The organism is Myxococcaceae bacterium (assembly GCA_016000045.1).
Classification (GTDB): domain Bacteria; phylum Myxococcota; class UBA727; order UBA727; family JABDBI01; genus AER2-1.
In genome coordinates, this window is the sequence record JAECQY010000008.1 from 1 (window position 1) to 56,504 (window position 56,504).

Here is a 56,504-nt window from a genome sequence, read left to right on the forward strand (position 1 = left end):
ATTCCCCACTGCTGCCTCCCGTAGGAGTCTGGGCCGTGTCTCAGTCCCAGTGTGACTGGTCGTCCTCTCAGACCAGTTACCCGTCGTAGCCTTGGTGGGCCATTACCCCGCCAACTAGCTGATGGGACGCGGACCGATCAAATAGCGCAAGTTGCCCTGCTTTCTTCTCAAAGAGCGAACTCTTCAAGAACGTATCCAGTATTAGCCCGCATTTCCGCAAGTTATCCTGAACTATAAGGTACGTTATCCACGCGTTTCTCACCCGTGCGCCACTTTCACTAAGAAGCAAGCTTCTCAGATATCGTTCGACTTGCATGTGTTAAGCATGCCGCCAGCGTTCGTTCTGAGCCAGGATCAAACTCTCCACTTAAAACTGGCTTATTACTTTTTGTTCTTTATTAAGAATTAACGTATGTGTTTTCTTGATTTCTTATTTGGTTTTCAGAGAGCTTTCTTTGCTTTCCCTCTCGTGGGCTCAGGTCCTTTCGACCGCCCCTGCCGTTCAAGGTGAGACGCATAATACGCGGTTTCCGAAGAAGCGCAAGAGGAAAGTGTGATGGATCGTTAAAAAGTTAAAAACGCATTAAAAATCAACAAGTTACATAATGTCTTCTAGAAGCATCTCCGATCGAAAGGCGATCAGGATACGTTAGGATTGAGAAAGCATCTTTCGAGCCTCGATTCGAGCATTTCGAATCAGCGGTGCATTTTCAAGTCGCAGCAGTTGCAAGGCAGCTGATGCAAACTTGGGATCTTTTGAAGCCGCTTCGGTACCGGGCCAGTACTTCGCAATAAACCGAGCAACATAAAGAACAGCAACCCGATCATAGGTAGCTCTTTCCATGCCTTCCTAACGAAGCGACAAGGACTCGCCCGAAGTATCAGCGCCCGGAATGATCCAAATCTGTAAAGCGGGTAATATTATTAAAAAACCGCAGCTCAAACTGACCGGTAGGTCCGTTACGATTTTTTGCGACGATAATCTCCGCGATGCCCAATTTATCTTCTGGTGTCTTATCTCGGAGATAATACTCCTCACGGTATAAGAACGCGATCACATCGGCATCTTGTTCGATCGCACCAGATTCTCGTAAATCGCTCATCATGGGGCGCTTATCTGTTCGCGATTCAACCCCACGATTCAGCTGCGACAAGGCAATCACAGGTACTTTTAGCTCGCGCGCAATGCTTTTAAGGCCTTTTGAGATCTCAGCAACTTCGGTTGCCTTGTTTTCGTAACCTTCTGGCCCCGTCATGAGCTGCAAATAGTCAACGATCACCATCTTCACATCGTGGCGCAAGACCATTCGACGACACTTATTGCGCATCTCTGCAATGGAAAGCGCCGGCGTTTCATCAATGTACAGCGGAGCCTCTCCTAATTGCCCGGCAGCCGCAACCAGTTGAGCAAATTCGTTACGCTGCACCATCCCTCTTCGTAAGTTTGAGAGATCCAAGCGTGCTTCGGCGCCGATCAAGCGATGAACAAGTTGTTCCGCTCCCATTTCAAGCGAAAAAAAAGCCACCGGGATTTTTAGTTGCATCGCGACATGCGAAGCAATATTGAGCGTAAAGGCTGTTTTTCCCATCGAAGGCCTGGCTGCAACGACAATCAGTTCCCCAGGCTGCAAACCACTCGTTAAGCGATCTAAATCGTGAAAACCAGACGATATCCCTACGAGGCTCGTCTTGTTGTTGTACATGAGTTCAAGACGTTTCAGTGCGATGTTGACCAGGTCTTGAATCGACAACATCCCTTTTTGAGATACTTCATCGCGTATTTGAAGAATCACGCGCTCGGCTTCATCGATGACATCGACTACTTTTCGATCTTGGCGGTACGAGGACTGAACCACTTTGGTTGCTGCAGCAATAAGCTTTCTCAGCGTTGACTTGTCTTTCACCAACTTGGCGTAGGCATTCATGTGAGCGGAGGTAGGAAAGAGCGTTTCGAGTTGGGCTACCAGAGCCGGCCCGCCCACTTGATCCAATTTTTGCATCTGGATCAGCTCATCAACCACCGTCACCGTGTTAATCGGCTCGTGCTCGTGAGAAAGAGCCATCATAGCCGTGAAAACGACTGCGTGAGCCGGATGATAGAAATCTTCCGGCCTTAAACCTTCTAAGTTAACCTGCTCCATCGCATCGGGGTCAATAAGGAGTGCACACAGAACCCCTCGTTCTGCATCCAAAGCATGCGGCGGCTGACGCCCATAGAGGCTCGACAATTGAGTTTGAGAGTCTTGTTCGGGCTGAGTGAGGCGTTGCCTCAACTCTTCGAACAAGGCTCCGAGTGGTGCACTTTCTTCAGGCATCATTATCCGAGCCTTTAGTATCTATCACTCGATTCTCTTTAGCAAGGCCCTCTCCAATCAATAAGAATTAATGCTTCTTAGCCTTCACGAAAAGACGCAACATGACCTGGCAACCCAAAAGATATTCTAAATCACGCCGGGCTTTTTCCCCAATTTCTTTCAATTTACTGCCACCACGCCCGATCGCAATCGATTTGTGGCTTTCGCGCGCGACAATCAGGCTGGCCGAAATATCAACCAGGCATTTTTTTGAATTCTCGCGACGCGTCTCATCAAATGCATCGATCACCACTTCCATGGCATGGGGAATCTCTTGCTGCAGCGCGAAAAGCGCTTTTTCACGAATTAATTCCGCTACCAGCTCTTTTTCACTCGCATCGGTCATCAGCTCGGAATCAAAGAGGAAGGATCGTTCTGGAAGCATCAAACCCAGTGAATCCAACATGGACTCTAAGCCATCTCCTGTCTTTGCGGATACAGGATAGATTTCACGAGGCTGCAAGGCAGTTTGCCATTCGGAAATAACCGGTAAAATCTCCCTTTTGTTTGCAAAACGATCAATCTGATTCAAAATAAGAACCCTATTGGCCGGCAATTGGACGGGAAGGTTTTGAACCGGTTTTTTTGCATCCACGACCCAGGCTATTAAGTCGGCATCCGGAATATGCCCGCGAGCGATCATACCTGGAGTATCGACGAAAATAAATTGAACCTGATGACGCGTCAAAATCCCATTCACCACGCGACGCGTCGTATTGGGTTTGTAAGTCACCGGCGCAATCTTCTGACCGATCAATCGATTCAGAAGCGAGCTTTTCCCTGCATTGGGTAGTCCCAACAACGCAATCGTTCCACATTTTTGTGCCATAGACTCCTACTCATAGAGCGTGCTCTTCATATCTTCAAGACGGTGTTCCACCCACTCACGTGCAAAGCGCTTATCCATCCCCCAAACTTGTCACACCAAATTATTTTTGCAAAAATAAGGTTGTGGTCGTACTTTGGGCTCAAGAAAAACACCCCTGCTGTGGAGTTCGTTGCCATGAAACGTTATTCATCGGATGGTCTTTACTCCTTATTGTTCCATGCTGGATACCTAACTCTGACAGAACCACTCTCTACTCTTAAGAACAATGTTTTTGTCAAATTCCCCAATGACGAAGTCCGAAGTGAGTTTAAAAGACTCCTACAAAAACATCTTTGGGAAAATAAAATCTCTGAACCTGACTATGTCAACAAAACAGGAGCTGTTCCTGGCGTCCTCAAGTTCTACAAAATAAACTTAGTGCGAAGCCTGCTGTGCCTCTATTAAAAATGAAAGAAAGCAACTGTCACTTCTTTTGTCCAGCCAGCAATTGCCATCAACGATGTTCCCTATATCAATTTCAATTTTACACTTTGTCAACAGCTTCCATGACACAGCATAGTTCGACATAAATACTGGCAAATATTGATTGAGATAATTTAATTCTATCCATGCAATCGTTTGATTTGGTGGCTTGCAAGAATTTTTCGGTTCCAATTCTTGCCGACGGCCTTCTCCTGCTTACTTCCGACATCTGAACGAAAATCACTAACCATGGGCTCGAAATAAAATTTCTTCACTTAGTCGATATTTTGTGGCATGACCGCTGGAGTTGGGGCTGTAGCTCAGTTGGGAGAGCGCTAGGTTCGCAATTTAGAGGCCGTCGGTTCGATCCCGATCAGCTCCACCAACCCAGAACGCATCCAGCAGCGAAGGTATTTACCCATCACGTCGCTCTCAAGGTTGACTGAATCCTCGGGTGACAGATCCTTTAAAAAAGTTTTTTTGAGCGAGTGAGGAACTAAGCCAACGCAAATGCGATTTTCCAAAACTTGGTTGATGGTTAAGCTCACACCGTCAATGGCAATTGAGCCTTTCGGAATGCAGAAGGGTCGAATCGATTCGGGCACTTCAAATTCCATCTCGACCGAATCTTGGAGAATTTGCTTTTGCTTGAGCAATCCAATGCCATCTACGTGCCCTTGAACCAAATGACCGCCCAGTCGATCGCTGAGTCTAAGTGCTTTCTCCAGATGAACGCCCGTACCGTTGGGCAGAGATCCCAAAGTGGTCAGAGCGCATGTCTCTGGGCCCAGATCAAAAATTAATGCGTGCTGGGCCAAAGTCGTTAGGCAAACTCCATTCACGGCGATGCTATCGCCTTGAGAAACATCTTCTAAATCCATTTCGGAAACGATGCGGACCTGAGAACCGCTGCGTTCGAAAACTCCCGTGTGTTGAATAATGCCTGTGAACATTTTCTTTCCATAAGCCTACTGATCCGAGTGGACAAGTGCCCGCAAGAATTTGCATCCATCTTGCGAGCAATCGGTTTCACAAGCTAAAATTCGTCATGTGCAGACAATAAGTCGATTTTAAAACGCCCGTTGTCCTTTCCCGAGCCCGATAGGATCAAGAGCGCCCAGTATGTGTAATCGTCCATTCGAGCCCTCATGCAACCTGCAATCTTCGCCTTGTTTGGCCCTAATGTGATATTTTCCAGCAACCTCTCGGTTTTTCTCGAGAAAGAAAGGTTCTCGTTGCCGTTTATTGGAAACGATCACCACCCGTTTAGCCCTTTGTTTAAAAATTATCTATTTTTTATAATGCCCTGCATTCCAAAGCTGGAAATAGGTCAAGAGCATTTTTGCCGGTTTGCTCGATGACACTTTGAACTGAGCAAGCACGAACTCGGGCAATCTCGTTGGCAACAAGCTGAACCCAAGCAGGCTCATTCGGTTTCCCACGATGGGGAACGGGCGCTAGCCAGGGTGAGTCTGTCTCAATCAAAAGCCGATCGATCGGCGTTGTAGCTGCCACGTAGCGCAGCTCTTCGGCGTTTTTAAAAGTCACAATTCCCGAAATAGAGAGAAAGCACCCAAGTTCTAAGAAGGCCCTTGCATGCTCTCGAGTCCCTGAGAAACAATGAATCACCGTCGGATAACCTCTCGGCAGCATTGCCAAACAATCCTCGTAAGCATCTCGTACGTGAATGATCAACGGCTTTGCGACTCGCTTGGCCAACTCGATTTGTTTTCTAAACACTTGTTTTTGCTGAATTGGATCCGAATGGTTATAATGATAGTCCAATCCACATTCACCAACCGCTACGCATTTGGAATTTTTAGAAAGTGCTTCGATTGGCTCCCAATCGCTGAGCTTGACTTTCGAAGATTCATGCGGATGCACTCCCGCAGAAAAATAAACATCGAGTTCACGCTCCGCCCACTCGCAAGCCTTTTGCGTTGTCTCCAGATCACACCCAACTGTAATCAAGCGTTTGACTCCAGCAATTCGGGCTCGTTCCAGCGCAGCTTGATCCTCAAGATGACAATGAGTATCGATTAACACAATTCCCCCGCACGATAGCCACTCGCCATCGCTCGCGCCATGCCTCCGTCCACTTTCGGATCGTAGCCTCCTATCGATGAACCAGCGGCAAAAAGATTCGTGGCAAATAATCTCCCAAATCGATCCAAAGGCTGCTGTCGTTCATTCACTCGAAGCCCCTGACGTTCAAACGAATCGCCTACAATCGGCAACTCAAAGATAGCTTCTTGGTCTTCAAAGCCTCCGGACAGATAACGACCGGTCGCTAAAATCAATGCCTTGGGCTCGACCACTCGACCATCGCTCAATCGAACTCTTTCAATTTTTCCATCTTTCAACTCAAAGCGTGCCACTTTGGCTCGTTCAAATCCGCGCTCCAGTATCTGCGAGAGTCTCACACCAGGAATCGAAAACGAAGCGCCCAGCAGTTCAGAGCAAGGGATATCCGTCCGCATCTGGATCGAGCGCAAAAAAACCAAGGGTGAGTCTCGACTCCCAAAAATCGCTGGTACAAACACATGGGCCGGTTTCTTGGGAAGCAAATTCAGAGCACCGACCATCTTATCCAGACACTCGTCAACAAAATCCGGATCTTCAAACGCTCGAGCAAACTCTCTAAAAGACTTCCAGCAACCTGACTGAGGAGATACAGCCGCTCGTATGGGCACGGCTCGAAAACCATGAGACTCCAGCATCCGGCAAACCGGTGCCGCATGAAATGAAGGCATTCCTGAAAAATCCATCACCCCCACCAAAGAATCCGGTCGGACCCGATCAAAATCAACAAAATGAGACGCTTGCACCAGCATCGCTGAAACCAAGTGGCCATCTTCTCGCACCGCCAGAGTGCTGGGCAGATAGCGCAGCTCTTGCGTGAGGCTTAAAAAGGCTTGCTGAACTTCGTCTGAGATCGCAAAAGCATCGACCTTCCCTGACGAATAAGCGGATGCACCGAGGCCTCGTGTAAGGCCCATGGTGCGTAAGCCACGATCTTGCGCTTTTCTAAGAGCCATCGCTCCTGCAACGCCTGAACCGATGACTAAGACATCCGTTTGAAGCAACATGCCCGAACTCCCACCAGAAGCATTAAGAAAATCGCAAAGCACAGAACAATCGCAGGACCCGAAGGCAAGTCAAAGTAGTAAGACACAGCCATGCCAATCATGCTCACACTGGCCCCAATCCCCCAACCAATCAAAAGTCGATTTTGAATCGTGCGGGCAAACATCATGGATGCCACGGCCGGCATGATGAGAAACGAGAAGACCAACAACACTCCAGCAATCGAAACAGAACTGGTCACAACCACCGCAAACGATGCGTAGAAGAAAAAATCCCATTTTCGGGATATTGTCTTTTGTTTAAAAGTAGCCGCTAAGATTTTTTTTCGAAACAACCAATGCAAAAAACCCACGCTCGCGTAGATTAAAGCCGTCTTTCCAAGGACGTTCGGTTCCACCCAAAGAATATTTCCAGAAAGAAGCTCTCTTAATTCATCCGCACCATGGGGCATGTGGGTACTTAAGAGAATGGTCGCTGACAAAGCCGTCGCGTAACAAATCCCAACCCAGCTTTCACTCTGCATAAAGGTTAGCAAAGCAGCTCCTAAGAGCGCGAATAGCAACGATGTTCCTTTTTCCGAAATCCCAACAACAATGCCTACAATCGAGCCCAAAGCAGCCATCTGAGCCAGTGCTAGATCAACGAATACAACCTGGCGCGCTAAAATGTGAATGCCAAGATAGACGTGAATACCAGCTAAGAGCAAACAGGCCATAAAGGGCCAGAACATCGTCTGTACAAAATCGGGCATCTTATCGTATATACTGCGAACCTCGAAAAGCTTCAATAGAGCTTGTATTTTTTCACAGAGGCACTTCTTTTCCAGCCTCGGCTTCAGCCTTCGACGCTTTGACTCTCTCCGCTTCCACGGCTCGTTGCTCAAGCTCCAGTTCTGGGAAGTGATAATAAGAAAATCCTGTTGCCTCTTCCACTTGAAGCTCTCCTCCCAGCTCAACCACTTCTCGCAAAAGCATGGCCTCACTCGGAATCGATCCTGCCGCCTGCTGCCAAGCATTCACCAAGGTGGCTTCCGGAATGCCTTTCGGCGTTATTCGATGAATGACCGTCCACAAGAGCCCTCGACGTCCATTATCGCGATCGATTCGAGCTTGCTCTCTCGGTCGATTGAGAAATCGAATGACTGGCAATGCAAATAAAACCAAGGAAAACCCAAACGGAATCCAACCCAGTAGAATCGGCACGCCCAAATTCTGAGGGACAAGGCTCGGATGCATACCTTGAAAAATCATTCCAAGCTTAGCAAAGGTCCACCCTTCCGAAAGAGCGACGGTCGAGATCAAAAAATTAAAACCGTTCAAACTCGCTATCAGCGCATTTTCGCCGGATGAGTTTCCTGTCAAAGGCAGTAACCGCTTTCGAGCCAACCAAGGGTAAGACTTTGCTTGGTTCATGGGCGACTGAGCTGTCCTGCGAAGCTCTGAAAAAGAATAGGTAATACCGCCATGCTCAGACACATGAATGTCACCGTTAAACTCGACCAAAAGCTTGGCAATAAACGGATCCGCTTCACGCCTCGTCATACCCGTCACGCGAAGAACGTCCAGCAAACCGATCCGGCCCTGGCGCTCTCGTATTTCTCGTAGGATCAAACGCTTCTTTTCCAATGGGTCTTCAGCTTGTTCTTCCACGCCAAAAAAGAATCCATTGACCCGTTCATAAAACGGCTTTTTTGAAATTGGATACCTTGAGCGGTAGGAGCGAAAGGGATGCCAGGTCCAATAAAGTGCATCCAAAATAAGACGAAACAGCAGATCAAATAAGAAGGGGCTTGCAAACGAAGAGCTTCGATTGTTTTCCCGACCCGAACGGTGAGCCAACGAAAGAGCCATGAGAAGCGCTGCGAAAATAGCCACATAGGCTACCATCACGATCGCTATCCAAGCTCGCACGATGGCTTTAGCGACACCCATGAACCAACGCTTAAAAACTTTCAGCGTTCTGCCCCAGTTTTCTTCGATCAACCAAGGTTTGGAAAAGCCCGTTGGAAATCGAAATAACAGCTCGCCTTTTTCCGTTGGGATCAATTCTCCTCGATACTCTCCGATCAAACGATAAAGCGAGCGCTCTGTCTCATGCATGGACAACCCGCTAGCAGTGGCAGCATCTGCCAGCGTAAAGGCTATTTTTGGATTTTTTAAAGTCTTTTCGAGCAACTCCATCTTGACTTCTTCGCATCGTCCTTTATGTTTCGACAAACAAGAGGGGTCTTGTAACTCAGTTGGTAGAGTGCCACCCTTACAAGGTGGAGGTCGCAAGTTCGAGTCTTGCCGGGACCACCAAATAAAAAAGCCTTTCGGAGACAAAACCGAAAGGCTTTTTGTTTTGGCTTTTAGAATTAAAGTTGTTCTTTGAAAGCGCGAGCAGGTTTAAAACCAACGGTTTTGGAAGCCTTGATCTTGATTTCCTTACCGGTTCGTGGGTCACGGCCCGTGCGTGCTTTTCGAGATCGAACCACAAAGGTTCCAAACCCTGGATAAGCAAATTTTTCATCTTTTTTGATGCTCTCTTGAACGGCTTCAAACACCGCATCAATGATTTCTGCACCGGCTTTTTTGGTCAGGCCAGAGTTGTTTTTACACACGTGATCAACAAGTTCAGTTTTAGTCATTGTTCTTCCTTTTCATTTTTAAAGCCCAATTTGGCTTTTGCTAAGACGTTTGTTGTCTGATATGCCAGTAAAGGTCAACTAAAATCATGAGTTTTTGCAAAATAAAAGCGCATTTTGGCGTGGAAGTTCTTATTGAGATGCCTTCTGGAGAAGAAAGGCGGATCAAGGTGGCGCGCAATTCGGGTTTTGTTGTCGGCGATCGGGTCGGTCTACAGGGAGACCGTATTCAACGACTGGAACGCCGAAACGAGCTGAGCAGGCAGACGCCTTTCGGCCCACAAACTCTTGCAGCCAATCTTGACAAGGTCATCATTACGGTATCCTCAAAACCTCCTACCCAAAAAGGATTTATCGACCAAATCATTGTCAATTGCCGTTCTCAAAACATGAAGCCGATGCTAGCGCTGACCAAAATTGATCTCGCGGAGACAAAGCCTCTTTATCAAGAACTCAACACGCTCTACAGCGATTCTATTCCTGTTTGTTATGGCTTAAAAGAGCTTCGTCCCTATCTTGCAGAAGCCGAACGCTTTATTCTCGTGGGCGTTTCTGGATCTGGTAAAAGCACTCTCATCAATCAACTGATCTTGAACCCCACCCAAAGGATAGGGGATTTAAGCGCCAATCAGAAAACCGGTAAGCATACAACCTCTCATTCGATGCTTTTCAACCTCAAGGAAGGAGGCGAGCTCATCGATAGTCCTGGGATCCGAGATTTTCGTCCCCTTTCTGTCTCTATACAAGAAGCAGCACATTATTTTCCTGGATTTGAAAAGTGGCAAACACAATCTTGCCGATTTCGAAATTGCACGCATCATCATGAACCGGAATGTTTGGTACGTGAAGCAGCAAAAACGAAAGATTATCAACGTTACCTTGATTTTTGCTTAACTTTAATTTGAATCAAGCAACCATTTTCGCAGGAAATAAAAAAATCGGGACCCAGAGAGATACCTTGGTCCCGATCAAATCTGAGCAAGCAGTTCTATCGAATGATGCTCTGCGAACGGACAGCACCCAAACGAAGCAGGCTTGGGAAAGCCAATTCGATCGAATCTTTTAACTCCGAGCGACGATTTGCTCCAGAACTTCTACCTTGAGGTGAATGAACCGTTGTACTTTCCGTTCTTCCACGCTTACGCGCGCTTCGCGACAAACTCCTCGTTCCCGTACCGGAAGCTCCTCCAGGAGGCGGATCACGATCATCCCAGCGAGGTTTGAAAAGAGTATCGGCAATGGTATAAGGCTGAACGGGTCTCAATCGAACATAATGATTTCTGCCTATAAACCCAATCCAAATCTCTTCATTCGCACTCAGATCTCCCAAGATATTATTTTGTGTCCTTAAAACAAAGTTATCATCCGTTTCTTCTGTAAAAACAACAATCCGCACATGGTTTAAGAGGCCAAACACATGAAGCTCAAGCTCTCCACCCCATTGACCGTTGTGAATGGCGCTAAGCCAGCCATCGATACCTTCGATTTCACCTGCCTGAATCGAATGCGCCAAAACATCATCAAACCAAGTCCGATGAGTCCGGTAATGACGTCTTAAGTTCTGCTCAAACGCATCGCGAGTCGTTCCAAGAGCCAAGAACATACAATCACCGCTACCCAAGTTATCTTCAACTTGAACTTCAGTGCTGGCATGGCCAATCCGAGCCACTGCAGAACGCAGTACCTCCTCTCTCTCAACGGCTGTATGACGATGCGAAGCCATGCTCGCGTACGAATTATGCCTCGAGCTCGGCAAGGTTGAAGCCGAAAACGAACCCAGCGCCGGAGCCACGGATTCACCCCTTCGAAGTATACTACCGGCTCGATTGAACTTAGCCGCCACGACTTGGCTGCTTGAAATCCTAACAATCAGATCGCTCAATCGAAGTCCAAGATCATGAAATCCAGAACGCTCAACCAGTCGTTGAATGGCTTGGAATCGAATCACAAACTGACTCACTTGGTCTGCATCTAATTCGGCCCGATCTGCTTCTCGGTTAAGACCTTTTTTGGCCAGTTCTTCCAACCAAGAAACCGCATTCTCGACGGATTTTCTAGGATATTCCAGTTCTGTCAACTCGGGGTCTTGAGCTTTGATCAATAAGTTCAGCGCTTCTCGTCGAGCTGAAACGTATTTTCCTTTGCTCTTTTGAAGGTCTTGCAAATCTCCACGCAATCGAGCAAGCCGCTCTTCTTGGGTGTAGACCACGTCAAAGGGGTTATAGCTTCGAGCCAACGATGGAGCAGCCATCGACACTTGCCTTGCCATTGAACGTCGATTATCAATCGCTTGGCGATGAGACAAATAACGAGCCACATAACCTTGACCCACCCTGTCGGATACTCCCAGCTTTTTAGAGATCGTGTTCCACTGATTCACCTGCTCTTCACCAGGTGATTCTAATAAGTCCAGATATCTCTCAAAAGTAGCATAAAGGGATTCCAGTTCAGCGTCACTTGGGATTTTAGACTGCTTTTTAAGCTCCTTGAAGAGGTTTATGAACGAATCTCTCGCATCCTCAAGTGGCCCTGCCAAAAGCCCGAAACAAAACATGGAAAGAAAAAGCAATTTAATCATAAAAATTTCCTAAAATTCTTGACTCGCGAATAACCTATTAACGCTTTGATGCTCGCTTAGACCGCATCTTCGAGTTCGTTTTCCCAGACGAAGCAGCCTGCTTGAGGCTTTTTTCTTCCGGTTCGGAATCGCTATCCAAATCAAGAAGACGACCATCATTGGCATGAGGCTCCGAAACACTGCCCAAATCAAGAAGGCGACCATCGTTGGGATGCGCCAAGGGCTGAGCACACACAAAATCATCTGCTCGGGCATTTCGAACCGATTTGAGCTCGGATCGCAATTCCTGAATCATAATCACGAGATTTGTATAATGCTCACCATGCGTACTTTCAAAGGAGTCAATGCGATCACCCACGGTATCGATCCGATGATTGAGCCCTGCAAATTCACTGGTGTCTCGAATCCCTCTTAGACTATCGTTAATTTCAGCCAATTCTGGGCCCAGTTCAGTCCTCAGAACGGCACGAATGGCACCGGGTCTGCTCTCTAAAGCACGGATCAAGCGATCCGCCTGAAGGGCCCCTGGCGTTGGAGCAGAAAACTGCGAAAGCGAATGCGTTCCTCGGCTATGAGGAGTAGACTCCAATGGAGAAAGGGTTGAAGCCCGAACTAGCTGATCGTGTATTCCTTGTGCCATTCCAAGCAGCCGATCTGCCTCATGAACTCCACGTTGAAGAAACGAAGGAGCCCAACGGTGTAGAAAGGAGCGCTGAAGCAGTTCTATGTATCTGGCATACACAATCCTGATAGCTGCTAATTCCACTTCCGCCTGCTGAGCCGTCAAACCTGCACGAGTCATCGTACGAACCAAAACCCTTAAGGTCTCCAGAACAAGAGCGGGTGATTCCTCGTCTACCCGAGCGCCATTTGTTTTACGTGGCTTGCTCGGATCTTGTCCATCTCCACCATGACCTCCCGCACCTGAAAATCTATTCTGATCCGAATTAGCTACAGGAAAAGACGAAGAACCTTCAGCACTTGATTCCCCTTCTTCACGGGATCTTTTTTGGCTTGGCTTATGAGCCGATCGATCCTGAGAGCCAAACTGGTAAATCCCAGAGAATGGCTGCTGATGGCTCAATATTTTCAGCGAATCTTGCGCCAACGCCTCCAGTACCCCCAAAGCCCTGCGTGACTCCATTTTCATTTTCGGCAATTCAAACACCCCGAACCCCGAAGCCAAAACCGTCCCCTCATAGAACGCAATGCTTAAACAAAAAAAAGAAAATTTCATCTGTTATTAATCCTTTATTTCTTCAGAAAAAAAATATTTGAGCGTGCCTGCAGCCGATCCAAAAATGGCGACGTAACCCAGGACTTGAATCCATCGATCCCGATTCAAGAGAGGCGAGTTTACGTAGAGCATCTGATTGAGGACAGACAAGGCGACTGTCCCAAACCCGACGAGTGGAACGATCGTCTGCAAGTTACTTTGGACCACTTGAGAGGGTTCTGAAGACCACATTTTTGCTTTGCAGTAAAATTCCAAATACCAAGTTGGCTGTTCCTCACAGCTTAACATTGATTCGTAGTGTTTATCTGCGAAAGCGCCGATAGACATCAAACCCATCAAAAAACAAATTACTTTCATTTCAGCACCATTCTTTCAGTCCAATTTAAATTCGATATCCACATAAAAATCATTTAATTCTTTGGGAAAAGGGCACAGCTCGGGGCTCATACTGATCACCCCACAAAACAGGCTGTGTTTAGAGAAATTCAAAAGCGCTTATTGGCTAAGACCAAGCCAACAAAGCCAATTCGAACAGGACAATGTTTCATTCTCGATCCAACCAAGAGCCCATAGACTGACGTGCATCTTATTGGGAAAAACCAACAAACTTCCCATGGCAGGCCCATCGGGATGCTTTCTCCAAACTTTCTCGTCAACACCCCTCGAAAGTCGGTATCCACTTCCTTTGCTTGTCCATTTTTCAACTTCGGCGTAGAGGGCTGGGTTCGCTTTTAGGGTTTCAACATCTGTAATACCCCGTAATCGATCAGATAACTCCTCCCATGCTTCTAAAATTTCATCTCCCTGGGAGTCTTTCATCGACTGATTCTGAACGATTGCTTCGGGAAATTCGGGATCTTGAGGCCCACACCCTGCGCAAATCAAAACTGAAATCAAAAACATTTTGTACAGTATTTGTTTACTCATAAACCGTCTTACTCTCAAAATCTGTTACTCTTGTCAATGCTTACTTTTTCATCGAAATGGCTTGAAGCTCAATGCTCGTGAGTTCCATGTTCATGAGAGCAGCTTTCGTCGTGTTCGTGATCGTGGTCATGATCATTTTTTTTGCTTTCTTCAACTTCACCCATGAAATTTTGAAGCGCAGGGCTCATTTGATCACCGCAAGAGCAAAGCACCAACAAAACTAAAACCAATACAAAACTTTTTTTCATCAACCTTTTTTAACGCACAGATCTTTTATTGACAAGCGCTCTCTCTTTAAAGAATTAAAAAAACCTCTAAAATAGAGGCTTTTAATAATTTTAAATGCAACCCGCAGGCGCTCCTAGCGATCACGTTACTACAGCTTCTTTTTCGGCCAAGGCAACCAAATCCTCCGCTTGAACCCGAACCTCTTCATCGCTCGTTCCAAGCGCTTGACCGGAAGCCAAGGCCAACTCTCGACAGACCCCGAAATAACGTTTTTGCATTTCCGAAAATCGCTCTTGAGACATCTGCAACTTGCCCCGTGTCGCTGCAAGCAATTTTTCAGCATGTTCTGCTTTACGCTGCATACGACCCATTTCTAAAGCCACCTCTTCCGGTAAGTCCTCCACAGGAACCACAATCGCATTCTCGAGATTTTTTTTACTTTTTTCAACGTTTTGCTTTCGCTGGCCGACTTGATTCTCCAACTTAGCAATTCGTTCCTGATAATGAGCTTTTAGTTTGCCTAACTCGACCTGATGGGCTTCTTCTGCTTGTTGTTGAACGGTTTTTAAGGCTAAATCAAAAGAGGGTGTTTGTTCTTGATTATCTAGCATGCCATCGGTCTCCTCGATATCTTGTTTTCGTCCTTCTTTGCGAAGACGGCGCTTTGCGTTGTCTCGTAGTTCTTCCAATTGCTTCGTTTTTTTAACATTTTCTTCTTTCAGCAAAGCAAGCTCAGCTCGAAAGTTCGCCACTTTATCTTCCATCAACTTCTTGGTCACTCGAATGCTGCCCAATTCTGTCTGTCCATTTTTCGACCGACGATTCGCAATCACGGCTATCATCACAAAAAAGGCTATATTTAGGCTGAGAATAATCGCTGATGTCATGAAGTCACCTCACTTTTTGGACGTCTGGATCGAGCAAAACGCCTTCGACGTCGTTTAGGCTTTGAAGCCAATTGGGTCTCATCAACGGAATCTGGCTCCTGAAATTCCATTCCCAAGGAGGCCTGCAACTCAGGCGCATGACCAAAAAATGCTTCCATTAAAGGATCTTCAAAATGCTCTTCTACGATTGGTCTCTCAAGCTCAATAGGCTCTTCTGATTCGTCCAGAGTTTCATCAAAATCAATCAGCGTAGGCGCAGGGCCGATACTCGGAGGAGGCATTCGAAGCGCATTTCGATGTGGCTTTTGAGAGACTTTAGGCTGAGTAGAGGCAGCGTCCAGCCCCGCCTGTCCCCGTCTTTCTTCTAGAAAATCGAGCTCATCACCCATCAAACGCGCATCGCCTAAAATATGGAGCTGCACCTGATAGCGCTCGCCAATATCAACCAATTCTCGACGTTTTGAGTTATTCAACTGATTGGCCACATCGACCGGCATCTTGACCGTCAATAGACTCAGATGATGATGACGTTTTGAGAGATGCCCATAGATATTTCGAAGAGCCAGAATGGCCAAGCCGCTCGAATCGCGAACACGACCGGTTCCTTCGCACTGCTTACAAGTGACATGGCTGATTAAACGGTGCGATTGTCTAAGCCGTTGCCGCGTCAGCTCGAGCGTGCCATTCTCCCCGATTCGGCCAATTTTGATGCGGGCCTTATCGTTCTTCATCGCTTCTTTCAGAGCACGCTCAACATCTCGATTGTGCTTACCTGAGATCATATCGATCAAGTCAATCACAATAATGCCGCCCAAATCGCGCAACCGAAGCTGGCGGGCCAATTCCTGCACCGCTTCTAAGTTAGTCTTATAGACCGTTGCCTCATGGTCGTCTTCTTTGGTCGATTTCCCTGAATTGACATCCACCGAAACCAAAGCTTCGGTTTGCTCAATCACAACATAGCCACCCGAAGGAAGCTTGACCTGACGCTCAAAGAGATCTTCAATCGCTTTTTCGATTCCGTAGTGAAAAAAGATCGGATCTTTCTTTTTATGCTGTTCGAGAATCTGAACTAAGCCCGGCATATGCTGAGTCAAGTAGTTGGATACTTCTTCAAACTCTTCGTCATCATCAATCACGACTTTACTGACGTCATTGGAAAAATAGTCTCGAAGCGTCCGAACCACAATATCGGGTTCCCGGTAAAGCAAAGTCGGAGCCCGGCCCAATTCGGCTCCTCGGTTGATCTGCTGCCAAGTCTCGCAAAGATTCTTAAAATCTCGATACAAGTCTTGACGATTCGCGGTCATTCCAGCGGTACGAATGATGACGGCCATGCCTTCTGGAACGCTCAGGCGTGTCAGCATATCTCGAGCCGCTTGACGAGCAGACTCGTTGTCAATTTTTCGTGAAATGCCGCCGCCACCCTCATCCGAATGCATCAGAACAACATAGCGCCCCGGCAAAGACAAGTAGGTGGATAAAGCAGCCCCTTTATTGCCAATTTCATCTTTTGTGACTTGGACGACAATTTCTTGACCACGGGACAAGATCTCGGAGGGGCGGACTTTTTTAGAATTTCTGCAAGACTCTGGAATTAAATCCGGGCGAATCTCAGAAAGAGGCAAGAAACCTTGTTTTTCATCTCCAAAATCAACAAAAACTGCTTCAAGGCTATCTTCAATGTTGGAAACGATGCCTTTGTAGATATTGCTCTTGTGTTTCGCTCTCTTTTGAGTCTCGATATCCAGGTCTACGAGTCGACCGTTTTCCACGATCGCGATCCGGACCTCTTCCGCCATATCGGCGTTAATAATAATCTCTTTGGACATTGGGCCGAAGGTATAACATGGTGCCTACGAGTAGGCAAGGAGACTCCGAAGGGCCCTGATGGATGATATCCTCCCACCAACACCCGTTTCAAAACTCTCCTAGAAAAATGGAGTATTTCTTGAAAGCCAAAGCCGAGGCGACCGACGAAAACAAGTCGCCACCTTTAGGGCCTCAAGCAAAAAACACACCGCTCAAAGAGCGACGCTGCGTTTTAGAGTCCTCTTTGACGTTTCAGTTGAGCGACCGCTCTTGGGTATTCAATTTCCCACTCAGGCGATCCTTCTCGTAAATTCTTCAAACGAGCTCGTGCTTCTTTATCGAGATCTTCTGGAATAGAAGCATATTTATCCATCGCCAAACGGATCACTTTTCGAAGTTCAGGATCATCGCCGAACACTTCTTCAATGTTCTTAGAAGCCAAAAGCGCTTCCACCAATTGAGTCAACACAAAGTCCTGAGCTTCGTCGCCTACTTTGAAATGCTTCGCGTCAGCAAGAGATTTTTTGGCCTGAGCAAAACGATCCACTCCCAAACCTCTTCGATGAATCAAATCTTTGGCTTGCTCGCTCAACCGTTCATCGGCGTCTAGGTACTCCACCATAACGGCCGCCAAGTCGAGCTCGGCTTCCTCTATTTTATCGGTCTCCACTTCAATGAAGTTCGCGGCTGATAGAGCCCGAACGCTGTCTTTAGCAATTTTTGGGATAATTTTTCGATAGAGCCGCATCCTCACCTACTATCGCATCAGCCAAATTTGTCAACCCAGTGTCCGGGGTTCGACGTAGGCATGGGTATTACTGCTGATTGAAATCTGGAGCCGACAGCCAGAATCGAACTGGCGACCTACTGTTTACGAAACAGTTGCTCTACCAACTGAGCTATGTCGGCTTGCAAAGCGCACAAACTAAGATTGTTCATCCAAAACGTCAAGCGGATTCAACCATGAATCGCAATTCCCATCTAAAGGATTGAAAAGGGTTTCACAGACGGCTTTAATGACGCGTGAAATGGATCCGTTCGGCAACTGCAACACCATCGATGGCTGCGCTCACAATCCCACCCGCGTACCCTGCCCCTTCTGAACACGGATAAAGACCAGGCAAAGAAATACTTTCCAGGGTCACAGGATCTCGAATCACTCGAACCGGGCTTGATGTACGGGACTCAACTCCGACCAAAACAGCCTCTTCCGTCAGGTAACCAGGCATTTTTTGGTCAAAAACCAGCAAGGCTTCTCGAAGACGATCGGCAATAGGCACTCCGCTTGCATTTAACACGGAATCCAAATCCGCCGGCCGAATCCCAGGTTGGTAGCTGGTCGACGGGAGATCGGAAGAAACACGCTTTTTGACAAAGTCGGTTGCTCGTGCAGCGGGAGCACACAACCCTCCTCCTCCTGCTTCCCAAGCGGCCTGTTCCATACGGCGCTGCAATTCCAAACCACCCCAGGGACTTTCCAGCCCATGGCGCGCCCAATCGCTCGGGTGAATGGCCACCACGAAACCCGAATTGGCGTAGGGGGAATCACGCCTGGAAAGACTCATTCCATTCATCACCAAAGCACCCGCTTCCGTGGAAGCTGGAACGATCCAGCCTCCTGGGCACATGCAAAACGAGAAAGCCCCTCGGCCATCGCTCGGAGTATAAGCAAGTCGATAAGGAGCAGCAGGTAAAATGGGATTTCCCGCATCGGATCCATATTGAATCCGATTGATCAGGGGTTGTGGGTGCTCAATCCGAACTCCCATCGCAAAGGGTTTGGCTTCGAGATGAGCCCCTGCTCGTTGCAGGGCTTCAAACATATCTCGTGATGAGTGGCCTGTAGCAACCACGACCGACTGACCCCGATGCTCGACCCCACTTTCCAAGCGAACCCCAATCGCTCGCCCACGCTCAACGATCAGATCGCTCACTTTCGACTCAAAATGAATGTCTACCCCAACGGACTCTAGATTCTCACGAATGGCCGTCACCACTTTAGGCAATCGATTGGAACCAATATGAGGACGAGCCTCCACAAGAATCGACTCCGGAGCACCGTGCGTCACTAAAATTTCAAGAACATCTCGAACCGAGCCGCGTTTATGAGAGCGTGTGTACAACTTACCATCGGAGTAAGTGCCGGCTCCCCCCTCGCCGAAACAATAATTGCTATCGGGATTAACAAGCCCATGCTGAGTGAGACCCTTCAGGTCTCGTCGCCTTGCTTGTACTTTTTTGCCACGTTCGAAGATCAGCGATTTGATCCCATAACGAGCCAGAGCGTGCGCGCAGAACAAACCCGCAGGGCCTGCTCCGATAATGATCACAGGATTTCCCTGCACCGTTCGCAGAGCAAAACGTTCGGGGTCAAACGGCATCGGCTCGCCGATGGTCAACAGCCACCGTACTCGCCGGCCTCGAGCATCCAGACTTCGTTTTTTTACAGAAAGTGCCGGAAGTTCTTCGGGCAAACAACCAAGCTTTTCAGCCACACGATCCCAGATAAGCGGCTCATCTTGTGATTCGTGAAGTTCAAAATAGAGTTCCAGTTCCGATTTCATCCAACCGCCTCTATTGCAAGTAACTCGCTAAAGCCTTGGCAGCCGCCGCTTCCGAAGCTTCTTTTTTGTTATGGCCCTCGCCGATCGCCACTTCTTGATGATGGATCAAGACGCGAACTCGAAATTGAGGCTGATGAGCAGGTCCGGTGACATCTACTAATTCGTAAATGGGAGCTAATGAATGTTTGGCTTGAATCAATTCTTGAAGTTCCGTTTTAGAACTTTTGATCGGAGCATTTAATTGGTCTGGGAGAGGACCCAGAAGGTGCATGGCCAATCGCTCAGCAGCTTCAAAATCTTGATCTAGATACGCAGCGCCAATCAGAGCTTCCACAACATCCGACAAGATAGATGCCTGCTGCACAGCTCCAGAGAGCCTCATCGCTTTCGCCACCCGCAAATAGCGACCTAAGCCAAGTCGCTCCGCGGCTTTGACCAAATTGGCCTGGCAAACATACAATGCCCGAAGCTGCGTGAGCGTACCCTCATTCGAATTGGGAAACTTTAGATAAAGATTTCGGGCTGCAATCAACCCGAGCACCGCATCGCCTAAAAATTCGAGACGCTCATTTTGAGAGCGATCCTCCAAGAAACTTCGATGTGTCAACGCTTGCTCTAATAACCGTGCATCGCGGAAGCAAAATCCCAATCTTTGCTCAAGATCGCTCACGCAACACCATCCGAATCGGAGAGCCTTTAAATCCAAAGGCCTCACGCAAGCGGTTCACCAGAAAACGCTCATAAGAAAAATGGACTCCCTCTTTGACATTCACCGAGAATAAGAAGGTCGGCGGAGCAACCGACACTTGAGTCCCATAGAAAAATTTAAGACGCCGACCCTGTACCATGGGGGGTTGATGACCTAAAACGGCTTGCTCCAACATTTTATTCACCTGCGAAGTAGGCACACGCTTCTTGTAGGTATCAGAAACTTCGATGGCCATTTCTAAAACATCAAAAATATGGCGACCCGTTTTAGCCGAAGCAAACAGAATGGGAGCAAAGCTCAAGAACGGCATTTTATCTCGAATGTGTTCCGCAAATCGATCCGCGCTGATCTCAAGATTTCGAGAAAGGTCCCACTTGTTGACAACGATGATGCAGGCTTTGCCCTTCTTATCAACGAAAGAAGCGATTTTAAGATCTTGCTCGGTAATACCGGCTGACGCATCAATCAAGAGCAAAGCTACATTGGCTCGATCTAAAGCCCCCAAACTCGAAGACACCGCCATCTTTTCCGAATCTTTGAAAATACTGCGCTTTCGGCGAATGCCAGCCGTATCGATCAAACGAAAACACCTTCCCGCGTACTCAATGCTTTCATCGACCGCATCTAAGGTAGTACCCGGAACCTCTGAAACCAGCAAACGCTCTTCACCCAGCAGTTTATTCACAAAGCTCGATTTTCCAGCGTTAGGCTTTCCAATCACCGCGACTCGGACCTCATGAGAATCCTTTTCTGGTTCGAGATACTCGCCGGACGGCCGAGGAAATAAGATTTCCAATTCTTCGAAGACAGCATCCAACCCTTGACCATGCGCGGCTGAAACAGCAAACAAGCGATCAAAACCAAGTTGATAAAACTCAACCGAAGCGGCTTTATTCACGGCACTCTCGGCCTTATTCACCATCAGGAATACAGGCTTTCGAGTCGCACGCAGTTGTGCAGCAATCTCGAGATCGCCAGGCAACAATCCAGCTTGGGCATCGAGCACAAAAAAAATAGCATCCGAATCCGCAATGGCACTTTCCGCCTGCTGACGAATCATCTTCATGATGCTTTCGTCGGAATCCAGTTCCAATCCACCCGTATCAATCAAGAGAAACGGACGTCCATCAAACTCAGCATCCGCGTATAAACGATCCCGCGTGAGCCCAGGCTCGTCGTGAACCAAACTGGCTCGACGACCCACTAGGCGATTAAAAAGTGTACTTTTGCCGACATTCGGTCGACCGATTAGGGAAACTGTCAGTGTCATACCGATACAACGAGAGGTTCTTCTGCAGACTCGGTTACCGACGCCGCATTCAAACGTTCCTTTTCTAGATTTTCTTTGGTTTTAATTTTAAAAGACGGCTTTTCACGAACCAAGGTATTTCCGGCCAGCAGACTCTTGATTTCTTCCCCTGCGAGTGTTTCATAGTCTAGCAAGGCGCGAGCAACCTTTTTCAAGACAACGACATGTGTTTCGAGTAAAGCTCTGGCTCGAGCATACTGTTCCAAGATCAAACGACGAACTTCAGCGTCAATTTCCTGAGCTGTTTGTTCGGAATATTCTGGGCCATTGGAGAAATCGCGTCCCAAAAAGACTTCACTTTCCTTGTGGCCATAAACGATAGGACCCATCTTGATGGACATGCCCCACTCACAAACCATTCGACGAGCCAATTCGCTGGCTTTTTCAAAATCGTTTCCAGCTCCGCTCGTCAGCTCACCGGAAGAAAGCTCTTCCGCGATTCGGCCTCCCAATAAGATCGCAATTTGGTTCTCTGCATAAGTCTTCGTCATGGAATAACGATCTTCTGTTGGAAGACTCATAGTCACTCCCAAAGCATGTCCACGGGGAATGATGGTGACTTTATGAACAGGGTCAACCTCTGTTCCAATCAGCAACGAAACCAACGCATGCCCTGCTTCATGGTGAGCTGTATTCTCCAGCTCTCGCTCCGCCATGACCATGGTGCGTCGCTCAGCGCCCATCATGATCTTTTCGCGAGCCATTTCAAAATCCAACATCGCTACTTTTTCTTTGTCGTGCCGAGCGGCAATCAAAGCAGCTTCGTTCACCAGGTTCTCGATATCGGCTCCACTCATTCCGGGTGTGGAACGAGCCAATACTTCAATATTGACATCCAACTCCAAGGGCACTTTCTTCGTATGCACTTTGAAGATAGCCTCTCGACCCAGCAAATCCGGCCTTGGAACCACTACTCGACGATCAAACCGGCCAGGCCTCAAAATCGCAGGATCGAGCACATCGGGCCGATTGGTCGCTGCAATAATAATCACCCCTTCGTTGGACTCAAAACCATCCATCTCCACCAGGAGCTGATTCAGGGTCTGCTCACGTTCGTCGTGACCACCCCCCATGCCTGCGCCACGCTGCCTTCCTACCGCATCGATTTCGTCAATAAAAACAATGCAAGGCGCATTCTTCTTACCCTGTTCGAACAGATCTCGGACTCGGCTTGCCCCCACTCCTACGAACATCTCAACGAAATCAGAACCGGCAATGCTGAAGAAAGGCACTCCTGCTTCACCCGCAATCGCTCGAGCCAACAAGGTTTTACCAGTTCCTGGCGGACCCATGAGCAAGACTCCTTTGGGAATCCGCCCTCCTAATTTTGTGAAACGCTTCGGGTCTTTCAAGAACTGGACAATTTCTTCCAGTTCTTGTTTGCACTCGTCTACTCCTGCCACGCTTGCGAAGGTGATTTTATCCTTCGTCTCGGGCACCATACGAGCTCGGCTTTTACCAAATGAAAACGCTTTACCGCCTCCAACTTGCATCTGCCTCATAAAAAAGAAGAGAATACCCATGATCAAAATCATCGGCAACCATTGCGCAATAAAGAACCAGAAACCACCCGCATCTTCGCTTTCAAAGCGGTATTGAGTCTGAAACTCTTGGTTGGCTTTCTTCAAGGCATTGAGAATCGCTTCGCCACGCTCACCGGTGGAGCGAAACCGTGTTCCATCTTTGAACTCGCCCGAAAATTGCTGACCCGCGACGGTGATTTCTTTGATTTCACCCTTTTCAAGGGAGGAAATCACATCTGAAAACGGCTTATCCATCGTATGCGCGACGTTTTGACTGAAATAGCTCCAGACACTAACGATAAACAGACAAAAGACCAACCAAATCAACAGTGTTTTCTGATACTGCTTCACGTTCCAAAAGCTCCTAAGTTTTTTAGTTCTACACTAACTAAGGTTAAGCCACAAGCCGGAGCTGTGATTCCGGCTGCTTGTCGATGTTTGGAGGCGATAATCTCGGCCATTTCGCCGGGTTTTCGAAGTCCGGTTCCTATCTCCACGAGAACACCTACGAGATTCCGAATCATTTTGCGCAAAAACGCATTTCCAAAAATATCGATTTGAATCCCCTGCTCGTTTGAAGTCAATCCAAGATGAAAAAGCGTCTTAACGGTCGTTCCGGCTGAACAGCCTCCTCCTTGAAAACTCTTAAAGTCGTGCGTCCCCAGACAAGCATCCAAAGCAAGGCGCATGGTTGTGAGATTGAGCTCGGGAACAATCTGCCAACTGGTTTGAGCATCGGGACCATTCAAGACATAGCGATAGTGCTTCCCCAACGCAGAACCTCGAGCGTGAACCGAAGGATCGACTTCGATAGCCTCTACGTTGACTAAACCGTTGCAGGGGCATTGCTGCAGACGGGCCAGAAATCCCGGAATATCTTCCAAGTTGGGAAACCAAAAAGTACCGATATTATGAAGCGCGTGGACACCTTTGTCGGTTCGCGCTGAAAAACAAAGCGCTTTGGGAGCCTGACCTGCACATTCTGTAATCCAGTCTTGCAAGGTACCTCCCGCTGTGGGAAGCCCTTTCTGAGGTTGAAGTCCATGAAAAAAATGACCGAAGTAACCGAATCGAACCATAAATTGAATGCGGGACATTGGGCGGAAGAAGAAGCTTGCACGCTCCTTCTGTCAAAGGGGTACCGGATCGTGGCTCGAAATGTCCGGTATAAAGTAGGCGAAATTGACATCATCGCCTGGGACAAAAATACGCTTTGCTTCGTTGAAGTGCGTTCTCGAAGCAACAAGAACTTCATGGATCCGAAGTTCAGCATTCAGAAAGCGAAGCAGATTCGGATCATTCGAAGCGCACAGCTCTATCTTCAAAAATACTTTCCGCGCCCTCCTCAATGCCGATTTGATGTGGTCAGCGTCATCGGCAATCCAGAAGAATCCGAATTTGAATTTATCCAAGGAGCCTTTGAACTGACGGAAACCGGATCGAAAGGCAGCCCTTGGAAAACCTACTGACAGGCTAAATCCGCCAAGTAGCCCCGGCCAATACTTCGATCGACGCTTCCAGCGTATTCCGAGTATTACCGCCGAACACAAAGCTTGGGGTTAGCGCGGCTTCAAGGCCCAGACTGAGGTCTCGAGAGACAAAATATTCGAAGCCCCCACTGGGTCGAAAGCCTAGATTGAAATGCCCTTTAAAACCATCCACGGTTGGAATGTAGAAAGACGGGGTTAGCGCGAAAGCCGCGAATGGGACCAGAGGTGTCTGTGCATGAATCCATCGATATTTGCCCCCAACTCCCAAGCCAAAGAGAACAGCCGATTCTCCAAAAGTAGGACGTATCGCGGCGGTCACACTCCATCTGGGAGAAAGCATGTATTCTCCTTCCAACCCAGCCAGAATATTCTGCCCAATCGTCGTGGCATCATCCCTCACAAAAGTGACCGAACGACCCAAAACGGCATGAAGCAACCAATCTCCGGGTTTATATTCATAAGACCAAGCGGAAAAAGCCAACAAACTGCAAAGCACCAAACGTTTCATTCTCTGAACTCCTCTTCAATCTCTAGCAAACGGTTGTATTTAGCAATTCGTTCGCTTCTGCACAAGGATCCGGTTTTGATATAGGCCGCAGCCGTTCCCACCGCCAGATCGGCGATGGTGGTATCTTCCGTTTCTCCTGAACGATGGGACACAATATGACGATAACCGGCTCGATTGGCCATCTGAATCGCCTGCAAAGTCTCGGTCAGCGTTCCTATTTGGTTTAACTTAATCAAGATCGCATTGGCAACTTTTTGTTCAATCCCTCTGGAGAGAATCTGAGGGTTGGTCACAAAGAGATCGTCTCCCACAAGCTGCAACGAGCTTGGCATCCGCTCAGTTAATTCCGACCATCCCTCCCAATCGTTTTCATCGAGCGGGTCCTCCAGGCTGATAATGGGAAACTGCTGGCAAAGATTCAGCCAATAGGAAATCATGAACGAACGATCCACATTCCCCAGCTCACGAAATTGATACAGGCCCGTTTGGCGGTTGTAAAATTCGCTTGCCGCGACATCCAGGGCTAAGGATATTTGCGATTGAGGTACATAGCCGGCTTCTTCGATGGCTTCTAACACCAGCGATAAAGCTTCCACACTCGAACCCACTTGGGGAGCGAACCCACCCTCGTCCCCAACCGAGATGCTCAGGCCTCTTGCTTTCAATATTTTCTTTAAAACCTGAAAAACCTCGGCTCCCGCGCGCAAAGCCTCTTTAAAAGAGGAAAAGCCATGCGGAACAATCATGAACTCTTGGACATCCAACGCGTTGTCCGCGTGCGCTCCTCCGTTCAGGATGTTCATCAAAGGCACCGGCATGCGAGGAGCCCAAGAGCCCAAGGTACGATACAACGGCAATCGTTGAGCCTCAGCGGCTGCACGAGCACTGGCTAAGGAAGCTCCCAAAATCGAGTTCGCGCCCAATCGAGATTTGTTGGGGGTGCCGTCCAGATTCAACAATCGCTGATCCACGGCTTCTTGATCGCGAGCATCCAACCCGATGCAAGCAGTGCGAATTTCGCCGTTTAGATGGCTTAAGGCTTTTTGAACCCCTTTCCCGAAATACCGTCCTGGGTCTTGATCGCGCAGCTCGAGTGCTTCGTGCTCGCCGGTAGAAGCACCGGATGGGACTGAAAATACACCGATCGAACCCTCTTCGAGAAAGACTTTGACCCGAACCGTTGGAAAGCCTCGGCTGTCCAAAATCTCAAGGGCTTGTAAATCAACAATTTTAAAACTCATAGCGAAGCTCCTAAACCAAAAGCAATCGAAGTATAGGTCACGGGGGACTTGGATTTCCAGATCGCGATTTGATCGGCTTTCAAGATAATCGACCATCCAGGGACAAAAGAGTAGCGTGTTTGAAAAGACCCCTCAAGGCCTCGTAAAATCGGCAATGCATTGGCCTGCAATTTAAATTCCCATTTTTCACCCATGATCCGAGCTCCCACTTCCAAACCAAGCTGCAGATCATGCCGATTAAACGAAGGAATCGAAGCGTGACGGCTTCGAGAACCCCAATAGAAGTAGCCGAGTTTAGGCCCCACAAACACTCCCGAATGCCATGAAAATGGGTAAACCGCGTTGAAAGTATAGCGGTATTGCTGGTTCCAAACTTGCTCTTGGCGAACCTGAAAAGCCGAAGAACCGAACGAGAATCCACTGTTCAAGCGAAGTCTAGGCTGCCATTGAAACTGCAAATCCAATTGAAAGCCTGGATACAGTTTGGTTGATAACTGATCGTTCCAACGTTCCAAACTCGCAGAACTTGTTCCTTCGATCTTCCAGGATTGATGAACGGATAAAATAGATCCAGAGCTTAAAGGCAGCAGCGCCTCACTCGGAATCGGAATCTCTGAGGCTTTTTCTTCTGGCTGCTCCTTAATCGAGGTGTGCTCCAATAAAACAGCAGGGGTGCCAAGTTCTCGAGGTGGCTTTTTATCCATGGAGAGTATTTTGATCAATTCACGAACAAATTGACTCGGTACCGCCTCTTTGTTCTTGAGCGTCACGCGCTGAGTCAGCAGAGTTCGACCTTCTTGAGTGCGCGCTTCCAAAAGGTCAAACTTCATTCGAATACGAGCATCCAGCTTGGGTTCGGAACAATTTTTGAGAAAAACTTGCTCGTTTGAATACAAAGCCAATTCAACTTGCTCCAGCGTACGAGAAATACCGCATATTCCAACTTCGTAGTGAGCTTTTGCCTGGACTAAACCTGAAATTAAGCAGGTTGCAAGCCACCCCTTCAGCATTCTAAAACCTCAAATTCTAAATCGAAGCTTTAAGCGTTCAATCATTTTAGGACCGACGCCCGAAATTTCCTCCAAATCATTGAAACAGCGAATTCCCCCTCTTTTATTCCGAAATTGTAAGATTGCTTTGGCGGTTTTTAAGGATATGCGAGGGACTCGCATCAGATCTTCCAACATCGCTGCATTAATCTCAATCAAAGGTACCGATGGGGTCGGAAGCGGAGCTAATTGCTCGCGTGAGAACTGGCCTATACCAGCCAACAGCAGACACCCGATTACCCATGCAGGGGCTTTATGAGGATATTTGAAACGAGAGGTCGGCCTGAAAAGATTCAACCTGGTTTTGGCTAGAAGCGCAGATGCAATCCGGTTCCCAGGCCCCAAGTCAGTTGCAGACCTTTTCCCGTATCGTAGTCGCCGTTGTAAAGACCTGCAAGGTTCGTATGGCTTTCTACAAAGAAAGCGATATGGCGGGATAAGTTAAACAAGAATCCAACCGACGAAGTGATATCCAGTCGGAAATAATCCAAGAGATTCACCGCAATCTGTGAACCCATATAAGCTCGTACCCGCTCCTCGGCTCCAAAATAATAGCGACCCCCCAATGCAAGAGCGAAAGAATCGAGCAACGAAGGATCTGCGTTCAGGCAAACTCCCGAAAAACCATAACGCCCTCCGAAAATGAGTTCAAAATTAAACACAGGAGCATACGTCAGCTCAAGCTGAATGGGCACGAACCAGCCCGCACTCAAATACTTCGAATAATCTGAAATTGTTTTTTGATTGGCCGGCATCACGTCGATCCGTGCCAAGTCAGCCGAGGAACGATTTGCCGCGTTGTCTACAGCGCTCAGATAGCCACCGCCCAATCCAGTTAAACGCAAACCCCAGCGGTTTTTAAGGATGAAAGGAGCTGGTAAACGAAGCGTACTTTCAGCGTGCTGTGGCTTCGGTTTTAGATGAAGTGTGCGAAACGAATCAACAGAACTTTCTGAGGCGATGCGGTCTGACCCTTGGATCGCAGCAAAGGATGAAAAAGAAGAAAGCAGAGATAGAATGGCCAACGCTCTTAAACGCATGACGCACATTCTAATCCCTGCTTGCGATGAAGTCATCCGCTATTTGCCGGATCACCAACTGGACTTGGTAACACCCGGTAAAAGTCCGGCTAGAGCCATCTCACGGAAAGCAATTCGATTGAGTTTAAATTTTCGGTAGACCGCTCTCGAAGCTCCTGTCGCCTGACAACGACGGGTAAGTCTCGATGGAGAGGAGTCACGTGGCAATTTATTGAGCTTCAATCGCGCAGCGAGCCTCTCCTCGTCCGACAAATTCGGATTGATTTGAGCAACCTTCAAAGCTTGACGCTTCTCGTTGTTCAAACGAATCAATTTTTCGCGCTTTTCCTCGCGTGCCAGCTGACAAGTACGTGCCATGTATATCCATTACTCCTAAATGAGATGGTGATCCTAGCTCAATGAAATCCAGATGGCAAGAGAGATAAGCAACCGGCAAATCCTGCTCCGCCAAAATAGCCCTGAGCTCACAATAACCAAAAGCCATGCAAACAGGTCAACAAAATCATGAAGAGACATTACTGGATCGTGCCGCAGAGGGAGATGAAGGAGCCTTTGCTGTTTTGTATCGAAGATACCAAGGGCAGATTCAAGCATTTTGTGCGCGCATGTTGAATGGGAACGGAGATTCAGAAGATGCCACTCAACAAGTCTTCATGGAAGCCTGGCGTTCTTTGCATCGATTTGAAAGACGTTCGCTTTTTTCAACTTGGCTGACTCGAATCGCGATCCATACCTGTTTAAGTCTTCTCAGAAAAACCAACAAAATTAAATTGCACCGGGAAGACAGTCGTGTTCATCCGGATCGATACACCGAATTTTTGTGGCGAGATTCTGAACCTGGCCTGGAGCAAAAATTCCATCAAAGGGCTCAACGCAAAGCCGTAGATGAAATTTTAAACCGCCTCAGCGAAAAGAAAAAAACAGTAATCATGATGTCCGATGTTCAAGGAATGACGGCCCCTGAAATTGCCGGTGCTCTTCAAATTCCAGACGCCACGGTTCGTACCCGTCTATTTCATGCTCGACGCGAATTTATTCATGCAATCCACTCCAATTCGCACTATAAAGAGTTACTCGGTGACTAATTCAAGACATATCAACCCGGCTTTCTCTTTAGCAAAAACCATCACACTCGCTTTTTTTCTCATTGCACTTATTCTCGCAGGGAGTTGCCACCGTTCCTCAAATGCTCACGATCTTCCAGAACTGATCCAGCAACTGCAAAGCGCAGACTCTCATAAAGCTCGAAAAGCGCTCGTTATTCTGACTCGCTTGGGAGATCCCAAAGCACTTGATGCGGTTATTGCTTACTCCGAAGGAAAATCTCCTGCACTGCGTATTCAAGCGATTTTAGCGGCCAGACAATTTAAGAGCCCAAGAGCCCTTCCCTGGTTATTTGTGCTGGCGAACGGGCATCCAGATGAAAACGTTCGCCATGCCGCCCAAGAAGCTTTGTCTTGCTTAGAACGCCAAGATGGTGCATAAGAGGGCATTGTCGGGGTGTAGCTCAGCTTGGTAGAGCGCCTGCTTTGGGAGCAGGATGTCGCAAGTTCAAATCCTGTCACCCCGACCAACTTTGTATTCTCGAGCGCCCTTAGCTCAGCTGGATAGAGCACCGGCCTTCTAAGCCGGGGGTCACACGTTCAAGTCGTGTAGGGCGCACCAAATGACCCTTTGCTAGAGCTTGTATCACTGAAACATCATCATTGCTCATGATGCAAGAGGCTTGGGCATCCAAGTGGTGGCCCTTTCAGTTTCAGATGCCTGAACCCGTACACAAAGAAAGCCGATTAGTGTTTTGTCCCTGAATGGTGTCTGTGGTGTGCCCAAAGCAACTTGGGAGACAATATGGGACAAGTATTTCATGGATGCGCCAGAACAGCAAAGGCGGTGCGTCGAGAGACACAAAATAGTTAAACGAGCCTAGCACCGCCTGCAAGCCGATACTGTCCGAACGTTAAGACGATTGCCAAATGAAAGAGGCAAGATTCTGTAGAAGATGTTTCGATGGGTCCTAAAAAGCGTCTATCCACTGTTTTGCGCCCAGAACAGGAAGCTGCCATTGTAGCGGTTCCATAGACAAACGCTATTACCTTTGGATGACTGCCTTTCAACCAAACCATCACAATCTCGGTTTACTGATGTTGCTGGCGTTTCTGATTGATCAGCTTTCAGAGCTATCGGATAAAAGCTTTCAACGAGCGAAAGCGTCTGCGAAGAGCTATCGCGTTTCATGGGAATAGGTGCGGGCTGTTTTTAAGTTTTTTATGCTGGAGAGCTTTGAAGGTTTTGTATTTGAAAATCCTACCGGAGCATCGGTACAACGGCAGCTGAGGGTGTGCCACAATCTATTCTGGCTGGTAATCTCCTTTTTTGGGATCTAGGGGCGGTTTATTCTCTCGTAGCTTGAATTGGTCAAAATGAGGTATTTTTCTCAAAAATAACCAGTCTAGAATCTTGTGCTGCCTGAAAAAAACCGTTTTCACCTGCAACATAGCCTCGTCTATCAAAGGGGGATTACTCTGATTAAAAAGAGAAAAAACTGCTTTGATGGTCGGTGTCCACACCTGAGAAAGATAAGCAGCGGAATTACAGAACGCATAAGAATTCGAACTCTGTGTCATCCAACCGATACCTGTTGCCTGATCCTTTACAAATTTCTCATCAGCATACCGAAATTTCGTATAGCGTTCGAGCGGAGCAGTTCTTTGGGGACCACGAACACAACGAACATTCATATCTCCGGGATAGTGCGAAGATATTGATCGCGTTTGCGGCTGAACGACTAGCACCTGATCAGTAGGCTGAAGACTGGAGGAAGAAATAACAAGCACGCTCTCGTTACTTGAAAGTGAAGTGAAATAATTCTCGTTAATAGCAGGTGCATTAACATAATCGAGCAAAGACTGAACCTCATGCACCGTTGGTACTCGCCAGTCTGAAATAGCCATTTTTAAACAAACTCACGCAGTTTTTATTAGCCAAATTTACAGTAGATATCTTTAAAAATCCAGCTTCTAAAATTAAATTTGCATAAGCATCAATAACCGTATTATCGTTTCCAATTTGATAACGGTCTGTTTGATTGGCCGCGTCACCATAAGCTGCAATTAGCCAAGGCCTAAAAGACTCCGACCATACAGCTACAGAACTCAAAAAAGAAAAAATTTAATATCTCATATTATTTTAATCATTTATCTGACTCAAGAGCGGACTAATCGAACACGTAAATTTAGCTCACGAGAGCCATTATCAACACGTTCTTCATGATCAGATTCAACTCCAAAATCAATGTACCAGATATGTTCATCATAACTTCTGTTGTTGACCAAAAGCTATTGGCTAATAAACTCTCTTCCAAACCGTCATCAAAATCTTCGTTCAACACATCTCTCTGGCGATAAAGCGCCTCTAACTCCCAAAGTGTTGGCAATCGCCAACCCTCAGCAGCTCGACTGGCTGCATAAGCCTGAGCCTCTTCAAAGCTCATCATTGCCGAACCGGCCTGATTTAACTCCCACTCAAGAGTTGGAACTTCGAGCTCTCGAGGACCTGTATACCAATCACCGAGATCTTCTAGCGGATTTACTCGCATTGCTAAGGTCCTGACTGAGCTCTGAAAATTTAATTCTCCTCTTGGCACACCAAATATCATACCAACTCCACTGCTCCCCATCATCTGACCAAAAACTAAAGGTGAAACAAGAAACAAGAAAATACCTCTTTGAATCACATTACTCGCGCTCCATTCTTTCAACTTTAGTACAACAGAACGACAGAAAAAATTAAAACATCTCATGTTTTTCAACTCCTTTATCTAAAAACAGGCTACTAACGGGACACGAAAACGAAACCAGTGTCAAGGGGCCCTGCACGGTCAAACCAAACTCCAAATCAACATACCAAACATCAACAGATTTACAACTTGCCCAGTCACTAAGGCGTGTCCTCATTTCATTTTCCTAGAGTGTGTCCTCAATTTGAGTTTGGCTAAAATTGGAGGCTAAGTTTCGTATCCGTTCGAAATATCGTGCAAGAACCGCAATCGACAAAGGTTTGAGACTCTGATTCTATGGAAATTCGAGGATTTCTACATGGCTCGTCGATTTTTAACCGATTCAACCTGGCATCAATGACAAACCGTTCTCAAAGAAAAAGGTTGTTATCAATCTAAGAATGGACGCAATGTCATGGAAGCTATTCTATGGAAGCTTCGAACTGGGGGACCGTGGCGCGATGTCCCTCAAGAATTTTTCGCCTGGAAAACCGCATTTAACCGCTTCAATCGATGGGCCTCCAAAGGGCTTTGGGAAGCATTTTTTTTGTCCTGCGAGGCGGAATTGATCCGGAGTGGGTATTCATCGATGGAAGTGACATCCGCGCTCACCAGCATGCGAGCGGAGTTCAGCACGGTGCCAAACGAGCGATTGGACTTTTGAGAGGAGGACTTACCACAAAGATTCATTTGGCCGCCGATGCACATGGAAATCCAATCGATTTTGAAATCACTGGGGGTGAAGCACAAGACGCAACCGTCGCCCATAAAATCATCAACCAGGCCTATGGAGCCGAGAACGTAATTGCTGATAAGGGCTATTCAGATGAAATTCGGCAACATATCCGAAATCGAAGTGCAATACCGATCATTCCGCGCCGTTCGAACAGTATAAAACCAAATCCAGAATTTGACTCGCATTTGTACAAGCACCGCCATCTTGTTGAAAATTTATTCGCGAGACGGAAGCACTTGAGAGGTATTGCGACTCGGTTGAGAAATTACCTCGAAACTACCGGGCAATTGTTTATTGGCCTGTTCGATGATTGGGTTGAAGTTAGGACAATGAAATGAGGACACGCGCTAGAGCGGTTCCGAATTGACGCGATCAGTGAAGTCTGATCTATGAAACTTGAGAGGGTTTCAGATGGGTTATTCACTTGATTTAAGATTGGCCGCAGTTGAAGCATATAGTTCTGGACGTGGAAACAGAGAAGGGCTTTGCAAGCTTTTTAAAGTTGGCACGGCAACACTTGGCAGATGGCTCAGAAGCACACGAGAGCGAGGTAACCCACAGGCACTCCCAAGAGGCAGAGGAGCAAAAAGACGCATGGGTGAAATCGGAGAAATAATTCTTCAAGCCTTCTTGAACAAAATCCAGATGCCATTCTAAACTGAATTGGCTGCTGAATATTCGGCCATTACATAATTACGCCGATGAGCAAGAGTATCATTGATGACACACTTACCTGGCTAAATATGACTCGAAAAAAAGCCATTTTCGCTATCGAACGCCACAGCGAGCGGGAGCAAAACTTTTGTTCTTGCCGCCCTATCATCCGGATCTCAATCTAATCGAGAAGTTATGGTATTGACCCCGAGTTCTGCTGAGTGCATGAGACCCTCTTAACCACGTTGAAAAAGGATAACGCTTGTCTGACATGTAGGCTCTTCTCCAACGATGGCTTCAATAAATTGGCTAACCAAATGAGCATTGGGAGGACATTTGTTGATTAGCTGCTTATTTCTCAGATTCTGATCCTCATGAACGAAAATATCAAGACCATTCAAGCATCGAATATTAATTTGAGGGAATCACCCAGGAGCATGCCAATAGATGCAAGCACCATTGTCAGCAGACATTCGCCAAAGAGTTGTAGAGGTTTATTAAGCCGGACAAGTGGATTCTCTCCGATATTCGGCAGTTAGAAGCTCGAACGATTTCAGATTTTACAGATGCCATTCAGTTTACCAGAGCAAATATTTCTTTCATAAACGATTATAGACGTTTTTATAATTGTTTATATTCTATGTAAATAATCAATTTTACGTCGAAATTTCTGTGTCCTATTCCATGCAAATATTCATTTTTCAACGAATTGGGTCATTTTCTTCTCTTTCCAATCTAATTCTAGAACCCGATCAAATAACATCCAGTTCTCCTCGTTAGATGAGAATTAATTTGCCATTGAAACTGCAAAGGAGTAAGTTGAAAGTAGAAGTTTCGTTTTTAGAGATTTGATTTGCTGAAATACGATAGTTTCCTTCGTATAGGTTGAGTCAATGTGTAAGTGGCTTGTTGGATTTTTGTGGTGGAGATATTTATGGTATTTGAGATCAGCTGTAGGAAATTTTTAAAGGATCTTGCGAACTTTCTTTTTTTAGGTTCTGTTTGTTTGTCTCCGGTTTTAGCAAAAAATTCAAGAATGCAGAATAATTTAAATAACATGGCGGATGGAAATTTGTCTGCTCATCGTGAAGATATAGAATTATATCTCAATTTTTTTACAGATCTTAATAAATTTTATTCCTTCTATGATGGAAAAAATGACAATCAGACCGGCTATTTCGTCCCTGCCAATATTGAACTTATTTACACTCAATGGTCTGGAAATAGAAGCGATATACAGATTTTATTAGGAACAGTATCACCTACTTTAGATAGCTTTTCAGAAGCTGCTTTTTGGAAAAATTCAGCTTCTTATAACACTGCTTCAGATCTTTTTTCGGCAGCAGAACGCAATGTTAATGAATTTACGACAATGTTTCGTAACATTTCTTCTCAAGTTCCAGGAGCTCAAGTCTCGTTTGGTCCTGGAGATCAATTTGCGATGAAGTCGTTAAATAGTCTTGAAGATAAAATACAACGCATGACAGATGCAGGTCGTACGAATCCCGTGCAGTGGGTTAGTGATGCATTAAGAGGCACAATTATTGTCAATACTCCGACGCAAATGGCTCAAGTGGTGAGTTTATTGAACAAAAACTTTCCAGGAAAAATAATTTTCAGCAATAAATTTAATGAGGCTCCTTACAAAACTGGGTACGTTGGTGTTCATGGTGGAATTTTATATCAAAATGCCGATGACTCAATTTTAGCTGAAATGCAAGTGCATTTTTCTAACGTGATGGACGGTGGAATGGATTGCCCGAAAGAATATGCGCATGGGATGTACGAAAAGACGCGAGCATTAGCAGGGCAGCCAGATGCAGCTTCTGTAGTTGCACGTGGTAATGCGGCACAGATGATCGTATATCTTTTTGCTATGAATCGGATAGCGAAGGGAATCATTCCACAGCCAGATCCAACAACAGCACCACTCTTTCTTAACAATGATGAATCATTAAGTGTGGCTCATGATAGCCAGTATGTATACCGCTATGACTCCAGTATGTTGACTCGGTCGGCTCCCATAAATGGAACTCAAGGGTTTTTTGCCCCTTTGACAACTCTAGAGGTCTTTAATTTAACAACAAACGCGTGGACCCCAATTACAGATCCTGAGATACAGTTGGTATATGAAAATATGCTAGAGGAATCTGGAGACACAATTTCCGAGAACACAGCTAATCAGATCATTCAAGCTCTGATACTCACTAGAGGAACTAATTCTTGTGAAGGAGCCAGTGGATTTTTCGAGTGCAACTGGTATTGGTTTTTAGGCGGAGGGCTTGTAGCTACTGCTGCAGGAGTTGCTATTTTTCAGTGGAAATCGAGAATTTCCTTATCAGATGGATTTCAGCGCATTTAAGTATAATTTAGACATCGGTATCAAGTCTATATTTTTGGTTACTTTTTTGATTCTTATTGGAGGATAATTTATGTTGATTTTTCGTTTTTCAAACGGTGCTTTTGTTTCTTTTTTATTAGGCGTTTATGGGGTATTGGCACAACCTCCTCGCTCTCCTCATCCTGATTTTGCTCCTCGTCCTTCAGTAACGTGTCTGAAGTTTCCTGAGGTTGACGATTCTATTAGTCAAACGACAGCTATTGATCCAGTGAATTTAAATGTTAAAGTTGATACACTGTCTCAAGATTTTATCTGCTTTAATAATTATTTTTCAAGTCCTCAAAGCGATTTCAATTCGAATCAGGGACAACCTCTTAGTTATACGCTGGTTTTATGTGACAACAACTGGCATCCAATCCCTGGATGGACTGTAAATCAGGCATCTGGCTGGGTTACTCAGCAAAACAAGCTCCAGCCTTATTATGTGAGCTTTGCTCCGAAAAATTCTTCTCACCTGGGAGTATATCCCTTTGCAGTAATTGCAAGTAATGGAACAGCCAGCGTAAATGCTACATTCGTTGTGAATGTCTTTCAGTTTCAAGATTCGCGAGACTACGTTATTGACTGGCTGAATACTTGGATAGGTGCTGCTGGTGTGCTCGGAAGTGTTGGCGTTTCAAGACAGGCTTTTGATTCGTTAAAAGAGGATAAGTTACTAAAAACAGAAAAATGGGGTGCAATATCTTGGGCACTAACAGGCTTCATAGGAGGTGGAGCTATTGGAGCCCCACTTGGTTGGCTCGGCGAGCTTGGTGCTCTTCTCTATTTCGATAATAAAAAATCTGTTTATAATTTTGGTTCAGTAGTTATGGGTGCTAGCACGGCATTGGCAGGATTTATAGGGGCTTTCTTTTTATATAAATCTTATCAAAAATCAGCTATTCCTGTTGCAGGCAGTGCTGTTCCCCTAAATTCGGTTCCGGTTGATGTTCAATAGTTTAGAGGCTATTGAGATACCCAATTGACAAAAATGTTGATCGTGATCAACAGTTCGTATGAAACGCGATTATCCGATCGATATGACCGAAAACAATGGGCCGTAGTTTTGAAGCTCTTTCAAGAGCTTCATCTTCATGGTGGGCGGCCTTGCAAGCACTCAAGACGGAGCATGCTCGATGCCATATTCTATATTACTCGAACAGGATGCCAGTGGCGTCTCTTGCCACATGATTCCCCTTGGGACTCGGTTTACGAGAATTTTCGCCGCTGGGAAAAAGTCGGTTTTTTAAAGAAATTGCACGATACCCTTCGTTTGATGCTGACCAGGTTCGAACACCTGTGAGACTAGCGGAATAAAAAAAGAAGCTCTATTTGGAAGTTATGAACACAAACCAAAAGGAGCCTCTTTTATGCAGATGAAACACCTACACGGTCACCAGACCTATCAGATAAACAAGCTTCGCATAAGCCCTAATAATCCAGTGGCTCTGAAAAGATGGAATGCTTTAGAACGTTTCGAGCGAGCTCTTTGCAAAAGGCTTTCCAGTGGAGATGCCGCTCAGATTGTTGGAGTCTCCAAAGCCACTCTCTATCGTTGGAAGGCTCGAAAGACGGCCAATCTTCAATCGTTGATCCCGAAGAGCCGACGTCCCTGCTCTTTGCGGAAAACGAAAGTACCTCATGAGCTCAGAACTCGTATCTTAGAGCTTCGTCGTGAACACCCTATTGAGCAGTTGGAAAAAGAAATGCGTTCTTAGAAAGCCGATGATTTGTATCCGTGAGATGCAGCCGCAGCGATCCCCGGCAAAATAAGTTATGGCCTTTAGATAGTGTCTGGGTTCAACCGCAATCCCCGCCGAAGCAAAGGGGGGCGATCTTCACCGACCCATACGGGTTGTGAGCCGACTTCGTTCGTGACAACAGCTACGTGAAATGGAAAAATGTGATGTTGTCGTGCTGGGAGCGGGAATCACAGGCCTGGCTCTCGCCTATTTTCTCAAGGATCAGTGCTCGGTTCGCGTCTTAGAAGCAAAATCCTTGCCCGGTGGAGTCATCCAAACCATTCAAGCAGGGTCTTTTCTTTTAGAGTTAGGACCCGATTGCTTTATGAATCAAAAACCATGGGGGCTCAATCTTGCTCTCGAACTCGGCCTTCAATCCGAACTCATCGAGAGCAACGAGGATCAGCGGCGTGTATATGTTCTTAAAAACGGCCAATGGATCGTTTCAAACCATGAAGACAAATCCGTCACCGAGTTTCTAGGCAATCGTCTGCGCTCTGGAGTGAACCCAAACGCATTTTTGAGTTTCAAAAAAGGCATGCAAACGTGGACAGACGCATTGGCTCGAGAACTGGGAGCGCGTTTGCACTTAAACGAAGCGGTCACAAGCTATGCTCTCGATCAATCAATCATTCATTGCCGTTCTGGAGCTTCCTTCTGCGCTCGTCGGATCGTTTCAACGCTACCTGCCGCTGAGACCGCGCGATTATTGGGGGTCGATTGGTCATTCCTGGAAACCACTCACACCCACTCACTGTATCTTGCCTACCCAAAATCCGCCTTTCGAAAACCCTTGGACGCTTTTGGACTCATTGTCCCAGCGGCTGAACATCAGGCTTTCAGCGCCGTTACATTCACATCCACCAAATTTAACGATCGCTGTCCTACCGACACCCTTTTATTCCGAGTCTTTACGAAATCTGACGCTCAACGAGCTCAACGAGATTTCGAGTCCGTTTTTGAGCCCTCCGCAGCTCCTTGCTTGGTTCGAAATTTTTCTTTGACTTATGCCAATCCCCAATATCCAGAAAATCATTTTGAGCAAGTCGCGCAAATCGAAAGCATGCTGCCGCACGGCTTTCAAATTGCGGGAAGTCCTTACCATGGAGTGGGAATCTCAGACTGTGTCTTGAGAGCCAAAGAGCTATCGGAAAAGATATTGAAATCCAATTGACTCAGTGAGATAAGACACAGATGGGATTACTTCAACGATTTTGGACAATGCTTAAGTCTCAGCTCAACTACTGGATTGGAAAAGCAGAAGATCCCGAAAAAATGCTGAATCAGACTCTATTGGATATGCAAGAGCAATTGATGACGGCCAAACGTCAGGTTGCGATTGCCATCGCGGATGAAAGACGGCTGATTCAGCAATACGAACAAGAAAAGCAGAATGCCGAAGACTGGGAGCAGCGAGCCATGCTCGCCGTGCAACAAGACAACGATGGCTTAGCCTCTCAAGCGCTCGAGCGACAAGCCGAGCACCTCAAGCTTGCCGCCGGTTTTGAAGAAAATTGGCGTGCTCAAAAACAATCGGTTGATCAATTGAGAGAAGCTCTTTCTGGGCTGAATCAACGCATTGTTGATGCTAAACGCCAAAAGAATCTTTTGATTGCCCGTGCCAGAAGAGCGGAAGCCCAGAGAACGATTACAGAAACCATGACCGGACTCGGTCGAAATAGCGCACTCGACACCATGGCTCGGATGGAAGAAAAGATTAATCAAATGGAGGCCGAAGCAGAAGCCACCTCGGAACTTGCCGGTGAAATCGGACACGATCCTCTTTTGAACGAATTTAAAAAGCTCGAACCCGTTAAAACCAGCAACGCTTTGTTGCAACTCAAAGCAAAAATGGGAATTCTCTCTGCCACTCCAGAAATTAAGCAGCTGGAAAGAGCAGAGGTTCGAGATAAATAAAGATCTTAGCCACGCAAAGACGTCATCGATATCGATGACGAAGCAAAGCTTCAATTTGAACGTTTTAGGCCTTGAGTGAGACCCTAATGAGTGTCGATTCAGTTACGCGATGTCGCCGCTGCTTTTTGCATCGGCATAGCTTCGGGACTCGCAGGAGGTGGGTTAGCTCTGCTTTTGCGTTTCGTTCAGCATAAATCCTATGCTTACGATTCAGGTTCATTTCTTTACGGAGTGGAGCAAGCAACTCCCGAACATCGCATCATCACGATGTTTATTTGCAGCCTTTTAGCCGGAGTGGGCTGGTGGCTCTTTAAGCGCTTTCGCTTAATCGATATTCTTCTGCAGATTGTCACCGTAGGCATGGGCTCTCCTTTAGGTCGAGAGAAAGCACCTCGAGAGCTCGGCTTATTATTCTCGGAAATTCTCACGAAACGTTTTGATATTGAAGCAGAAAAAGCGAGCTTTCTTCACTCTTGTGCTGCTGGAGCGGCTCTTGCCGCCGTCTACAATATTCCTCTTTCAGGAGCACTCTTCTCCATCGAAGCAATACATAAAAAATGGAAAATCTCTTATTTGCTCGTGGCTGTTTTACTATCCGTGATCGCTGTCCACGTTTCCTATCTTTTGCTCGGAGATGAACCGGCTTACCGTTTCCCATCGGTTTCGCTGTCTGCATCCTTAATGGGATTTGCGCTCGTATTTTCGCCGATCGTATTTCAACTGGGAAAACTATTTGCCAAGGCCAGCGATTGGTGCTCTCAAAACGCTCGGGATGATTGGAAAACCGTTCCTCTTTGTCTCCTGTTTTTCACTTTGCTCGGTGGGCTATCAACCTACTATCCATCGGTACTCGGCAACGGAAAAAGCCCTGCGGAGCTTGAATTTGACAGTCATATCGGTTTTTTCTACAGTTTAGGTCTGGTGTTGCTTCGCGTTTTAGCCCCATTATCCGCAAGCTACGCGGGCGCACAAGGAGGAAACTTAACCCCTGCGTTCGCCAACGGTGCCCTCTTCGGAGGAATCCTGGGAAGTGCCTGGCTTCATCTTTGGCCAGGCAGTTCCATTCATGCATTTGCACTGGTCTGCGCTTGCGGTTTTTTAGCAGCCTCTCAAAATTTACCCCTGACAGCGCTCGTCATGGCGCTGGAGTTTACCGATACACGGCTGGAAATGCTATTCCCTCTGGCCATTGTCACGCTTAGCGTACCACTAAGCCGTCAATACTTGAGATAACAGACACCTTAAGGCTTGTTCTCTGAACTGGCTATCTATGTTAAGCTGACCTTTCATGACGCGCATTGTTGGAATCGATCCAGGTTCCAGAAAGGTTGGAATTGGTATTTTAGAGCACCACGCTCAGACTCGCAATGTGGTTGTGCTCCACCATCAAGTGCTTCGGCTGGATTTATCAACAGAACTCCCCGCTCGTCTGTCGGAACTGAGTTTTCGCCTGCAAGAAGTACTCAACGAGTACAAGCCCGACCGAGCCGTTTTGGAAGACGTGTTTGTTGGTGATCACGCCCGTTCAGCGTTAATTCTCGGACAGGCCCGCGGCGCCGTCCTTGCGGTTTTGGGTCTTCATCGCACCCCGGTCACCAGCATTGCCGCACGACGCGTCAAGCAAATCATTACCGGCCAAGGAAACGCAACCAAATTGCAGATGGGAGAAATGGTCCGGGTCTTGCTGAAGCTCCCTAAAAGACCCGCGGAAGATGCCTCGGATGCGCTGGCACTTGCACTGACTTACATCCATTTTCCAGTAAACGCGAGCCTTGCACTGACGGATCAGCCCCCAAAGACCTCCATTCGAAAAGGCTTGTACGAACTTGCAAAATCTCAGGGTTTGGTTGCTTAGTTTGGTGGAGCCAGGCGGGATCGAACCGCCGACCTCATGAATGCCATTCATGCGCTCTCCCAGCTGAGCTATGACCCCACAAGCAGTGTCCCTCCTACTTTGTTTTTCACTTGCAATCAAGACCCAATCACGAAGAATTCAATCGCAAGGTTATGCTCCCTGTTTGGAAAAAAGCCGAAACGGTCAAGAATTAGGGTGGTTTTGGCAAAATTCTTCGCTAGCCCCACGCACTAAGCGAACTCGACCGAGGTTGTAGTCGTTATCGTCGCCAACATCACCATTCTCAAAATCACAGTACCAACGAACGCCATCTTCGCCAATAACAAACGTGTCGGACCAATACCACGCCTGATCGTCATTTTTCCCTAGCACAGTGCGTTGCTGATAGAGCGCTTCTAACTCCCAAATCGTCGGCAATCGCCACCCTGCTGCTGAGCGGCTCGTTGCATAAGCCTCCGCCTCTTCAGAATTCATTCCTTTCAAATTCCTCCCATCCAATTCCCACTCTAGGGCAGGTACTTCCATGGGCTCACGCGGCCCCGTATACCAGCCATCTGCTCGTCTGAGCGGATCCACGGATATTGGCTGAGTCTGAGCCACATGAGCGACTCCCCTCGCGTTCGAAGCTTCCATTAGAACGATAGCGCGCACTAAGCGAACTCGAAAAGCTTCTGAAACATTAGCACTGCTACTGCGAACAGCACCAGCCTCGAGATACCAACGAGCGCCCTCATAACCGACGACCCCTGTTTCGGACCAGTACCCTCCTTTATCCTCATCTTCTCCCAACACACGACGCTGCAAATCAAGCCCCTTCAATTCCCAAATCGTCGGCAATCGCCACCCTTCTGCCGAACGACTCGTTGCGTAAGCTTGCGCCTCTTCAAAAGTCATTCTTTTCAGACCCTTTCGATCAAGTTCCCATTCGAGGGCAGGCACCTCATTGGACTCCCGTGGTCCAAGGTACCAGCTTCTTGCCTGTTTAAGCGGATCCACCGATATCGCCTCCGTACGAGTGACATGAGCGGCGGCATGGTCTGAGGTCCCTTTGGTCGAAGTCTCTGGTTCGACTTGAGAGGCTTGATGCATCTCTACAACTAAAGACTTTGACGGAGCCGATGGCTCACTCATGCCAGGAACCAGATGCAGGTTCGGCACCGAGTGAGGACCCTTAGCAGCAGGCGAAAATAGCTCACCCACTGCTGGCTGCGTTAGATCCAATCTAGCCTTCCAAGCTCCTGTCTTCTGAAGCTTTTCGGGTAAGGCGCCCAGCTCGATCAATCGCAAAAGCTCCTCTTCAGCCGCCAAAGCCTCTGAAGATTTGCCTATCTGGCTCAGTCTCTGAATCTCTTGCCGCAATTCTTTCATGCGCTTGCGCCGTTGAGCCATCTGTTCGATGTAGTCATCGCCGATGCGAGTCAGCGGCACCCAAGCCGAACTCAGCAAAAGAGGCTTCACCTCCTGAACGCTGTCTCGGATCTGTTGACCGATTCGCATCGCTTCAGTTCGAGCATCTTGCAACCAGACAGGGCGACGCCCCAACAAATTCCAAGCTAGTAAATTTGGAGATAGGGCAAGAACAAAAAAGATAGAAGCAAAGATTAGATTCATAACACAAATACTCTCCTCTCATTGATGAAGCAATTGGAAACCTATTCCCTATGCTTCTATGTTAGGATTGTAAATACTTGGATAAGTCAAGGATTAGTGCGACCCTGAAAGATAGGTTAAAGGATTCTCAAGAAAGGCTTTGGACAAATGGTTAGACCAATGAGCTTCTAAAGCAATGAGTCGTTCATCCACTCGTCTATCTGTTTCTTCAGCTCGCTTATCGGCACGCTCAATGTAACTATTGAAAAATGATCTTGTTTCATTTCATTGCGCATCCGCACGCTGAATATCATTTTTGAGGAATAAGTTCGTATCCTTGATCAACCTTTGCGAAACCTTCTCTCATCTCCGCTCGGAGTTCAACACCAAGCGTGGTAATTTTTCCATTCGTGGCTTCAACATCTTTGGTCAAAACAAGCAATATTGGCACAAGAGAGTCCTGTGTTGAGTTTTGAGCATGAACTCGTTCAGCAAACAGCACAAAACAGAAAGGAACCAATATTTTTATACACAAAACTCACTTAAATTATTCCAAAAAATGGAAAACAAACTATTCTCTAGATCGCAAGATAAGTAAAATCAATCGGATTTTCAAAAATTCTACCGAAAACATGCTTCAGATCTAAGAATAATCTTTTGGATTGCTTATTATGCGAATTTCACTCTGCTTTGACGAAATACAGATTGTCTGGCACGGCAATAGAAGAGTCAAGGCGTTCAAAGGGCCATTGCAAAAAAGACATCACAAGCGACACTTTCGTTCGTAAAACGACTGTGCCTTGAGTTTCAGAAGGCTCTCTTTCGTCAGGGTCTTTAACAGGTCACGGACCGATGCACAGGCTTTTTCTTCGTCCCCGTCTTTAAAATCTTTCAGGGCTTCCAACCATTGCTCATCCAACGTTTTAGCAAAAGACTGCGTTGCCGGCTTAGCCTTTCGATGCTTCCATCGAAACGGAGCTTCCTGTCGTTGCATAAATTGCTCTCGGTTTAACAATTGCAAAAACAAACTGGCCCCTGCTACCATCAAAGCCAGCATTGAGACAATGCCGATATTCCCACTTGATTTTAAATCAGGCCCGGTTGTTGCTTCTGCGATGCCCGAATTTTCAAGGCGGCTCGCAGGAAACAAAGGAGCGGAAAAAAGTAAACTGTGATCCCCAATCCGAATCCGATCACCGTTTTTCAGCCAAATGCTTCGAACCTTTTTGCGATTCACAAAGGTACCATTCGAAGACCCAACGTCGATCAGCTGAGCCTGATGCGGGGATACATCCACCACAAAGTGAAGACGGCTCAAGCTCGTATCGGATAAAACGAGATGACTTTGAGGATCTCTCCCCACTCGATAAAGCCCAATCGGCAGTTCGTGACGCGAGCCGTCGACTAAAAACGCTGGCTTGGTATGGATTGCCTGAGTCCGTGTTGCTTCGTCCATGTTCTAACTTTATTGAAACCTACTAAGCGAGTCTTTTAATCACGGTTTTGGTAAAAAGCTGTGTAGGACATGTCTTGAAGCTCTCCAACGCTTATGCCACAAGTTCCACGCCATGCAATTTGTTTTAAGCATTGACCAAGGAACAACAGGCACTACTTCGGTCATCGCGGATTCGAACTTGCGTATTGTCGCTCGACAAAACGTTCCTTTTGATCAGATATTTCCCAAGGCTGGTTGGGTAGAGCATCGAGAAGAAGATGTCTGGAATTCGGTTCGATGCTCGGTTCAACGTAGCCTAGAGCAGTCGGGCTTAAAGCCTTCTCAGATTGGGGCCATTGGCATTACCAACCAACGCGAAACGACGGCTATCTTTGATCAAAACGGCACCCTTCAACATCCTCTCATTGTTTGGCAATGTCGTCGCAGTCTCGACATCTGCACCGAACTAAAAAATCGCGGCTTAGAACCCCGAATTCGAGAAAAAACAGGGCTTCTCTTGGATCCTTATTTTTCCGGCACCAAATTAACCTGGTTGTTTCGACAATACCCCTCGCTGCGTCGGTTTTTATTTGGCACGGTAGACACCTGGTTACTTTACAAGTTGTCCGCTGGTGCTGTGCATGCCACAGATGCCACCAATGCGTCTCGAACGCTGCTGATGAACCTTAAGACCTGCAACTGGGATCCCGAACTCTGCGAAATGCTGGAAGTCCCTGAAGCGATTCTTCCAGAAATCCGGTCCAGCCAAGAAGTCTACGCGCATACCCGAGGCCTCGATTTCTTACCCGATGGAATTCCGATTGCCAGTCTGATTGGCGATCAACAAAGCGCTCTCTACGGTTTAGGTTGTCTCAAAAAAGGCCAAGCCAAAGCAACCTATGGAACAGGGTGTTTCATCTTGCTTCATACAGGAACCAAGCCAGTCGCCTCCAAGCACAATCTTTTAACCTCCATCGCGTTGAAAACCCAATCTGAAACCACTTACTGCTTGGAAGCTTCGGCTTTTATCGCTGGAGCGGCCATCCAGTGGCTGCGAGATGGCTTGGGCCTCATTCAAGAAGCCGATGAACTCGAAACGCTGGCGAAACAAGTGAGCGACAGTTCCGATCTAGTCTTTATACCGGCCTTAACCGGCCTGGCGGCCCCTTATTGGAAACCTGAAGCCAGAGGTCTCTTTTACGGAATCGGACGCGACACCAAACGCGCTCACTTTGCGAGAGCGGCTCTTGAAGGAATCGCTCTTTTAAATCAAGACATGCTTCAGGCCATGGTAGAAGATTCAGGGACCCCCATTCAGTTTCTCCGTGTCGATGGAGGAGCTGCTTCCAATGACTTGCTGATTCAAATGCAAGCTGATCTATCAAACCTGACCTGCCTACGCTCATCTTTCTTAGACACAACAGCTCTCGGGGCTTTGCTGCTCGCCGGACAAGCGACTGGAATCTTGCAAGATTCCTGCTTCGCACAAAAATTTCTCGAAAATACCACTTCTTTCTCCCCTCTTCTCTCTGAAGAAAATCGCGCTAGGCTGGCTCGAAAATGGGCCCATGCGATGGGTTTGCTGATCCGGCATTAGACCCGATTGACAACCGTTCTCAAGCTTTGCATCCTACCCACCACTTATGAAACGCACCTTCCAACCAAGCCGTATCAAATTGCTCCGGGATCATGGATTTTTGGCTCGCATGGCAACAGCGGGCGGACGGGATGTCCTAAAACGACGCAGAGCCAAAGGCCGTAAACGTTTGGTGCCATCTGCCTACCAAAAATAGTCCTGCTCAGAGGCGCTTGAAAAAGCGTCATGAATTTTTGCGGATCCAGCGTTCGGGTCATCGCTATAAAACTCCCAATCTGGTATTCATTTCTCGCTATTCCAAAGAACCAGGCCGTTTTGGCCTTACCGTTGCTAAGAATGTTGGACAGGCGCACGTTCGAAACCTGGTCAAAAGGCGCTTAAGACACATCGCTCGTCTGAGGCCCTACCTGTTTGAGCGTCAAGATATCGTGATTCTTGCTCTTCCCAATGCGGCTAATGCCTCTTTTCAAGACTTAGAAAAGGACATACAACTCGCCCATGAAGGAATACGAAGTAGTCGTCGGCCTTGAATGCCACGTCCAGTTGCTCACCCAAAGCAAGCTTTTTTCTCCCGCTAAGAATCAGTATGGAGATGAGCCCAATGTGAACGTGGATGCCCTGGATATTGCTCTTCCAGGCACCTTGCCCGTCTTGAACCAAAAAGCAGTCGAATTCGCGGTTCGCCTGGGCCTTGCACTGGGTTGTGAAATTAATACGACCAGCGTTTTTGCCCGCAAACACTACTTCTACCCAGATCTCCCCAAAGGTTATCAAATCAGCCAGTACGACAAGCCTATCTGCGGACCCGGCCAACTGACTTTTCAAACCTCGGAAGGCCCCAAGACCATTGGAATCGAACGCATCCACATCGAAGAAGATGCGGGGAAGAACATTCACGTAGAAGGCGGGAACTCCAGTTATGTGGACTACAATCGAGCAGGCACCCCTCTTTTGGAAATCGTCACTCGCCCAGACATCCGATCCGCCGAAGAAGCCATGGAGGCCTATCGAGCCTTAAGAGCTTTGGTCACTTATTTGGGAATCTGCGATGGCAATCTTCAAGAAGGCTCCATGCGCGCAGACGCCAATGTATCGATTCGACCCAAAGGCTCGACGGAGTTTGGAACTCGAACCGAAACCAAAAACCTCAACTCCATCAAGTTTTTGGGTCAAGCGGTCGAATTCGAATCGCGAAGACAAGCTCTGGAACTGAAAGCTGGACATGCGATCCGACAAGAAACGCGACTATGGGATTCCAACCGCAAAGAATCTCGAGCTTTACGAAGCAAAGAAGAAGCTCACGACTACCGTTATTTTGCAGACCCGGATCTTCTTCCACTCATCTTAGCGGATGGTTATGTCGATGAAATTGATAAAAATTTACCCGAACTTCCATGGCAAAAACAAAGCCGTTACCAATCCGAACTTGGATTATCTGCCTACGACGCCGGTGTATTGATCGTTGAGAAAAAAATCGCAGATTACTTTGAATCAGCGCTTCGCTTGCACAGCCATGCCAAAAGCGTTGCGAACTGGATCATTAACGAAATGCAACTTGAGCCCCGTATCACCCCCTCTCAACTGGCTGAACTGGTGCGCCTCATCGATGAAAAAGCAATTTCAGGTACCATCGCTAAAACCATTTACGAAGAACTCATTGCGCACCCTGAGCAGTCCGCGGAACAAATCGTAGACGCAAAAGGTCTACGCATGCAACGTGACACGAACCAGATTCAAAAACTCATCGAAGCCATTTGTGAGCAACACCCCTCTGAAATCCAGAAATATCGATCTGGAAAAACGCAAATTTTTGGATTCTTTGTCGGTCAAGTCATGAAACAGACTCAAGGCAAAGCAGACCCAACGCTGAGCTCAGAACTTCTCAAAAAATATTTGGATAGACCATGAAAGCCTTGTGTTTTCTCCTTTTTGGCTTAGCTGCTCAAGCAGAGCTTCCTCCCAAAAAAATCGAACTCTTTCGAGTCTCGAGCGCGCCGTTTGTTCAGACTATTGCGCTCATCGGAACTCTCAAAGCCAAGCAAGAGGTGGTCTTAATTTCCAAAGCTTCAGGCATTCTATCGCCTGTCACTCCGGAGGGTTCTCAAGTCAAGAAAGGAGCCTTGCTCGCTCGATTGGATCAGGATTCAAGCCTTCGGAAATCGCTGCAAGATGCCAGCACTCAACTTAAAAACCAGAAAAATAAGTTGGAGCGAGCTCAAAAACTCTACCATCAAGGCGACTTTAGCTTAAAAGATCTGGAAAGCGCCCAGAATGATTTTGCAAGCACTCGAAAGTCTTATCGAGAACTTGAGTTTCGCTTATCCGACAGCGAATTGAGAGCTCCTTTTAACGGAACCTGCGGATTGTTTCGAGCCGAAGCGGGCAGCTACGTCTCGGCGGGCTCTGCGATTGTCACCGTTTACGATGCGCAATCTTTCACGCTCTATTTCTCCGTACCCGAATCTCTGCTGCCCTCGATGCGAATCGGGTTACCCGTATCGGTTCAAGGCAACTCAGGGCGCATCACTTCTTTCGAAAATCGACTGAATCCCCAAACGCAAGTTGCTTATGCCAAGGCAGAATTAGACTCGTGCACAGGTTGCACCATCGGAACCAAAGTGTCGGTCTCGATCGCATTGCCCAACAAAACCCACTCGATCTCGGCCCCGCTCGAGTCCGTGTTTCTGAAAGGCGGTACTTCCTATGTGTACCGTGTCGTCCATCAAAAAGCACTTTTAACCCCCGTCAAGACGGGTGAACGTTCTAAAAATCGGATTGAAATCTTATCAGGTCTAAAAATGGGCGATGAAATTGTGCTTCGTGGCACCCGAAGATTAAATCATGACGACTCTGTTTATTAACCGACCTGTCTTTGCGATCGTTCTCAATGCTTTCATTTTACTACTCGGTGTCCTGGGTTATCAGGCCATGGACGTGTCTGAGTATCCTCGAATTTCGGTTCCCAAAATCAAAATCGGCGTTGTTTATCCGGGTGCCAGCATGCAAGTTGTTGAGAGCACCCTTGCTTTCGATTTAGAAGAAGCGTTAAGCGGAATTCAAAAAGTTGAGTCGCTTCAATCGGAGATTGGGAACGGTTACTGCGAAACCTGGATTTCATTCAAAGCTTCCGCTTCGATTGAACAGGCTCTCATGGAGGTACGGGATCGGGTATCTCGCGTGAAGGCCTCGTGGCCAAGAGGGGTTTTAGAACCCTATATCGAACAGGAAGGAAAGAATCGCAGTCCAGTCCTCTTCTTAACTTTAACCAGCCAAACACACTTGCCCGCTGAACTGACTCATTTAGCTCGCCTCCATGTTAAGAACCAGCTGCAAAGCGTTTCTGGAGTTTCTTCCATTCAGCTCAACGGAAACCCGTACAGGATGGAAATTTCTTTGAACCGAGCCAAAATGGCGGGTCGAAAGGTGCGGATCTCGGATATCTTCACCGCTTTACAAAATAGCCAAGTCTCTTTCTCATCGGGGAAAATCCAAGGCACCCTTCCGATCACAGTTCGATTGGAGCTCGAGTCTCCCGAAGATTTTGAAACCATTGTGGTGAAACAAACACACAATGAAGTGATCTATCTACGCGATATCGCAACCGTTCAACTCAGAGAAGACAACCAAGTGCTCAATCAATTCAATGGAATCAACAGCGTATTTTTAGGTCTTTCGAAAGCCGAAGATGGAAATCCTCTCTCTATCTCCACAGAAGTTCGTGCCCTTCTCCCATCCATTCAAAAGACCTTGCCCAAGGACGTTAAACTCGACCTTGCGTACGACGGGTCGAAGTTCGTTAAGAACTCTTTGAGAAGCCTTGCTTTCAGCATTTTAGAAGCTTCGCTGCTCGTTCTTTTGGTGGTGTTTTTATTTTTACGAAGCGCTTCGGCGACTTTGATTCCCTTGGTCGCGATCCCCATTTCCCTGTTGGGCGCCATCGCAATCGCTCAGTTTTTTGGCTTTAGCCTGAACACCTTCACATTGCTGGCGCTTGTTTTGGCGATTGGCCTGGTGGTAGACGATGCCATTATTGTTCTCGAAAACATTCACCGCTCGATTGAACAAGGTTTCAATCCCAAAGAAGCAGCGATTCGAGGTTCCAGTGAAATCGGGTTTGCCATCATCGCCATGACTTTCACTCTGGCTGCAGTATTCGCCCCGATTGTTCTGTCCGGTGGCCTGATTGGAGAGATTCTCGTTGAATTTGGTGTCACGCTCGCTGCAGCGGTGATCGTATCGGGTATTGTGGCACTGACCCTCTCTCCTTGGATGTGCTCCAAGCTTTTGAAAGCTCAAACCAGCCAGATATTTTTCAAGTTACCATCGCTTCGCTCATTTTCGACTCAGCAGGTTTCCGTGATTTCTGCCTTGCTGCTGATGGGTTCTGGATACCTTTATTACCAACTCCCCAAACGCGTCGTTCCGATCGAAGATCGAGGTTTTGTCGGAGTTCAAGTCGAGAGTTTGCCAACGCTTAGTTTAAAAGACTTCAATCCGTATTTTCAGCAGATCGAAGCCATGGTTCAAAAAAATCCCAATATTGAAAATCGATTCCTCTACTCCAATCCATCTTGGGGAACTGGGTACAGCTTTGCGTTGGTCGAACACGCTCACCGTTCTGAAAGTTCACAGACGATTGCCAATCAACTCCGAGAAGCTTTCCAAAAGATTCCGAGCATCACGACGCACGTATGGAACTGGGACACAGGCCTGCCTGGTTTTGAGGCAGATTCCAAGGGGGCTTCTATTTCTGTGACGATTAAAACCACCGAATCCTATCAAGAGCTGTATCAAGAAATCGAGAAACTCAGAAAAAAATTAGAGTCCAGTTCAGTCTTGAAAGAAGTCACTTCCAACTTGGATTTCAACTCGCTAGGCTACCGTGCTCAGGTTGACCACGCCAAAATGGCATTGCTGAAGGTCAGTCTTCACGAAGCAGCCGACACCATGCGGGTCTTCTTTGATCAAAACGAAAATTTCGAATTTTACCGCGATGGGCTCAGATACAAAGTTTGGCTCAAAGGAGCTGAACCCTCCGACAACCTTCATGAAGTGGAAGTTCTCAACGCAGACCAAGAGCGCATTCCGCTGAGCACCTTTATGTCCCTGGAAGCTCAGAGCGAACCTCTCTCGCTTGAACACACCAATCGACTCCGTTCGGCTACCTTAAGCGCACAACTTCAGAAAGGAAAAACTTTAAGCGATGGCATCGAAGCGCTTCAAGCCCAGTTCGAAGATTCACTTTCGCCAAACTATTCCTATGAATTTCGTGGCGCCGCCCGCAATTGGCTCGAATCTTCCGGAACCTTTCTTTGGTTGCTGCTTTTCGCGCTCATTTTTATCTATGGCATCCTCGCGATCCAGTTTGAAAGCTTTATCGACCCGCTGGTGATTTTAACCACCGTGCCGCTGGCATCCTTTGGAGCGCTTTTCACTCTTTGGTTGAGCGGACAGGAGCTTAATCTCTTTACGCAAGTCGGTTTGGTCACGTTGATTGGCTTAATTTCCAAGCACGGCATTCTGCTCGTGGATTTTGCCAATCAGACCGGTTCTATCGATGAAGCGGTTCGTCTTCGATTCAGGCCAATCCTGATGACCACCAGCGCGATGGTTCTGGGAGCCATTCCACTCATGCTCTCGACAGGAGCTGGCGCTGAAGCCAGGCGTTCCATCGGTACCGTGCTGGTTTCCGGTCTGAGCCTAGGCACGGTTTTGACCTTGTATCTATTGCCTGCATTTTATCGCCTTTGGGGCAGATCCAATCGGAATAACAACTTGAAGAGCACACGCCATTCAAGTTAAATACGAAAAGGATCCGGAGGTTTTTTGTGGGTGAAAAATTAGACAAAGCCAAGCAAACTGTTCTACAGGAACAACAAACTCTTCGAGAAGAAAACCAAAAACGCGCCGTTCAGGCCTACGAAGAGGGACTCCAAGAGGGGGAAAACCAATCCGAACCCTATCGTGAAAAACTGGAAACACTAAAAAACCTCTATGCCTCTGAACTATCTCAAGATCTGCTCAAAGCTGCGCTCAGCACAGCCCATGAGTTGATCGAAGCCGAACTTGAATCTTCAACGGAATCGTTTCTTCAATTCACCCAAGCCGCTTTGGCGACGATTCCAGACGCTCAAGAAGTCCGGATTCGAGTGAACCCTAAAACAGCGCCTCTTTTGCGTGAGCAAAAAGCCAGCTTCGTCAATCTCATGCAACGAGCCAAAGACATCGATGTTCGAGAAGACAAACACATTGCCCAAGGGCTCATTCTTCAAACCGAATCAGGCGTGATCGATGCTCAATTGAAAACTCAAATTGAAGAAATCGGCCGTGCCCTAGGACTTTAATCATGGTTCGAATCATCAAACATACCGGTGAGACTCTTCCCGCTTGGACACCTCGCTCACGGGTCATCAAAGGCGCTGCCTACAAAGAACAAAAAGAAATTGAATCTCTTTTCAAAGCCGCGGTTGAAACCAAGAGCCAAATCGCGAAAGAGGGTTTGACACAAGCGAGCCAAAGCCGACAACGCGGCCTTTCGGACGGCATCCAAGCAGGCCAAAATGAGGTCTCTCAATTCGCGTTCTCTATTTTTGTTGAACGCAACCATCATTGCGAAGATCTCAAAGAGCCTCTCAAACAAATAATCGATGAAATCGCGCTTAAAATTCTGGGGCGTCCCTTGACTTTAGCGGCTCATCAGCAGGACGAACTTCGAGACAAAGCGATTCAAAAAATCAAAGCACAGCATCAACTCAAACTTCTGGCGAGTTCTCCAGAAGCCATTCTTCGTTTGACGGTTCCTACATTCGTCGACTTTGACCTCCGTTTAGACCTTTCTCCGGATCAAGTTCTGGTGCTAACAGAAGTCGGCAGCAGCACATTGACTCTCGACCGATAAAGCCCCGTGAGGGGTTTAGGTGCCACAGCCCAGCCAAAGGAGGTTGCTGAAAGCAACAGACGCTGGGCTGGGGTCAAAGGCATCGTTGCTCGTGGGCTCCATCTATTTGTGATAAGGACCGTTCCGTAGGATTTCGCCGGAACGATAGATTTGTTCTGCCAAAACACAAAGAGCCATCTTATGAGGCAGCGTGAGTTTGGAGAGAGACCAGAGTTTGTCAGCCGCACTGCGAACTTGCGGATTGTGCCCTTCAGGTGGGCCAATCAAAAACGCTACCGGCCTCGCCTGCTCCAGGAACTTTTGAAGCTGCCTGGCAAATTGGACCGAATCTTGAAGAATACCGGTCTCATCGAAAACCACCCGAACGGATCGTTCCGTAACGGGAAGTAATTTGTCTGCTTTGACTTGCTTCAGCTCAGGGCGATAAAGCGGCTGAGTACGTTTGATGTAATCCAGAGCAAGATTTTCAAAAGGGTCTTTCGAATGTTCAAATGCCGTTGCGATCAGAAATCGCATGAGACTTGTTCGGCTTCGCGCCAAAAATGCTCAAGATTATAGTTTTGACGCGCCGAATCTAAAAATACGTGAACAACAATATCGCCAAAATCGCACAGAATCCAAGATCCTTGCTCAAAACCTTCGATGCTCAAAGGTCGAACACCTTGCTTACCAAGTTCCTCTTTGATGTTGCTCGCAATCGATTGAACTTGGCGTTCGCTGGGCGCTTCGCAAATGACAAAATAATCCGTAAAGCTGGTTACTTTTTGAAGGTCCAGAATCATCGTGCGTTCTGCTTTTTTTTCACTGGCGAAAAAAGCAGCTTTTTGAGCGATTTCCAAAGATTGCATCCGCCTTCACTAACCCTGTGCTTCGAATGCGACAAGAGGGGAACGAAATTCTGGCCTTTTCAATGGCTCAAGCACAGTATCGGGTGTGCATTGGAACAAAATGAACCCACCAGATCAGCGACTGGACTGTCGTAGTTGCAAGTCACCAAAAAATCAAACCCTGGAGTAGGAGAACAATTGGCTGGGGTCAAAGCAAAAATTCCCCCATTGTTATTGACATCGTTCTCGGTTGGAGAGCCGCTTGGAGAGCCGGAATTCGACCATGCATTCGAATCGCCGCATTGATACCCCCACCATACGGTTGATACATCCATCGTATTTTGGCTCCCAGGGTTGTCGTGGCTGCAAATTGCATCCCAAAAGCCGCACTGGCCCCAATAATCACTGGAAGCTCCAGCATCTCCGCCCACGCATTTTGAATTGGCCAAAGCCACACACATTAACGCAGTCTCTCCAGGATGCGCTCGATACAAGCCCGACCAGGCAGCAAACTGATTGGCATTGGAAGCCGGAATCCCGTTTCTGTCTTGAAGGGTGTTATTCACAGAAGAAAATTGCCCAGATGTTGAATCAGGGCCGAAAAAGTTTCCTCCTCCTTGCCATGCAATCAATCCATAAGCATTAAATCGATTTAATCCCTCCGATGGGCTATTTCCCGTTGTAGCTCCCAGGCGATCCGGTTGAGCTAAAACCATCGCTGTCCAAGAAGCTACTTTTCGCATGCTTCCGATGGAAGATAATTGCGCCTGACTCATGCACCAATCGTCTAAAGATTCGTAGCCCTTCGCCATAATGTTGTAGATATAACCGGTTCCCGATGGACCAGGGGCATCGCCCGAATGAATCCCTGGACGAATCGGATCCGTTGCAAACCAAATCTGATTGGAACCTGCTTGAGCTGCCTGAATTTGGCAACGATTGCTTTCATCGCACTGATTGTACGGCGGCGGACAATCATTCGATGTTTGACACATCCCATCCAATTGCGGAGTCAGGGATCCATTCACACAAAGATAGCCCTGACTTGACTCGGCGCAAGAAAGACTTGCATCTTCAAGTTTCGATTTTTCCACACTGCACGATGCGATCGCAATCAGAATCAAACCAAGCAACCATTTTGACATGATCCAACTTACAGCGAGTCGATACTCAAAATCAATCGCAGTGGCATGATGATGCATCACCGCGCAACCCAAAGCAGTCCATTCTGCGATCAAAAGCTAGCTCTAGCGAATACACGTATTTGCGACACAGTTAGGCACATCACTTGGGCAATCCCACTGGCTTCCACATTGAGATTGATAAGCTCCCAGCTGAAGTGTCCCATTCACAGGAGATCCGTTCAGATCAAAAGCATATTGATGGCTGATCGGCGCACCCGAAATCGCTTTGCCTGAGATAGGCGAGCAGTTGCGATAAAGCGGTGGGCTGCAATCGAGCAGCTCTGCTTCAAGGCTGCAGGTATTATTTGCCGAATTCGCGTTCACTCCTGCCGTCACGTTTTCTGAAATTGTCGATTGAAGCGCCGGATTGGGCAAGCCACAAACCAATCCATTCGTATTCGCACCGGTCACACCATCGCATGTACCGCCGCTACTTAAACCGGAGCCCGTGTTATAGCGATACGACATGATGGGGCACAGATCGACGTAGTTCAGAGTCATCTTGTTTCCACCTTGACCTGTAGACATTGAATTCGCTGTGGGAGCATTCAGATCGGAAGCAATGGAATTAATTTGAAGCGCCCCAGAAGCACGGTTTCCATACCACTCCAGATAGTTGCTATTGTTGATCGGATACAATCCTCGATTGTCTCGAAAGAGGGTGTTGCTTAGATTGGATTGAGCGTTGCTACCGACATCGTAAATACCTCCTCCTCCTTGGTTATAAGCAGAGTTGTTGATAAAAGTGAGATTATTCATCGTTGAGCTCGACCCCAAACTCGCCAGATACACTCCTCCACCCGCGTTACTAGCCCAATTTCCAACCCATAAAGAACTTTCCATATCGGCGGCTGAACTCGTATAGACCGCTCCTCCATTGCCATACGAATAGTTGGCGTTAAATTTGACTCCGTATAGATTCAAGACGTGGTTTGAATCGGCATTGAAGATGGCTCCGCCCAACGCAGTGAATACGCTCGGATTCGTAAATGTTCCGGTGCAAGTCCCCGATGAGCAGGTTGTTCCTCCCGGGCACTCAGCGTTGCTTGCGCAAGACGGCGCTGGACTGAAAGAGCCATTCGAGCACGCTCCCCCACCGCTCGGGCAGATTAAGCCATACGGACAACGACCCCCTGAAGGACAATCAATGGGTCCACTGATACTGACGGCTCCGTTTCCAAAAAACGTCGATTGAACAACCGTCAGCTGGCCACCGGCACCATTGTATATCCCTCCACCAGCCTGGGCCGTATTCATGCTCAGCGCAGATTGAGTCAAGGTGGTAGTTCCATAGTTCGCTATCGCTCCGCCGTTGCCATTCAGATTGGTATTGGCACTCAGACGCAAGTTCTTCAAATTGGCCGTTGTTCCATTCGCAATCGTCATTCCTCCCGCATTTCCAAGCGGCGTCCCTGAGCACGTACTCGAATCAGCGCTCCAAATACAACCGGCCA

Annotated in this window: 59 protein-coding genes, 6 tRNA genes, 1 rRNA gene and 1 pseudogene (1 of these 67 running past the window's edge); 27 read left to right on the top strand and 40 right to left on the bottom strand. The window is 47.4% G+C overall.

Annotated features, from left to right (window positions below):
- The 4 genes from I8H75_05070 to era form a co-directional block, all read right to left on the bottom strand.
- Positions 1-370: ribosomal RNA gene (locus tag I8H75_05070) — 16S ribosomal RNA — on the bottom strand; the annotation flags it as partial.
- A 279-nt stretch (positions 371-649) separates the two neighbouring features.
- Complete coding sequence (locus tag I8H75_05075) at positions 650-844, bottom strand: hypothetical protein (GenBank protein MBH2006697.1); 195 nt, start codon at positions 842-844, stop codon at positions 650-652.
- 37 nt (positions 845-881) lie between these two features.
- The gene (gene dnaB / locus I8H75_05080; GenBank protein MBH2006698.1) at positions 882-2,318 is read right to left on the bottom strand and encodes a replicative DNA helicase; all 1,437 of its coding nucleotides are present in this window, start codon (positions 2,316-2,318) and stop codon (positions 882-884) included.
- A 64-nt stretch (positions 2,319-2,382) separates the two neighbouring features.
- Complete coding sequence (era, locus tag I8H75_05085) at positions 2,383-3,183, bottom strand: GTPase Era (protein MBH2006699.1); 801 nt, start codon at positions 3,181-3,183, stop codon at positions 2,383-2,385.
- A gap of 771 nt (positions 3,184-3,954) precedes the next feature.
- Between era and I8H75_05090 the strand changes: the two genes are divergently transcribed.
- Positions 3,955-4,030: transfer RNA gene (locus I8H75_05090), tRNA-Ala, on the top strand.
- On the opposite strand, the gene I8H75_05095 is transcribed toward I8H75_05090, so the two are convergent.
- The 5 genes from I8H75_05095 to I8H75_05115 form a co-directional block, all read right to left on the bottom strand.
- Positions 3,981-4,598, bottom strand: coding sequence for a riboflavin synthase (locus I8H75_05095; protein MBH2006700.1), 618 nt, complete (start codon positions 4,596-4,598; stop codon positions 3,981-3,983). The genes I8H75_05090 and I8H75_05095 overlap by 50 nt on opposite strands.
- A gap of 343 nt (positions 4,599-4,941) precedes the next feature.
- Positions 4,942-5,691, bottom strand: coding sequence for a TatD family hydrolase (locus tag I8H75_05100; protein MBH2006701.1), 750 nt, complete (start codon positions 5,689-5,691; stop codon positions 4,942-4,944).
- The gene (locus I8H75_05105; protein ID MBH2006702.1) at positions 5,685-6,734 is read right to left on the bottom strand and encodes an FAD-binding protein; all 1,050 of its coding nucleotides are present in this window, start codon (positions 6,732-6,734) and stop codon (positions 5,685-5,687) included. The genes I8H75_05100 and I8H75_05105 overlap by 7 nt, the downstream gene beginning before the upstream one ends.
- On the bottom strand, positions 6,710-7,483 hold the full coding sequence (locus I8H75_05110) for a metal ABC transporter permease (protein ID MBH2006703.1): 774 nt from the start codon (positions 7,481-7,483) through the stop codon (positions 6,710-6,712). Before I8H75_05110 ends, I8H75_05105 begins: the two co-directional genes overlap by 25 nt.
- A gap of 52 nt (positions 7,484-7,535) precedes the next feature.
- A complete protein-coding gene (locus tag I8H75_05115) occupies positions 7,536-8,912 on the bottom strand; it encodes a hypothetical protein (GenBank protein ID MBH2006704.1) in 1,377 nt (458 codons plus the stop codon).
- Between the two features lie 44 nt (positions 8,913-8,956).
- On the opposite strand from I8H75_05115, the gene I8H75_05120 reads away from it, so the two are divergent.
- Positions 8,957-9,032 (top strand) — tRNA-Val (locus I8H75_05120).
- 56 nt (positions 9,033-9,088) lie between these two features.
- Here I8H75_05120 and I8H75_05125 read toward each other — a convergent pair.
- The gene (locus I8H75_05125; protein MBH2006705.1) at positions 9,089-9,361 is read right to left on the bottom strand and encodes an HU family DNA-binding protein; all 273 of its coding nucleotides are present in this window, start codon (positions 9,359-9,361) and stop codon (positions 9,089-9,091) included.
- Between the two features lie 86 nt (positions 9,362-9,447).
- Here I8H75_05125 and rsgA point away from each other — a divergent pair, with 86 nt between their 5' ends.
- Positions 9,448-10,263 (top strand): ribosome small subunit-dependent GTPase A, encoded by an 816-nt coding sequence (rsgA, locus tag I8H75_05130; protein ID MBH2006706.1) that lies wholly within the window; start codon positions 9,448-9,450, stop codon positions 10,261-10,263.
- Between the two features lie 83 nt (positions 10,264-10,346).
- Here the strand turns inward: rsgA and I8H75_05135 are convergent, their stop codons facing one another.
- The 14 genes from I8H75_05135 to truA all read right to left on the bottom strand — a co-directional run bounded on the left by I8H75_05135 (position 10,347) and on the right by truA (position 24,229).
- Complete coding sequence (locus I8H75_05135) at positions 10,347-11,936, bottom strand: hypothetical protein (GenBank protein MBH2006707.1); 1,590 nt, start codon at positions 11,934-11,936, stop codon at positions 10,347-10,349.
- A gap of 37 nt (positions 11,937-11,973) precedes the next feature.
- Positions 11,974-13,173 carry a hypothetical protein gene (locus I8H75_05140; protein MBH2006708.1) on the bottom strand — a complete coding sequence of 400 codons (1,200 nt, stop codon included), beginning with the start codon at positions 13,171-13,173 and terminating at the stop codon, positions 11,974-11,976.
- A gap of 6 nt (positions 13,174-13,179) precedes the next feature.
- Positions 13,180-13,530, bottom strand: a complete 351-nt coding sequence (locus I8H75_05145; protein MBH2006709.1) for a hypothetical protein — start codon at positions 13,528-13,530, stop codon at positions 13,180-13,182.
- A gap of 138 nt (positions 13,531-13,668) precedes the next feature.
- Positions 13,669-14,100, bottom strand: coding sequence for a hypothetical protein (locus tag I8H75_05150; GenBank protein MBH2006710.1), 432 nt, complete (start codon positions 14,098-14,100; stop codon positions 13,669-13,671).
- A gap of 68 nt (positions 14,101-14,168) precedes the next feature.
- Positions 14,169-14,348, bottom strand: coding sequence for a hypothetical protein (locus tag I8H75_05155; GenBank protein MBH2006711.1), 180 nt, complete (start codon positions 14,346-14,348; stop codon positions 14,169-14,171).
- 120 nt (positions 14,349-14,468) lie between these two features.
- Positions 14,469-15,215 (bottom strand): hypothetical protein, encoded by a 747-nt coding sequence (locus tag I8H75_05160; protein ID MBH2006712.1) that lies wholly within the window; start codon positions 15,213-15,215, stop codon positions 14,469-14,471.
- Entirely contained in the window at positions 15,212-17,047 is a 1,836-nt protein-coding gene (locus I8H75_05165) for an Rne/Rng family ribonuclease (protein ID MBH2006713.1), read from the bottom strand. Before I8H75_05165 ends, I8H75_05160 begins: the two co-directional genes overlap by 4 nt.
- 212 nt (positions 17,048-17,259) lie before the next feature.
- Complete coding sequence (locus I8H75_05170; GenBank protein MBH2006714.1) at positions 17,260-17,775, bottom strand: DUF507 family protein; 516 nt, start codon at positions 17,773-17,775, stop codon at positions 17,260-17,262.
- An 85-nt stretch (positions 17,776-17,860) separates the two neighbouring features.
- A tRNA-Thr gene (locus tag I8H75_05175) sits at positions 17,861-17,936 on the bottom strand.
- Positions 17,937-18,040: 104 nt separating this feature from the next.
- Positions 18,041-19,591 (bottom strand): NAD(P)/FAD-dependent oxidoreductase, encoded by a 1,551-nt coding sequence (locus tag I8H75_05180; GenBank protein ID MBH2006715.1) that lies wholly within the window; start codon positions 19,589-19,591, stop codon positions 18,041-18,043.
- A 10-nt stretch (positions 19,592-19,601) separates the two neighbouring features.
- Positions 19,602-20,261 carry a ribonuclease III gene (gene rnc, locus I8H75_05185; protein ID MBH2006716.1) on the bottom strand — a complete coding sequence of 220 codons (660 nt, stop codon included), beginning with the start codon at positions 20,259-20,261 and terminating at the stop codon, positions 19,602-19,604.
- Positions 20,248-21,570 carry a ribosome biogenesis GTPase Der gene (gene der / locus I8H75_05190; GenBank protein ID MBH2006717.1) on the bottom strand — a complete coding sequence of 441 codons (1,323 nt, stop codon included), beginning with the start codon at positions 21,568-21,570 and terminating at the stop codon, positions 20,248-20,250. Before der ends, rnc begins: the two co-directional genes overlap by 14 nt.
- Positions 21,567-23,483, bottom strand: a complete 1,917-nt coding sequence (gene ftsH / locus I8H75_05195; GenBank protein ID MBH2006718.1) for an ATP-dependent zinc metalloprotease FtsH — start codon at positions 23,481-23,483, stop codon at positions 21,567-21,569. The genes der and ftsH overlap by 4 nt, the downstream gene beginning before the upstream one ends.
- Positions 23,480-24,229 carry a tRNA pseudouridine(38-40) synthase TruA gene (gene truA, locus I8H75_05200; protein MBH2006719.1) on the bottom strand — a complete coding sequence of 250 codons (750 nt, stop codon included), beginning with the start codon at positions 24,227-24,229 and terminating at the stop codon, positions 23,480-23,482. Before truA ends, ftsH begins: the two co-directional genes overlap by 4 nt.
- On the opposite strand from truA, the gene I8H75_05205 reads away from it, so the two are divergent.
- Positions 24,185-24,601, top strand: a complete 417-nt coding sequence (locus tag I8H75_05205) for a YraN family protein (GenBank protein MBH2006720.1) — start codon at positions 24,185-24,187, stop codon at positions 24,599-24,601. The genes truA and I8H75_05205 overlap by 45 nt on opposite strands.
- A gap of 4 nt (positions 24,602-24,605) precedes the next feature.
- Here I8H75_05205 and I8H75_05210 read toward each other — a convergent pair whose 3' ends face one another.
- The 6 genes from I8H75_05210 to rpsN form a co-directional block, all read right to left on the bottom strand.
- Positions 24,606-25,130, bottom strand: coding sequence for a hypothetical protein (locus I8H75_05210; GenBank protein ID MBH2006721.1), 525 nt, complete (start codon positions 25,128-25,130; stop codon positions 24,606-24,608).
- Positions 25,127-26,371, bottom strand: coding sequence for a phosphopyruvate hydratase (eno, locus tag I8H75_05215; protein ID MBH2006722.1), 1,245 nt, complete (start codon positions 26,369-26,371; stop codon positions 25,127-25,129). Before eno ends, I8H75_05210 begins: the two co-directional genes overlap by 4 nt.
- Entirely contained in the window at positions 26,368-27,381 is a 1,014-nt protein-coding gene (locus tag I8H75_05220) for a hypothetical protein (protein MBH2006723.1), read from the bottom strand. The genes eno and I8H75_05220 overlap by 4 nt, the downstream gene beginning before the upstream one ends.
- A gap of 9 nt (positions 27,382-27,390) precedes the next feature.
- Positions 27,391-27,558, bottom strand: coding sequence for a helix-hairpin-helix domain-containing protein (locus I8H75_05225; GenBank protein ID MBH2006724.1), 168 nt, complete (start codon positions 27,556-27,558; stop codon positions 27,391-27,393).
- 170 nt (positions 27,559-27,728) lie between these two features.
- Positions 27,729-28,460 (bottom strand): hypothetical protein, encoded by a 732-nt coding sequence (locus I8H75_05230; protein MBH2006725.1) that lies wholly within the window; start codon positions 28,458-28,460, stop codon positions 27,729-27,731.
- 51 nt (positions 28,461-28,511) lie between these two features.
- Positions 28,512-28,817 (bottom strand): 30S ribosomal protein S14, encoded by a 306-nt coding sequence (rpsN, locus tag I8H75_05235; protein ID MBH2006726.1) that lies wholly within the window; start codon positions 28,815-28,817, stop codon positions 28,512-28,514.
- A gap of 125 nt (positions 28,818-28,942) precedes the next feature.
- Here rpsN and I8H75_05240 point away from each other — a divergent pair, with 125 nt between their 5' ends.
- From I8H75_05240 to I8H75_05260, 5 genes are all read left to right on the top strand, one after another.
- Complete coding sequence (locus I8H75_05240) at positions 28,943-29,545, top strand: RNA polymerase sigma factor (protein ID MBH2006727.1); 603 nt, start codon at positions 28,943-28,945, stop codon at positions 29,543-29,545.
- Positions 29,538-29,945 (top strand): HEAT repeat domain-containing protein, encoded by a 408-nt coding sequence (locus I8H75_05245; protein MBH2006728.1) that lies wholly within the window; start codon positions 29,538-29,540, stop codon positions 29,943-29,945. The genes I8H75_05240 and I8H75_05245 overlap by 8 nt, the downstream gene beginning before the upstream one ends.
- Before the next feature lie 11 nt (positions 29,946-29,956).
- Positions 29,957-30,033: transfer RNA gene (locus I8H75_05250), tRNA-Pro, on the top strand.
- A 15-nt stretch (positions 30,034-30,048) separates the two neighbouring features.
- A tRNA-Arg gene (locus tag I8H75_05255) sits at positions 30,049-30,125 on the top strand.
- Positions 30,126-30,559: 434 nt separating this feature from the next.
- Positions 30,560-30,703 carry a hypothetical protein gene (locus tag I8H75_05260; protein MBH2006729.1) on the top strand — a complete coding sequence of 48 codons (144 nt, stop codon included), beginning with the start codon at positions 30,560-30,562 and terminating at the stop codon, positions 30,701-30,703.
- 105 nt (positions 30,704-30,808) lie between these two features.
- Here the strand turns inward: I8H75_05260 and I8H75_05265 are convergent, their stop codons facing one another.
- Together I8H75_05265 and I8H75_05270 are read right to left on the bottom strand one after the other, a co-directional pair.
- Positions 30,809-31,411 carry a DUF1566 domain-containing protein gene (locus I8H75_05265; GenBank protein MBH2006730.1) on the bottom strand — a complete coding sequence of 201 codons (603 nt, stop codon included), beginning with the start codon at positions 31,409-31,411 and terminating at the stop codon, positions 30,809-30,811.
- Between the two features lie 281 nt (positions 31,412-31,692).
- Positions 31,693-32,055 carry a hypothetical protein gene (locus tag I8H75_05270; GenBank protein ID MBH2006731.1) on the bottom strand — a complete coding sequence of 121 codons (363 nt, stop codon included), beginning with the start codon at positions 32,053-32,055 and terminating at the stop codon, positions 31,693-31,695.
- A gap of 499 nt (positions 32,056-32,554) precedes the next feature.
- On the opposite strand from I8H75_05270, the pseudogene I8H75_05275 reads away from it, so the two are divergent.
- The 10 genes and pseudogenes from I8H75_05275 to ruvC all read left to right on the top strand — a co-directional run bounded on the left by I8H75_05275 (position 32,555) and on the right by ruvC (position 41,519).
- A pseudogene (locus I8H75_05275) lies at positions 32,555-33,304 on the top strand (IS5 family transposase).
- Between the two features lie 78 nt (positions 33,305-33,382).
- Positions 33,383-33,628 carry a hypothetical protein gene (locus tag I8H75_05280; protein MBH2006732.1) on the top strand — a complete coding sequence of 82 codons (246 nt, stop codon included), beginning with the start codon at positions 33,383-33,385 and terminating at the stop codon, positions 33,626-33,628.
- A 931-nt stretch (positions 33,629-34,559) separates the two neighbouring features.
- The gene (locus I8H75_05285) at positions 34,560-35,987 is read left to right on the top strand and encodes a hypothetical protein (GenBank protein ID MBH2006733.1); all 1,428 of its coding nucleotides are present in this window, start codon (positions 34,560-34,562) and stop codon (positions 35,985-35,987) included.
- Between the two features lie 70 nt (positions 35,988-36,057).
- Positions 36,058-36,963, top strand: coding sequence for a hypothetical protein (locus I8H75_05290; GenBank protein ID MBH2006734.1), 906 nt, complete (start codon positions 36,058-36,060; stop codon positions 36,961-36,963).
- A 33-nt stretch (positions 36,964-36,996) separates the two neighbouring features.
- Complete coding sequence (locus tag I8H75_05295; GenBank protein ID MBH2006735.1) at positions 36,997-37,308, top strand: transposase; 312 nt, start codon at positions 36,997-36,999, stop codon at positions 37,306-37,308.
- 67 nt (positions 37,309-37,375) lie between these two features.
- Complete coding sequence (locus tag I8H75_05300; GenBank protein MBH2006736.1) at positions 37,376-37,723, top strand: helix-turn-helix domain-containing protein; 348 nt, start codon at positions 37,376-37,378, stop codon at positions 37,721-37,723.
- 175 nt (positions 37,724-37,898) lie between these two features.
- Complete coding sequence (locus tag I8H75_05305; GenBank protein MBH2006737.1) at positions 37,899-38,921, top strand: FAD-dependent oxidoreductase; 1,023 nt, start codon at positions 37,899-37,901, stop codon at positions 38,919-38,921.
- A 20-nt stretch (positions 38,922-38,941) separates the two neighbouring features.
- Entirely contained in the window at positions 38,942-39,664 is a 723-nt protein-coding gene (locus tag I8H75_05310) for a PspA/IM30 family protein (protein ID MBH2006738.1), read from the top strand.
- Between the two features lie 90 nt (positions 39,665-39,754).
- Positions 39,755-40,897, top strand: coding sequence for a chloride channel protein (locus tag I8H75_05315; protein MBH2006739.1), 1,143 nt, complete (start codon positions 39,755-39,757; stop codon positions 40,895-40,897).
- Positions 40,898-40,952: 55 nt separating this feature from the next.
- On the top strand, positions 40,953-41,519 hold the full coding sequence (gene ruvC / locus I8H75_05320; protein MBH2006740.1) for a crossover junction endodeoxyribonuclease RuvC: 567 nt from the start codon (positions 40,953-40,955) through the stop codon (positions 41,517-41,519).
- 2 nt (positions 41,520-41,521) lie between these two features.
- On the opposite strand, the gene I8H75_05325 is transcribed toward ruvC, so the two are convergent.
- The 4 genes from I8H75_05325 to I8H75_05340 form a co-directional block, all read right to left on the bottom strand.
- Positions 41,522-41,597 (bottom strand) — tRNA-Ala (locus I8H75_05325).
- A gap of 105 nt (positions 41,598-41,702) precedes the next feature.
- Positions 41,703-43,130 carry a DUF1566 domain-containing protein gene (locus I8H75_05330; GenBank protein ID MBH2006741.1) on the bottom strand — a complete coding sequence of 476 codons (1,428 nt, stop codon included), beginning with the start codon at positions 43,128-43,130 and terminating at the stop codon, positions 41,703-41,705.
- Positions 43,131-43,419: 289 nt separating this feature from the next.
- A complete protein-coding gene (locus I8H75_05335) occupies positions 43,420-43,560 on the bottom strand; it encodes a hypothetical protein (GenBank protein ID MBH2006742.1) in 141 nt (46 codons plus the stop codon).
- A 312-nt stretch (positions 43,561-43,872) separates the two neighbouring features.
- Positions 43,873-44,565, bottom strand: coding sequence for an FHA domain-containing protein (locus I8H75_05340; protein MBH2006743.1), 693 nt, complete (start codon positions 44,563-44,565; stop codon positions 43,873-43,875).
- A gap of 112 nt (positions 44,566-44,677) precedes the next feature.
- Between I8H75_05340 and I8H75_05345 the strand changes: the two genes are divergently transcribed.
- From I8H75_05345 to I8H75_05380, 8 genes are read left to right on the top strand one after another with little or no spacing between them, the layout of a single operon-like run.
- Positions 44,678-46,141, top strand: coding sequence for a glycerol kinase (locus I8H75_05345; GenBank protein MBH2006744.1), 1,464 nt, complete (start codon positions 44,678-44,680; stop codon positions 46,139-46,141).
- Between the two features lie 46 nt (positions 46,142-46,187).
- Positions 46,188-46,337, top strand: coding sequence for a 50S ribosomal protein L34 (gene rpmH, locus I8H75_05350; GenBank protein MBH2006745.1), 150 nt, complete (start codon positions 46,188-46,190; stop codon positions 46,335-46,337).
- 16 nt (positions 46,338-46,353) lie between these two features.
- Positions 46,354-46,671, top strand: a complete 318-nt coding sequence (gene rnpA, locus I8H75_05355; protein ID MBH2006746.1) for a ribonuclease P protein component — start codon at positions 46,354-46,356, stop codon at positions 46,669-46,671.
- Positions 46,640-48,049, top strand: coding sequence for an Asp-tRNA(Asn)/Glu-tRNA(Gln) amidotransferase subunit GatB (gene gatB / locus I8H75_05360; GenBank protein ID MBH2006747.1), 1,410 nt, complete (start codon positions 46,640-46,642; stop codon positions 48,047-48,049). The genes rnpA and gatB overlap by 32 nt, the downstream gene beginning before the upstream one ends.
- Positions 48,046-49,002 carry an efflux RND transporter periplasmic adaptor subunit gene (locus I8H75_05365; GenBank protein ID MBH2006748.1) on the top strand — a complete coding sequence of 319 codons (957 nt, stop codon included), beginning with the start codon at positions 48,046-48,048 and terminating at the stop codon, positions 49,000-49,002. Before gatB ends, I8H75_05365 begins: the two co-directional genes overlap by 4 nt.
- On the top strand, positions 48,983-51,943 hold the full coding sequence (locus I8H75_05370; GenBank protein ID MBH2006749.1) for an efflux RND transporter permease subunit: 2,961 nt from the start codon (positions 48,983-48,985) through the stop codon (positions 51,941-51,943). The genes I8H75_05365 and I8H75_05370 overlap by 20 nt, the downstream gene beginning before the upstream one ends.
- Positions 51,944-51,969: 26 nt before the next feature.
- Positions 51,970-52,485, top strand: a complete 516-nt coding sequence (locus I8H75_05375; GenBank protein MBH2006750.1) for a hypothetical protein — start codon at positions 51,970-51,972, stop codon at positions 52,483-52,485.
- A gap of 2 nt (positions 52,486-52,487) precedes the next feature.
- Positions 52,488-53,039: a hypothetical protein gene (locus I8H75_05380; protein ID MBH2006751.1), complete on the top strand. Its 552-nt coding sequence runs from the start codon at positions 52,488-52,490 to the stop codon at positions 53,037-53,039.
- 102 nt (positions 53,040-53,141) lie between these two features.
- Here the strand turns inward: I8H75_05380 and I8H75_05385 are convergent, their stop codons facing one another.
- The 4 genes from I8H75_05385 to I8H75_05400 all read right to left on the bottom strand — a co-directional run.
- A complete protein-coding gene (locus I8H75_05385) occupies positions 53,142-53,555 on the bottom strand; it encodes a 23S rRNA (pseudouridine(1915)-N(3))-methyltransferase RlmH (GenBank protein ID MBH2006752.1) in 414 nt (137 codons plus the stop codon).
- Positions 53,543-53,887 (bottom strand): ribosome silencing factor, encoded by a 345-nt coding sequence (rsfS, locus tag I8H75_05390; protein MBH2006753.1) that lies wholly within the window; start codon positions 53,885-53,887, stop codon positions 53,543-53,545. The genes I8H75_05385 and rsfS overlap by 13 nt, the downstream gene beginning before the upstream one ends.
- Positions 53,888-53,946: 59 nt before the next feature.
- Positions 53,947-55,011 (bottom strand): hypothetical protein, encoded by a 1,065-nt coding sequence (locus I8H75_05395; GenBank protein MBH2006754.1) that lies wholly within the window; start codon positions 55,009-55,011, stop codon positions 53,947-53,949.
- Positions 55,012-55,113: 102 nt separating this feature from the next.
- Positions 55,114-56,504: the 3' portion of a hypothetical protein gene (locus I8H75_05400; protein MBH2006755.1), read on the bottom strand. Its footprint extends 1,342 nt past the window's final position; the window shows 1,391 of its 2,733 coding nt (coding positions 1,343-2,733); the start codon falls outside the window, past its right edge; its stop codon occupies positions 55,114-55,116.

Excerpts from the sequence above, each read along its gene's own strand:
- I8H75_05075 (MBH2006697.1), bottom strand. The coding sequence starts at position 844 with ATGGAAAGAGCTACCTATGATCGGGTTGCTGTTCTTTATGTTGCTCGG.
- dnaB (MBH2006698.1), bottom strand. The coding sequence starts at position 2,318 with ATGATGCCTGAAGAAAGTGCACCACTCGGAGCCTTGTTCGAAGAGTTG.
- era (MBH2006699.1), bottom strand. The coding sequence starts at position 3,183 with ATGGCACAAAAATGTGGAACGATTGCGTTGTTGGGACTACCCAATGCA.
- I8H75_05095 (MBH2006700.1), bottom strand. The coding sequence starts at position 4,598 with ATGTTCACAGGCATTATTCAACACACGGGAGTTTTCGAACGCAGCGGT.
- I8H75_05105 (MBH2006702.1), bottom strand. The coding sequence starts at position 6,734 with ATGTTGCTTCAAACGGATGTCTTAGTCATCGGTTCAGGCGTTGCAGGA.
- I8H75_05110 (MBH2006703.1), bottom strand. The coding sequence starts at position 7,483 with ATGCCCGATTTTGTACAGACGATGTTCTGGCCCTTTATGGCCTGTTTG.
- I8H75_05115 (MBH2006704.1), bottom strand. The coding sequence starts at position 8,912 with ATGGAGTTGCTCGAAAAGACTTTAAAAAATCCAAAAATAGCCTTTACG.
- I8H75_05125 (MBH2006705.1), bottom strand. The coding sequence starts at position 9,361 with ATGACTAAAACTGAACTTGTTGATCACGTGTGTAAAAACAACTCTGGC.
- rsgA (MBH2006706.1), top strand. The coding sequence starts at position 9,448 with ATGAGTTTTTGCAAAATAAAAGCGCATTTTGGCGTGGAAGTTCTTATT.
- I8H75_05135 (MBH2006707.1), bottom strand. The coding sequence starts at position 11,936 with ATGATTAAATTGCTTTTTCTTTCCATGTTTTGTTTCGGGCTTTTGGCA.
- I8H75_05140 (MBH2006708.1), bottom strand. The coding sequence starts at position 13,173 with ATGAAATTTTCTTTTTTTTGTTTAAGCATTGCGTTCTATGAGGGGACG.
- I8H75_05145 (MBH2006709.1), bottom strand. The coding sequence starts at position 13,530 with ATGAAAGTAATTTGTTTTTTGATGGGTTTGATGTCTATCGGCGCTTTC.
- I8H75_05150 (MBH2006710.1), bottom strand. The coding sequence starts at position 14,100 with ATGAGTAAACAAATACTGTACAAAATGTTTTTGATTTCAGTTTTGATT.
- I8H75_05155 (MBH2006711.1), bottom strand. The coding sequence starts at position 14,348 with ATGAAAAAAAGTTTTGTATTGGTTTTAGTTTTGTTGGTGCTTTGCTCT.
- I8H75_05160 (MBH2006712.1), bottom strand. The coding sequence starts at position 15,215 with ATGACATCAGCGATTATTCTCAGCCTAAATATAGCCTTTTTTGTGATG.
- I8H75_05165 (MBH2006713.1), bottom strand. The coding sequence starts at position 17,047 with ATGTCCAAAGAGATTATTATTAACGCCGATATGGCGGAAGAGGTCCGG.
- I8H75_05170 (MBH2006714.1), bottom strand. The coding sequence starts at position 17,775 with ATGCGGCTCTATCGAAAAATTATCCCAAAAATTGCTAAAGACAGCGTT.
- I8H75_05180 (MBH2006715.1), bottom strand. The coding sequence starts at position 19,591 with ATGAAATCGGAACTGGAACTCTATTTTGAACTTCACGAATCACAAGAT.
- der (MBH2006717.1), bottom strand. The coding sequence starts at position 21,570 with ATGACACTGACAGTTTCCCTAATCGGTCGACCGAATGTCGGCAAAAGT.
- I8H75_05205 (MBH2006720.1), top strand. The coding sequence starts at position 24,185 with ATGACCGAAGTAACCGAATCGAACCATAAATTGAATGCGGGACATTGG.
- truA (MBH2006719.1), bottom strand. The coding sequence starts at position 24,229 with ATGTCCCGCATTCAATTTATGGTTCGATTCGGTTACTTCGGTCATTTT.
- I8H75_05210 (MBH2006721.1), bottom strand. The coding sequence starts at position 25,130 with ATGAAACGTTTGGTGCTTTGCAGTTTGTTGGCTTTTTCCGCTTGGTCT.
- eno (MBH2006722.1), bottom strand. The coding sequence starts at position 26,371 with ATGAGTTTTAAAATTGTTGATTTACAAGCCCTTGAGATTTTGGACAGC.
- I8H75_05220 (MBH2006723.1), bottom strand. The coding sequence starts at position 27,381 with ATGCTGAAGGGGTGGCTTGCAACCTGCTTAATTTCAGGTTTAGTCCAG.
- I8H75_05225 (MBH2006724.1), bottom strand. The coding sequence starts at position 27,558 with ATGTTGGAAGATCTGATGCGAGTCCCTCGCATATCCTTAAAAACCGCC.
- I8H75_05230 (MBH2006725.1), bottom strand. The coding sequence starts at position 28,460 with ATGCGTTTAAGAGCGTTGGCCATTCTATCTCTGCTTTCTTCTTTTTCA.
- rpsN (MBH2006726.1), bottom strand. The coding sequence starts at position 28,817 with ATGGCACGTACTTGTCAGCTGGCACGCGAGGAAAAGCGCGAAAAATTG.
- I8H75_05240 (MBH2006727.1), top strand. The coding sequence starts at position 28,943 with ATGCAAACAGGTCAACAAAATCATGAAGAGACATTACTGGATCGTGCC.
- I8H75_05260 (MBH2006729.1), top strand. The coding sequence starts at position 30,560 with ATGACTGCCTTTCAACCAAACCATCACAATCTCGGTTTACTGATGTTG.
- I8H75_05265 (MBH2006730.1), bottom strand. The coding sequence starts at position 31,411 with ATGGCTATTTCAGACTGGCGAGTACCAACGGTGCATGAGGTTCAGTCT.
- I8H75_05270 (MBH2006731.1), bottom strand. The coding sequence starts at position 32,055 with ATGCGAGTAAATCCGCTAGAAGATCTCGGTGATTGGTATACAGGTCCT.
- I8H75_05280 (MBH2006732.1), top strand. The coding sequence starts at position 33,383 with ATGGGTTATTCACTTGATTTAAGATTGGCCGCAGTTGAAGCATATAGT.
- I8H75_05285 (MBH2006733.1), top strand. The coding sequence starts at position 34,560 with ATGGTATTTGAGATCAGCTGTAGGAAATTTTTAAAGGATCTTGCGAAC.
- I8H75_05290 (MBH2006734.1), top strand. The coding sequence starts at position 36,058 with ATGTTGATTTTTCGTTTTTCAAACGGTGCTTTTGTTTCTTTTTTATTA.
- I8H75_05295 (MBH2006735.1), top strand. The coding sequence starts at position 36,997 with ATGTTGATCGTGATCAACAGTTCGTATGAAACGCGATTATCCGATCGA.
- I8H75_05300 (MBH2006736.1), top strand. The coding sequence starts at position 37,376 with ATGCAGATGAAACACCTACACGGTCACCAGACCTATCAGATAAACAAG.
- I8H75_05305 (MBH2006737.1), top strand. The coding sequence starts at position 37,899 with ATGGAAAAATGTGATGTTGTCGTGCTGGGAGCGGGAATCACAGGCCTG.
- I8H75_05310 (MBH2006738.1), top strand. The coding sequence starts at position 38,942 with ATGGGATTACTTCAACGATTTTGGACAATGCTTAAGTCTCAGCTCAAC.
- ruvC (MBH2006740.1), top strand. The coding sequence starts at position 40,953 with ATGACGCGCATTGTTGGAATCGATCCAGGTTCCAGAAAGGTTGGAATT.
- I8H75_05330 (MBH2006741.1), bottom strand. The coding sequence starts at position 43,130 with ATGAATCTAATCTTTGCTTCTATCTTTTTTGTTCTTGCCCTATCTCCA.
- I8H75_05340 (MBH2006743.1), bottom strand. The coding sequence starts at position 44,565 with ATGGACGAAGCAACACGGACTCAGGCAATCCATACCAAGCCAGCGTTT.
- I8H75_05345 (MBH2006744.1), top strand. The coding sequence starts at position 44,678 with ATGCAATTTGTTTTAAGCATTGACCAAGGAACAACAGGCACTACTTCG.
- rpmH (MBH2006745.1), top strand. The coding sequence starts at position 46,188 with ATGAAACGCACCTTCCAACCAAGCCGTATCAAATTGCTCCGGGATCAT.
- gatB (MBH2006747.1), top strand. The coding sequence starts at position 46,640 with ATGAAGGAATACGAAGTAGTCGTCGGCCTTGAATGCCACGTCCAGTTG.
- I8H75_05365 (MBH2006748.1), top strand. The coding sequence starts at position 48,046 with ATGAAAGCCTTGTGTTTTCTCCTTTTTGGCTTAGCTGCTCAAGCAGAG.
- I8H75_05370 (MBH2006749.1), top strand. The coding sequence starts at position 48,983 with ATGACGACTCTGTTTATTAACCGACCTGTCTTTGCGATCGTTCTCAAT.
- I8H75_05380 (MBH2006751.1), top strand. The coding sequence starts at position 52,488 with ATGGTTCGAATCATCAAACATACCGGTGAGACTCTTCCCGCTTGGACA.
- I8H75_05385 (MBH2006752.1), bottom strand. The coding sequence starts at position 53,555 with ATGCGATTTCTGATCGCAACGGCATTTGAACATTCGAAAGACCCTTTT.
- rsfS (MBH2006753.1), bottom strand. The coding sequence starts at position 53,887 with ATGCAATCTTTGGAAATCGCTCAAAAAGCTGCTTTTTTCGCCAGTGAA.
- I8H75_05395 (MBH2006754.1), bottom strand. The coding sequence starts at position 55,011 with ATGTCAAAATGGTTGCTTGGTTTGATTCTGATTGCGATCGCATCGTGC.